48 protein-coding genes and 1 tRNA gene (2 of these 49 running past the window's edge) are annotated in these 57,454 nt (G+C 61.5%); 21 read left to right on the top strand and 28 right to left on the bottom strand.

The features are described from left to right. The 11 genes from FHT71_RS09240 to FHT71_RS09190 form a co-directional block, all read right to left on the bottom strand. Nucleotides 1-1,031, bottom strand: the 5' portion of a protein-coding gene (locus FHT71_RS09240; protein ID WP_007797725.1) for an alpha-D-glucose phosphate-specific phosphoglucomutase. It extends 601 nt beyond the left edge of the window; only the first 1,031 of its 1,632 coding nucleotides appear in the window; the start codon lies at nt 1,029-1,031; the stop codon falls past the left edge of the window. 6 nt (nt 1,032-1,037) lie between these two features. Further along, nucleotides 1,038-2,480: a glycogen synthase GlgA gene (gene glgA, locus FHT71_RS09235; protein WP_007797728.1), complete on the bottom strand. Its 1,443-nt coding sequence runs from the start codon at nt 2,478-2,480 to the stop codon at nt 1,038-1,040. Nucleotides 2,481-2,483: 3 nt separating this feature from the next. After that, nucleotides 2,484-3,746 (bottom strand): glucose-1-phosphate adenylyltransferase, encoded by a 1,263-nt coding sequence (gene glgC / locus FHT71_RS09230; protein ID WP_132589138.1) that lies wholly within the window; start codon nt 3,744-3,746, stop codon nt 2,484-2,486. A 20-nt stretch (nt 3,747-3,766) separates the two neighbouring features. Next, nucleotides 3,767-5,974 (bottom strand): 1,4-alpha-glucan branching protein GlgB, encoded by a 2,208-nt coding sequence (gene glgB, locus FHT71_RS09225; protein ID WP_132589139.1) that lies wholly within the window; start codon nt 5,972-5,974, stop codon nt 3,767-3,769. Next, the gene (locus tag FHT71_RS09220; RefSeq protein WP_132589140.1) at nt 5,971-8,433 is read right to left on the bottom strand and encodes a glycogen/starch/alpha-glucan phosphorylase; all 2,463 of its coding nucleotides are present in this window, start codon (nt 8,431-8,433) and stop codon (nt 5,971-5,973) included. Before FHT71_RS09220 ends, glgB begins: the two co-directional genes overlap by 4 nt. Nucleotides 8,434-8,703: 270 nt before the next feature. Continuing rightward, on the bottom strand, nt 8,704-9,882 hold the full coding sequence (locus FHT71_RS09215; protein WP_132589141.1) for a TadE/TadG family type IV pilus assembly protein: 1,179 nt from the start codon (nt 9,880-9,882) through the stop codon (nt 8,704-8,706). A 172-nt stretch (nt 9,883-10,054) separates the two neighbouring features. Further along, nucleotides 10,055-10,942 carry a transglutaminase family protein gene (locus tag FHT71_RS09210; RefSeq protein WP_132589142.1) on the bottom strand — a complete coding sequence of 296 codons (888 nt, stop codon included), beginning with the start codon at nt 10,940-10,942 and terminating at the stop codon, nt 10,055-10,057. Further along, complete coding sequence (locus FHT71_RS09205) at nt 10,939-13,356, bottom strand: circularly permuted type 2 ATP-grasp protein (protein WP_132589143.1); 2,418 nt, start codon at nt 13,354-13,356, stop codon at nt 10,939-10,941. Before FHT71_RS09205 ends, FHT71_RS09210 begins: the two co-directional genes overlap by 4 nt. A gap of 13 nt (nt 13,357-13,369) precedes the next feature. Continuing rightward, the gene (locus FHT71_RS09200) at nt 13,370-16,690 is read right to left on the bottom strand and encodes a transglutaminase family protein (protein ID WP_132589144.1); all 3,321 of its coding nucleotides are present in this window, start codon (nt 16,688-16,690) and stop codon (nt 13,370-13,372) included. 110 nt (nt 16,691-16,800) lie between these two features. After that, entirely contained in the window at nt 16,801-18,183 is a 1,383-nt protein-coding gene (locus FHT71_RS09195) for a sensor histidine kinase (protein WP_183719515.1), read from the bottom strand. Beyond that, on the bottom strand, nt 18,180-18,857 hold the full coding sequence (locus tag FHT71_RS09190; RefSeq protein WP_007797751.1) for a response regulator transcription factor: 678 nt from the start codon (nt 18,855-18,857) through the stop codon (nt 18,180-18,182). The genes FHT71_RS09195 and FHT71_RS09190 overlap by 4 nt, the downstream gene beginning before the upstream one ends. Nucleotides 18,858-18,994: 137 nt before the next feature. Between FHT71_RS09190 and FHT71_RS09185 the strand changes: the two genes are divergently transcribed. Further along, nucleotides 18,995-20,059: an ABC transporter substrate-binding protein gene (locus tag FHT71_RS09185; protein WP_132589146.1), complete on the top strand. Its 1,065-nt coding sequence runs from the start codon at nt 18,995-18,997 to the stop codon at nt 20,057-20,059. Nucleotides 20,060-20,079: 20 nt separating this feature from the next. Here FHT71_RS09185 and FHT71_RS09180 read toward each other — a convergent pair whose 3' ends face one another. Continuing rightward, the gene (locus FHT71_RS09180) at nt 20,080-20,268 is read right to left on the bottom strand and encodes a hypothetical protein (RefSeq protein ID WP_007797757.1); all 189 of its coding nucleotides are present in this window, start codon (nt 20,266-20,268) and stop codon (nt 20,080-20,082) included. Between the two features lie 316 nt (nt 20,269-20,584). Here FHT71_RS09180 and FHT71_RS09175 point away from each other — a divergent pair, with 316 nt between their 5' ends. The 4 genes from FHT71_RS09175 (at nt 20,585) to FHT71_RS09160 (ending at nt 23,952) form a co-directional block, all read left to right on the top strand. Beyond that, the gene (locus FHT71_RS09175; protein WP_007797763.1) at nt 20,585-21,529 is read left to right on the top strand and encodes a tripartite tricarboxylate transporter substrate binding protein; all 945 of its coding nucleotides are present in this window, start codon (nt 20,585-20,587) and stop codon (nt 21,527-21,529) included. Then, complete coding sequence (locus tag FHT71_RS09170) at nt 21,526-22,017, top strand: tripartite tricarboxylate transporter TctB family protein (protein WP_007797765.1); 492 nt, start codon at nt 21,526-21,528, stop codon at nt 22,015-22,017. The genes FHT71_RS09175 and FHT71_RS09170 overlap by 4 nt, the downstream gene beginning before the upstream one ends. Nucleotides 22,018-22,028: 11 nt before the next feature. Beyond that, the gene (locus FHT71_RS09165) at nt 22,029-23,546 is read left to right on the top strand and encodes a tripartite tricarboxylate transporter permease (RefSeq protein WP_132589148.1); all 1,518 of its coding nucleotides are present in this window, start codon (nt 22,029-22,031) and stop codon (nt 23,544-23,546) included. Nucleotides 23,547-23,784: 238 nt separating this feature from the next. Continuing rightward, the gene (locus FHT71_RS09160) at nt 23,785-23,952 is read left to right on the top strand and encodes a hypothetical protein (RefSeq protein WP_007797771.1); all 168 of its coding nucleotides are present in this window, start codon (nt 23,785-23,787) and stop codon (nt 23,950-23,952) included. A 128-nt stretch (nt 23,953-24,080) separates the two neighbouring features. Here FHT71_RS09160 and FHT71_RS09155 read toward each other — a convergent pair whose 3' ends face one another. Continuing rightward, nucleotides 24,081-25,172, bottom strand: a complete 1,092-nt coding sequence (locus FHT71_RS09155; protein WP_007797775.1) for a DUF475 domain-containing protein — start codon at nt 25,170-25,172, stop codon at nt 24,081-24,083. A gap of 362 nt (nt 25,173-25,534) precedes the next feature. Here FHT71_RS09155 and FHT71_RS09150 point away from each other — a divergent pair, with 362 nt between their 5' ends. Both FHT71_RS09150 and FHT71_RS09145 read left to right on the top strand, forming a co-directional pair. After that, nucleotides 25,535-25,777, top strand: coding sequence for a hypothetical protein (locus FHT71_RS09150; RefSeq protein ID WP_007797778.1), 243 nt, complete (start codon nt 25,535-25,537; stop codon nt 25,775-25,777). 563 nt (nt 25,778-26,340) lie between these two features. Further along, nucleotides 26,341-27,039 (top strand): hypothetical protein, encoded by a 699-nt coding sequence (locus FHT71_RS09145; protein ID WP_183719513.1) that lies wholly within the window; start codon nt 26,341-26,343, stop codon nt 27,037-27,039. Nucleotides 27,040-27,066: 27 nt separating this feature from the next. Here the strand turns inward: FHT71_RS09145 and FHT71_RS09140 are convergent, their stop codons facing one another. Beyond that, on the bottom strand, nt 27,067-27,546 hold the full coding sequence (locus FHT71_RS09140) for a hypothetical protein (protein WP_007797784.1): 480 nt from the start codon (nt 27,544-27,546) through the stop codon (nt 27,067-27,069). A gap of 339 nt (nt 27,547-27,885) precedes the next feature. Between FHT71_RS09140 and FHT71_RS09135 the strand changes: the two genes are divergently transcribed. Next, complete coding sequence (locus FHT71_RS09135; RefSeq protein WP_132589151.1) at nt 27,886-28,206, top strand: hypothetical protein; 321 nt, start codon at nt 27,886-27,888, stop codon at nt 28,204-28,206. Nucleotides 28,207-28,344: 138 nt separating this feature from the next. Here FHT71_RS09135 and FHT71_RS09130 read toward each other — a convergent pair. Continuing rightward, nucleotides 28,345-28,419, bottom strand: a tRNA-Val gene (locus tag FHT71_RS09130). A gap of 83 nt (nt 28,420-28,502) precedes the next feature. After that, nucleotides 28,503-28,865, bottom strand: a complete 363-nt coding sequence (gene cpdR1 / locus FHT71_RS09125) for a response regulator CpdR1 (protein WP_007527565.1) — start codon at nt 28,863-28,865, stop codon at nt 28,503-28,505. 186 nt (nt 28,866-29,051) lie between these two features. Between cpdR1 and FHT71_RS09120 the strand changes: the two genes are divergently transcribed. Both FHT71_RS09120 and hisN read left to right on the top strand, forming a co-directional pair. After that, nucleotides 29,052-29,933, top strand: coding sequence for an N-formylglutamate amidohydrolase (locus FHT71_RS09120; protein ID WP_132589228.1), 882 nt, complete (start codon nt 29,052-29,054; stop codon nt 29,931-29,933). Nucleotides 29,934-30,177: 244 nt separating this feature from the next. Then, nucleotides 30,178-30,951, top strand: coding sequence for a histidinol-phosphatase (gene hisN, locus FHT71_RS09115; RefSeq protein ID WP_037083526.1), 774 nt, complete (start codon nt 30,178-30,180; stop codon nt 30,949-30,951). A 42-nt stretch (nt 30,952-30,993) separates the two neighbouring features. Here the strand turns inward: hisN and FHT71_RS09110 are convergent, their stop codons facing one another. After that, nucleotides 30,994-31,968 (bottom strand): alpha/beta hydrolase, encoded by a 975-nt coding sequence (locus FHT71_RS09110; RefSeq protein ID WP_132589152.1) that lies wholly within the window; start codon nt 31,966-31,968, stop codon nt 30,994-30,996. Between the two features lie 260 nt (nt 31,969-32,228). Here FHT71_RS09110 and FHT71_RS09105 point away from each other — a divergent pair, with 260 nt between their 5' ends. Both FHT71_RS09105 and FHT71_RS09100 read left to right on the top strand, forming a co-directional pair. Further along, nucleotides 32,229-33,107 (top strand): Hint domain-containing protein, encoded by an 879-nt coding sequence (locus tag FHT71_RS09105; RefSeq protein ID WP_132589153.1) that lies wholly within the window; start codon nt 32,229-32,231, stop codon nt 33,105-33,107. A gap of 358 nt (nt 33,108-33,465) precedes the next feature. Continuing rightward, nucleotides 33,466-33,933 (top strand): Hsp20 family protein, encoded by a 468-nt coding sequence (locus tag FHT71_RS09100; protein WP_007797803.1) that lies wholly within the window; start codon nt 33,466-33,468, stop codon nt 33,931-33,933. 65 nt (nt 33,934-33,998) lie between these two features. Here the strand turns inward: FHT71_RS09100 and FHT71_RS09095 are convergent, their stop codons facing one another. Next, nucleotides 33,999-35,003 carry a bile acid:sodium symporter family protein gene (locus FHT71_RS09095; protein WP_183719511.1) on the bottom strand — a complete coding sequence of 335 codons (1,005 nt, stop codon included), beginning with the start codon at nt 35,001-35,003 and terminating at the stop codon, nt 33,999-34,001. A 93-nt stretch (nt 35,004-35,096) separates the two neighbouring features. On the opposite strand from FHT71_RS09095, the gene FHT71_RS09090 reads away from it, so the two are divergent. Continuing rightward, nucleotides 35,097-35,954, top strand: a complete 858-nt coding sequence (locus FHT71_RS09090; RefSeq protein ID WP_132589155.1) for a LysR substrate-binding domain-containing protein — start codon at nt 35,097-35,099, stop codon at nt 35,952-35,954. Nucleotides 35,955-36,047: 93 nt separating this feature from the next. Here the strand turns inward: FHT71_RS09090 and FHT71_RS09085 are convergent, their stop codons facing one another. Then, nucleotides 36,048-36,545, bottom strand: a complete 498-nt coding sequence (locus tag FHT71_RS09085) for an N-acetyltransferase (RefSeq protein ID WP_132589156.1) — start codon at nt 36,543-36,545, stop codon at nt 36,048-36,050. 269 nt (nt 36,546-36,814) lie between these two features. On the opposite strand from FHT71_RS09085, the gene FHT71_RS32140 reads away from it, so the two are divergent. Then, nucleotides 36,815-36,943, top strand: a complete 129-nt coding sequence (locus FHT71_RS32140) for a hypothetical protein (RefSeq protein WP_259128832.1) — start codon at nt 36,815-36,817, stop codon at nt 36,941-36,943. A gap of 10 nt (nt 36,944-36,953) precedes the next feature. Here the strand turns inward: FHT71_RS32140 and FHT71_RS09080 are convergent, their stop codons facing one another. Next, nucleotides 36,954-38,003 carry a low specificity L-threonine aldolase gene (locus FHT71_RS09080; protein WP_183719509.1) on the bottom strand — a complete coding sequence of 350 codons (1,050 nt, stop codon included), beginning with the start codon at nt 38,001-38,003 and terminating at the stop codon, nt 36,954-36,956. Nucleotides 38,004-38,542: 539 nt separating this feature from the next. Here FHT71_RS09080 and gltB point away from each other — a divergent pair. Further along, a complete protein-coding gene (gltB, locus tag FHT71_RS09075; RefSeq protein WP_132589158.1) occupies nt 38,543-43,264 on the top strand; it encodes a glutamate synthase large subunit in 4,722 nt (1,573 codons plus the stop codon). A 256-nt stretch (nt 43,265-43,520) separates the two neighbouring features. Continuing rightward, nucleotides 43,521-44,975 carry a glutamate synthase subunit beta gene (locus FHT71_RS09070; protein ID WP_132589159.1) on the top strand — a complete coding sequence of 485 codons (1,455 nt, stop codon included), beginning with the start codon at nt 43,521-43,523 and terminating at the stop codon, nt 44,973-44,975. Nucleotides 44,976-45,023: 48 nt separating this feature from the next. On the opposite strand, the gene FHT71_RS09065 is transcribed toward FHT71_RS09070, so the two are convergent. From FHT71_RS09065 to FHT71_RS09055, 3 genes are all read right to left on the bottom strand, one after another. Next, nucleotides 45,024-45,668, bottom strand: a complete 645-nt coding sequence (locus FHT71_RS09065; RefSeq protein WP_183719507.1) for an amino acid transporter — start codon at nt 45,666-45,668, stop codon at nt 45,024-45,026. 121 nt (nt 45,669-45,789) lie between these two features. Further along, the gene (locus tag FHT71_RS09060) at nt 45,790-47,019 is read right to left on the bottom strand and encodes a DUF459 domain-containing protein (RefSeq protein WP_132589161.1); all 1,230 of its coding nucleotides are present in this window, start codon (nt 47,017-47,019) and stop codon (nt 45,790-45,792) included. A gap of 60 nt (nt 47,020-47,079) precedes the next feature. Then, nucleotides 47,080-48,303 carry a lytic murein transglycosylase gene (locus FHT71_RS09055; RefSeq protein WP_132589162.1) on the bottom strand — a complete coding sequence of 408 codons (1,224 nt, stop codon included), beginning with the start codon at nt 48,301-48,303 and terminating at the stop codon, nt 47,080-47,082. 201 nt (nt 48,304-48,504) lie between these two features. Here FHT71_RS09055 and galU point away from each other — a divergent pair, with 201 nt between their 5' ends. Beyond that, nucleotides 48,505-49,392 carry a UTP--glucose-1-phosphate uridylyltransferase GalU gene (gene galU / locus FHT71_RS09050; protein ID WP_007797839.1) on the top strand — a complete coding sequence of 296 codons (888 nt, stop codon included), beginning with the start codon at nt 48,505-48,507 and terminating at the stop codon, nt 49,390-49,392. Nucleotides 49,393-49,461: 69 nt separating this feature from the next. Here galU and FHT71_RS09045 read toward each other — a convergent pair whose 3' ends face one another. Beyond that, the gene (locus FHT71_RS09045; RefSeq protein WP_132589163.1) at nt 49,462-50,985 is read right to left on the bottom strand and encodes an outer membrane beta-barrel protein; all 1,524 of its coding nucleotides are present in this window, start codon (nt 50,983-50,985) and stop codon (nt 49,462-49,464) included. A 125-nt stretch (nt 50,986-51,110) separates the two neighbouring features. Here FHT71_RS09045 and FHT71_RS09040 point away from each other — a divergent pair, with 125 nt between their 5' ends. Next, nucleotides 51,111-52,106, top strand: a complete 996-nt coding sequence (locus FHT71_RS09040) for a KpsF/GutQ family sugar-phosphate isomerase (protein WP_132589164.1) — start codon at nt 51,111-51,113, stop codon at nt 52,104-52,106. On the opposite strand, the gene FHT71_RS09035 is transcribed toward FHT71_RS09040, so the two are convergent. Together FHT71_RS09035 and FHT71_RS09030 are read right to left on the bottom strand one after the other, a co-directional pair. Further along, nucleotides 52,107-52,562, bottom strand: a complete 456-nt coding sequence (locus FHT71_RS09035; RefSeq protein WP_007797846.1) for an NfeD family protein — start codon at nt 52,560-52,562, stop codon at nt 52,107-52,109. It abuts the gene before it with no gap. A 3-nt stretch (nt 52,563-52,565) separates the two neighbouring features. Beyond that, nucleotides 52,566-53,570 (bottom strand): SPFH domain-containing protein, encoded by a 1,005-nt coding sequence (locus tag FHT71_RS09030; protein WP_007797849.1) that lies wholly within the window; start codon nt 53,568-53,570, stop codon nt 52,566-52,568. A gap of 203 nt (nt 53,571-53,773) precedes the next feature. Here FHT71_RS09030 and queC point away from each other — a divergent pair, with 203 nt between their 5' ends. From queC to queE, 3 genes are read left to right on the top strand one after another with little or no spacing between them, the layout of a single operon-like run. Beyond that, nucleotides 53,774-54,484, top strand: a complete 711-nt coding sequence (gene queC, locus FHT71_RS09025) for a 7-cyano-7-deazaguanine synthase QueC (RefSeq protein ID WP_132589165.1) — start codon at nt 53,774-53,776, stop codon at nt 54,482-54,484. Continuing rightward, nucleotides 54,484-54,840: a 6-carboxytetrahydropterin synthase QueD gene (queD, locus tag FHT71_RS09020; protein WP_007797855.1), complete on the top strand. Its 357-nt coding sequence runs from the start codon at nt 54,484-54,486 to the stop codon at nt 54,838-54,840. Before queC ends, queD begins: the two co-directional genes overlap by 1 nt. Then, a complete protein-coding gene (gene queE, locus FHT71_RS09015; protein WP_007797858.1) occupies nt 54,837-55,574 on the top strand; it encodes a 7-carboxy-7-deazaguanine synthase QueE in 738 nt (245 codons plus the stop codon). The genes queD and queE overlap by 4 nt, the downstream gene beginning before the upstream one ends. Here queE and hemH read toward each other — a convergent pair whose 3' ends face one another. Then, on the bottom strand, nt 55,575-56,612 hold the full coding sequence (hemH, locus tag FHT71_RS09010) for a ferrochelatase (protein ID WP_132589166.1): 1,038 nt from the start codon (nt 56,610-56,612) through the stop codon (nt 55,575-55,577). It abuts the gene before it with no gap. A 122-nt stretch (nt 56,613-56,734) separates the two neighbouring features. Next, a protein-coding gene (locus tag FHT71_RS09005; protein WP_132589167.1) for a 5'-nucleotidase C-terminal domain-containing protein crosses the window boundary here: on the bottom strand, nt 56,735-57,454 show its end. 1,176 nt of this gene lie beyond the right edge of the window; the window shows 720 of its 1,896 coding nt (coding positions 1,177-1,896); the start codon falls outside the window, past its right edge; its stop codon occupies nt 56,735-56,737.

The raw sequence follows: 57,454 nt of genomic DNA, 5'->3' as shown, positions 1-57,454 counted from the left end.
GTCGGCGTTTCGTACATGCCGATGCCACGGCGCTCGGCGACGCGATCAGCAGCACCAGACGTCGGCATGGAGCGGGCGATGCCGGCGAGACCGCCGGAATAGCCGGGCGCCAGATTGGCGTTGGCCGCGAGGATCGCAAGGCTGTCGGACGGCGTCACGAAGATGCCGCGGCCGATGATGAGGTTGCGGTCGCCGTCGCCATCGGATGCTGCGCCGAAATCGGGCGCATCGTCGCCCATCATCTCGTCGTAGAGTTCCTTGCAGTGAACCGGGTTCGGGTCGGGATGGTGGCCACCGAAATCGGGCAGCGGCATGAAATTGCGAACCGAGCCGGACGGGGCGCCGAGGCGGTTTTCGAAGATTTCCTTCGCATAGGGGCCGGTGACGGCGCTCATCGCATCGAAAGCGATGCGGAAGCCAAGGCTGATGAGGTTGCGGATCGCGTGGAAGTCAAACAGCTCTTCCATGAGCGCCGTATAGTCTTCGACCGAATCGAGCACCGAGAGAATCATGCCACCGGGCAGCTCGTCCTTGCCGATGCGATCGAGGTTCACATCCGCGAAGTCGGCGATCTTGTAGGTGTCGATCACCTTGGTGCGCGCATAGATCGCGTCGGTGATCTTCTCCGGCGCCGGACCGCCGTTGCTGATATTGTACTTGATGCCGAAGTCTTCGGTGGGGCCGCCCGGGTTATGGCTGGCCGACAGAATGATGCCGCCGAAGGCCTTGTACTTGCGGATGATGTGCGAGGCTGCCGGGGTCGACAGGATGCCGCCCTTGCCGACGATCACCTTGCCGAAGCCATTGGCGGCGGCCATCTTGATCGCCTTCTGGATGACTTCCCGGTTGTAGTAGCGTCCGTCGCCGCCGATGACAAGGCACTTGCCCTGGAACCCTTCCAGCGAATCGAAGATCGACTGGATGAAATTCTCGGCATAGTTCGGCTGCTGGAATACCGGGACTTTCTTTCGTAGGCCCGACGTGCCCGGCTTCTGATCCTGGTAGGGCTTGGTGGATACGGATTTTATCATTTTCTCTCACTTGCCTTTGGGGGCGAGGCTTGAATAGAGGGCAGCGTAGCGCTCGGCGCTCTTTTCCCACGAGACATCCGATTTCATGCCCTGCTTTTGCAATTGGGTCCAGACTTTTTGATCGGCGTAGAGATGTAGCGCGCGGCGGATGGCCTGCAACAGGCCCGATGCCGTCACAGGCGAGAATTGTATCCCGGTTGCCACTTTCGCCGCAAGAGCGGCATGGTTGGCATCGATGACGGTATCGTTCAACCCGCCGGTGCGGGCGACGATCGGCACGCAGCCATAGCGCAGGCCGTAAAGCTGCGTCAGGCCGCAGGGCTCGAAGCGCGAAGGAATAATAATGGCGTCGCAGCCAGCCTGCATGAGATGCGACATCGGCTCGTTGTAGCCGATGGAAACGCCGATCCGTCCGGGGTGGCGGGCTGCGGCGGCGAGCAGCGAACCTTCCAGCGCCGCGTCTCCAGAACCCAGAATGGCGAGCTTTCCACCCATGTCGACGATCTGATCGGCTGTGGCGGCGATGACGTCCATGCCCTTTTGCCAGGTGAGGCGGCTGATAATGCAGAAGATCGGTGCATTGTCGTTGTGCAGTCCGAAGAACTCCGCGACCGAGGTGCGGTTTTCGACGCGGCTTTTCAGTGTGGTGCCGTTGTAATGCGTGTGGACAACAGGATCGGTCGACGGATTCCAGACGTCGGTATCGATGCCATTGACGATGCCGTGGAGCGAATCGATTCGGTTTGCGATGACACCCTGGAGGCCCATGCCGAACTCGGGGGTCAGGATCTCGCCTGCATAAGAAGGGCTGACGGTGGTGATGGCGTGGGCCGTCTGCAGGCCACCCTTTAGGAATCCGATATTGCCGTAGTATTCGATGCTTTCCGTTGCGAAGGCATGCGGCGGCAGGCGGAGGCCGGGGAAGACATCGGCACCGAACTGACCCTGGAAGGCGATGTTGTGGATTGTCAACACGCTCGGCAATTCCGGCGTCGGGTTGTAGCGCATGTAGACTGAGGTCATCGCCGACTGCCAATCATGCGTATGCACGAGGTCGGGTCGCCAGCCCGGCATCAATCCCGCAGCAATCTCGGCGCCGGCAAGCGAAAGCGCTGCGAAGCGGCGCCAGTTGTCGGAGTAGTCCCTGCCCGTCGCATCGAGATAGGGACCGCCGGCGCGGTCGTAATAGGCGGGCGCATCGAGCACGAGGATATCGATCCCCTCGTGCTCCACTTCCAGGACCGTCGCGGGCTCGCCGAGCAGATCATCGAACTGAAGCCGGGCGACGGGATTGCGGATCGCCTTCATGACGGCAGGATAGCCGGGCATGAGGGTCTTGGTTTCGACGCCGAAACGCTTGAGGGCGATCGGCAGGGCGCCCGCCACGTCGGCGAGGCCCCCTGTCTTGATAAGTGGGAAGACTTCGGACGAAACCGAAAGAACTTTCATTGGTCACATACCCAGCTTGTCGATCATTGGCTGGGTGATCAGGCAAATTCCGCTTTCGGTTCGCCGGAAGCGCTTGGCATCGAGGTCCGGATCCTCGCCGACGATGAGGCCCTCCGGAATGACGACGCCGTGGTCGATCACGACATTCCGGAGCTGGGCGTGCCGGCCGATCTTGACGCTCGGGAGAACCACCGCACCTTCGAGCTTGGAATAGGAGTTGGCGCGCACGCCGGTGAAGAGGAGGCTCTTGTTCAGCGTTGCGCCCGAGATGATGCAGTCGCCGGCCACGACGGACGAGGTCGCCGAGCCACGGCGGTCCTCGTCGTCATGGACGAATTTTGCCGGCGGCGAGATTTCTGCGTAGGTCCAGATCGGCCAGGACTTGTCGTAGATATCCAGTTCCGGAACGATCGCGGTGAGGTCAATGTTGGCCTGCCAATAGGCATCGATCGTCCCAACGTCGCGCCAATAGGGCTCATGCTCGAAATCGGAGCGGACGCAGGATTGCGCGAAGCGATGGGCCACGGCCTTACCGTTCTTGACGATGTATGGGATGATGTCCTTGCCGAAATCCTTGCTGGAGTTCGGGTCGGCCGCGTCGCGGCGCAGCGCATCGATCAGGAACTTCGTGTGGAACACGTAGATGCCCATCGAGGCCAGCGCGAATTCCGGTTTGTCGGGAATACCCGGCGGGTCGGCAGGCTTTTCGATGAAGTCGATAATCCTATCGTTCTGGTCAACATGCATAACGCCGAAGCCGACGGCTTCCATGCGCGGCACTTCCAGGCAGCCGATGGTGACATCGGCGCCGGAATCGACGTGCTGCTGTAGCATCCACTCGTAGTCCATCTTGTAGACGTGGTCGCCAGCGAGGATGACCATGTATTCCGGGCCGTAGGGCTCGATGATATCGATGTTCTGGTAGACCGCGTCGGCCGTGCCTTCATACCATTGCGTCTCGGAGACGCGTTGGGAGGCCGGCAGGATGTCGAAGCTTTCGTTTCGCTCGGGGCGGAAGAAGTTCCAGCCGCGCTGCATATGGCGGATCAGCGAGTGCGCCTTGTACTGGGTGGCGACGCCGATGCGGCGGATGCCCGAGTTCAGGGCGTTCGACAAGGCGAAATCGATAATGCGCGTCTTGCCGCCGAAATAGACTGCCGGCTTGGCGCGACGATCGGTGAGTTCCTTCAGGCGGCTTCCCCGACCGCCGGCAAGAACATAGGCCATTGCGTCGCGGGCAAGTGGCTGAACACGTTTTTCTACCATTTTTATCCTCCCACCAGTCTTCAGTTCTCAGGTTCAAGCATGATTGTCGCCAGAGGCGGCAAGGTGATCGACGCGGCGATGTTGCCGCCGGCGTTGACGGCCTGAACGCGGCCGCCATTGCCCTTGCCGCTGCCGCCGTAGATGTCGGCATCGGTATTCAATATCTCGCGCCACCGTCCCTCGAACGGGAGGCGGACTGTATAGTTCTCGCGGTAAACCGGCGTCAGGTTGCAGATGACGGCGACCGGCTTTTCGCCCGGTGCCTTGCGGATCCAGGCGAAGACGGAGTTCTCGTGGTCGTCGGCGATCAGCCACTCGAAGCCATCGCCCTCGCAATCGCGGGCATGCAGCGCCGGCTTGCTGCGATAGGTAAGGTTGAGGTCGCGCACTAGCCGGCGCATGCCCTCGTGCATGCGGTACTGCAGCAGGTTCCAGTCGAGCGACTTCGCCTCGCTCCACTCGGCCCATTGCGCGAATTCCTGGCCCATGAAGAGCAGCTTCTTGCCTGGATAGCCCCACATGAAGGCGTAGTAGGCCCGCAGATTGGCGAACTTCTGCCAGTCGTCGCCCGGCATCTTGGCGATCAGCGAGCCCTTTCCGTGTACCACCTCGTCATGGGAGAGCGGCAGCACGAAGTTTTCCGAATAGGCGTAGAGCAGGCCGAAGGTCAGTTCGTTGTGATGGTGCTTGCGGTGGATCGGCTCGCGGCTCATGTAGGAGAGCGTGTCGTGCATGAAGCCCATGTTCCACTTGAAGCCGAAGCCGAGGCCGCCTTCGTGCACCGGCTGCGACACTTTCGGCCAGGACGTCGACTCCTCGGCGATGGTCATAACGCCGGGATGCTCGGCGTAGATGCGGGTGTTCATGTTCTGCAGGAAGCGGACGGCCTCCAGATTCTCGTTGCCGCCGTACTCATTCGGGATCCATTCGCCGTGCTTGCGGGAATAGTCGAGGTAGAGCATCGAGGCGACGGCATCGACGCGCAGGCCGTCGAGATGGAACTTCTCGGCCCAGTAGAGTGCATTGTTGACGAGGTAGGAGATGACTTCGGTGCGGCCGAAATTGTAGATCGCGGTGTTCCAATCGGGATGGAAGCCCTTGCGCGGGTCTTCGTGCTCGTAGAGCGCCGTGCCGTCGAACCAGCCGAGGCCGTGTTCGTCGGTCGGGAAATGGGCTGGCACCCAATCGAGGATGACGCCAATGCCGACCTTGTGGCAGCCGTTGACGAAGCGCGCGAAACCCTCAGGCTCGCCGAAGCGGGCGGTCGGGGCATAGAGCCCGGTCGTCTGGTATCCCCAGGACGGATCATAGGGGTGCTCGGTGATCGGCAGGAACTCGATGTGAGTGAAGCCCATGTCGACGCAGTAGGGGATCAGCCGGGATGCCAACTCGTCCCAGGAGAGAAACGTGCCGTCATCACGCCGCTGCCAGGAGCCGGCATGAACCTCGTAGATTGAAATCGGCTGACGACGCTTGTCGGTCTCGCTCCAGTGCTTCAGATGCGCTTCGTCGTCCCATTCCTGCAGCAGTTCGGACGCCGCGACCGAGGCCGTCTTCGGGCGCAACTCGCTGCGACGGGCAAACGGATCGGCCTTCAGCGGCAGAAGAACGCCGTCGTGGCCGCGGATCTCGAATTTGTAGGCGACGTCCGTCGGAACATCAGGGGCGAAGATCTCCCAGATACCGGCGCCGGAGCGGAAACGCATAACATGGCGGCGGCCGTCCCAGCCGTTGAAATCACCGACGACGGAGACACGCTGGGCGTTCGGCGCCCAGACCGCGAAATGGATGCCCTGTGCGCCCTCGTGCTTGATCCAGTGCGCGCCCATCTTGTCGAAGAGGCGTAGGTGGGAGCCCTCCCGCACGTAATAATCATCCATCGGTCCAAGGACTGGTCCGAAGCTGTAGGGGTCGGTCACAGCCCACTCGGCGTCCCCGCGCCGCGCGCGGTAACGCACCGGCTGCAGCTTCGTCACCGAAACCTGTCCGGCGAAAAAGCCGTCCGGATGCTGCCGACTCAGTTCCCCGATGGCGCTGCCATCGAGCGCCATCGCCGTCACCTCTTCGGCACCCGGAATGAAGCAGCGGGCGACATAGGCATCGCCCGATTTGTGAACGCCGAGAACGGCGAACGGGTTGGAATGCGACCCTGCGAGGATTGCCGCTATCTCGTCTGCCGAAATCTCCCAGGGAAGTCTGACTTCAAGGGTGGCTTTCGGCGTTTTCATCCGGCTCTCCAGATTTCCTTGGCATATTGGCGTATCGTTCGGTCGGACGAGAACCAGCCCATCCGCGCCGTGTTGCAGATTGCCTTCGAACTCCATGCCGATGGATCGGTCCAGAGTTGGTCGACGTCGCGCTGGGCCTGGGCATAGGCATCGAAATCGGCAGCAACCATGAACCAGTCATGCGCATAAATGCCCTCGATCAGCGCCGCGTATCGGTTTCGGTCGTCATGCGAGAAGACGCCCGAACTGATCGCCGACAATGCCTGAGACAGCTCACGCGACGCCTCGATGATGGCGCGGGGATTGTGGCCATCGGCACGGGCGGCGGCGACTTCGTCGGCACGCAGACCGAAGATGATGATGTTGTCCTCGCCGACGTGATCGCGCATCTCGACATTGGCGCCGTCGAGCGTTCCGATGGTCAGCGCGCCGTTGAGGGCGAACTTCATGTTGCCGGTGCCGGATGCTTCCATGCCGGCCGTCGAGATCTGCTCGGACAGGTCGGCGGCGGGCACCATGACCTCGGCCAGAGAGACGTTGTAGTTCGGTACGAACACGACCTTCAGCAAGCCGCGGACGGCCGGGTCGTTGTTGATCGTGCGGGCGACGTCGTTGATCAGTTTGATGATCAGCTTGGCGTTATGATAGCTCGGTGCCGCCTTGCCGGCGAAGAGTTTGACGCGCGGGACCCAGTCCAGCTCGGGGTGCGAGCGAATCTGATCGTAGAGCGCGACGGCCTCGATGATGTTGAGCAGCTGGCGCTTGTATTCGTGGATGCGCTTGATCTGAATATCGAACATCGCCGACGGATCGAGCTTGATGCCCATGCGGCTGGCGACAAGATTGGACAAGGCGACTTTGTTGGCACGCTTAACCGCCGCAAACTTTTGCTGGAAGCTTGCATCGTTCGCGAACTTGTCGAGGGGCTTCAGCTTTTCGGCATCATCAAGGAAGTCGTCACCGATCGCCTCCCGGATCAGCGAGGTCAGGCCGGGGTTGCACTGCTGCAACCAGCGGCGCGGCGTAATGCCGTTCGTCTTGTTGTTGATGCGGTCGGGATAGAGCTTGTGCAGGTCGGCAAAGACCGTAACCTTCATCAGGTCGGTGTGCAGCGCCGAAACGCCGTTGATCGAATGGGCGCCGACGAAGGCGAGATTGCCCATCCGCACGCGGCGCTCGCCGCTTTCCTCGATCAGGGAAATCGATCGGATCTCCGTCTCGGAGAAAGTCTTGGTCTTGCGCGCCTCGACCAGCACCTTGGCGTTGATCGCGTAGATGATCTGCATGTGGCGCGGCAGCAGGCGCTCGAAGAGCGGAATCGGCCAGCTTTCCAGCGCTTCGGGAAGAAGCGTGTGGTTGGTGTAGCCGATCGTGCCGCGGGTGATGTCCCAGGCCTGGTCGAAGTCGAGGCCGTGAACATCGCACAGCAGGCGCATCAGTTCGGCGACGGAAACGGCCGGATGTGTATCGTTGAGCTGGATCGCCACCTTGTCGGGCAGCGACGTGAAGTCGTCATACTGCTGCAGGTGACGGCGCAAAATGTCCTGCAGCGATGCGGAGGAGAAGAAGAACTCCTGGCGCAGGCGCAGCTCCTGACCGGCCGGCGTCGCATCGGCCGGATAAAGAACGCGAGTCAGGCTTTCCGCCTTGTTGCTTTCGCGCAGCGCGCCGATGTGATCCCCGGCGTTGAAGGCATCGAGCAGGATCGGGTCGATCGGCTGGGCAGACCAGAGGCGCAGCGTGTTGACGCGCTTGCCGCGCCAGCCAACGACAGGCGTGTCGAAGGCCGCGGCAATGACGCGCTCGGCCGGTTTCCACACATAGCGCGGCTCGCCCTCGGGGTTGCCGACGACATCCACCGTGCCGCCGAAGCCGATTTCGTAAGCGCTTTCGCGACGCTCGAACTCCCAGGGATTGCCGTGCGCCAGCCAGCTCTCCGGCAGTTCCACCTGCCAGCCGTCGGCAAGCTGCTGGCGGAAGAGGCCGTGTACGTAGCGGATGCCGTAGCCATAGGCAGGCACCTCGACGGTCGCCATGCTTTCCATGAAACAGGCGGCCAGACGGCCGAGGCCACCGTTACCGAGGGCTGCATCTGGCTCGAGGCCCGCAATGACGGAAACATCGACGCCGAGCGAGGCGAGCGCGTCGCGAACCTGTTCCATGAGGCCGAGGTTCGAGATCGCATCGCGCATCAGGCGGCCGATGAGGAATTCGAGCGAGAGGTAGTAAACGCGCTTGTCGCCGGTCGCATAGACCTTGCGGGTCGATTCCATCCACTTGTCGATGATGCGGTCACGCACGACGAGGATGGTGGCAGTCAGCCAGTCATGAGGCTTGGCGACCTTCGCATCCTTGCCGATGCGGTAGGTCAGGCGCTCGATGATTTCCTCGGCGAGAATTTCAGGCTTGGAACTGCGGGGGGCGGGGGAAGGGATGGTCGGCTTCGAAACGGTGTTCATCGTCAGTCCTCGCCAATTCTGTTTGGTTTCAGTGCGTTATGTCAATTTCAATCGGTTTACCACGCACTAAAGACGCAGTTTATGCATCGTTACAACGCACTTGCAACAAGGGAATTACCCAAACGATAAAATTGACGAGGCTCGACGCTCCTTTGCGGAAAGAGCTTGATTTCAATCGGTTTTCCGATTTTGATACGCGCGTTTCGAAACGAAAAGCCGCTCCGGTTGGTTCCGGAGCGGCTTATTTGTTGGGAAAACTGCGCGAAGAGATCAGTTGATCAAGCGTGTTGTCTGATTGGAGGTCTTTGCGCCGATCTCCTTGAAGGCGGAGAGAAGATCGGACATGCTTTCTGCCTTGAAGTAGTGATTGTCGTCTGTCGCGCAATACTTCAGCAGCGCCTGGCCATTCTCAGGCGCCATGAAGGCGACCGTGTAGATTTCGATATCCTTGCTCTTGGCGGTATTGCACGTGTCCTTGGTCAGGGTGTCATACGAACGACCACCCGATGGATCGTTGTTGTTGTCACCGTCCGTCATGAAGACGATATATTTCTTGGGCGTCTGCTGAGTCTTGGCCTGGTGCAGCGCGGTTTCGTTGTCATTTCCGGCGTTGTTCAGGGCGGTCAAAGACGTGTAGGCCTTGTTCATAGCCCCGCTGGAATTCGTGCCGTTGGCTGCGACCAATGCGTTGACGTAGGTGGTTACACCACTGGTTCCCCAGGCGAGCGCGGTTTCCGCATAGGTTTTGATGTCATAGGCGACGGCACCCGTGCGGGAGTAGATGTGGGTCGGGTCCGCCTTGTCCAGTTCTGCCGTCAGATTGCCGACCGCAAGCTTCAATGCTTCAATTTTAGTGTAATAGCCTGTGCAGGTCTTATTGTTGTTCCTGCCGCAGGTATAGCTGTAGGTGGTCGTCGTCGGCTCGCCCATCGACCCCGATTTATCGAGTGCGAGAAAGATCGAGACGGAACCCTGCTTTTCGGAGTAACCGCTCGCCGTTTCGCTTGCCGCGCCGATATTGGTGGTCTTGAAGCCGATGACGTGTGCCAGGCCGCTCAGATCCATGCTGTAGGAAGATGAGACGCTCACGCTGTAGCTTGCGCCGCCGCTGGAGGTCGTCTTGGTCGCCGTGGCAGTGGTGGCATTCCTCAGTGCGGTCGTGTCGCCAATGAAGTTTGCCATCTGGCCGGCAAGGAAATCCTTCGCGAAGGCCGAGGCGGTCGTTGTGTCGATCTTTCCGTCAGCAAGGGCGGAGGCGGTGGCAAGCGCCGCAGCATCGGAGGCTTCCTGCAGCTGATGCTTCGCCATTGCAGCGTTGGTGATGTCAACGGCGAGCGCGCCCGCTCCTATTGTGACCGGCAGCAGAACTGCGCTTATGATCCCGAAATTGCCATACCGGTCGTTCCGCAGCCGAGACAGGCTCGACTTCAGCGCTTGAAAGGTGCTCATCATGTTCACCTGAGTTAGTGCCCCAATATGCTTAACTCATGCGCCTCAATTCTTGAGTTCACCTTTATCAGGTCGTTAAGATTCTAACGGAATGTCACTTTCTTGTGCGCAGCCTCGGTGAAAACGCCTTGCCTGAGGGATGCGCAGCGCCAATACAGCTATCGGATGTCAATCAACTGAGCGGGATCACATCCACTGCCTGGACGGCGCGTTGGCCGCCGTAGCTCTTCAGGACGCCGATGACAGGCGCGACGTCGGCGTAGTCGCGGCCATAGGCGACGACGATGTGGTCGGTGCCGGCTGGGATGTTGTTCGTCGGGTCGAGCTCGATCCAACCGATCGTTTCGCCGCACCAGACCCTGACCCAGGCGTGCATGGCGTCGGCGCCCTCCAGCCGCTCCTTGCCGGGCGGCGGAATGGTGCGTAGGAAGCCCGAGACATAGCCAGCCGGGATGCCGAGGCTGCGGAGCGCAAGGATCATCACATGGACGAAGTCCTGGCAGACGCCGCTCTTCAACTGGAAGGCCTCGAGCGGGGTCGTATCGACGGTCGTGGCTTCGGCGTCGTAGGTGAAATCCCGATGAATTTTGGCGCAAAGTGCCGTGGCGATCTGCAGCACCGTCAGTGACGGTTCGGCGCAGGCCTTCGCATATTCCGAGATCGCGCGCGTTTCCGGCAGGCGGGGGCTGTTGCCGAGAAAGTGGTGCGGGGAATCGGGCTTCAGCGACCAGACGCCCGCGACTTCATCCGGCAGCTTCGCAAGCACCGGCGAAAAATCTACCGAGATCGAATGGCTCTCCACCTGGACGCGGGCCTGCATCCGAATGTCCAGCTTCTCGTGCGGCGCGCGCAGCATGAAGGAGGTTGCCGGGTGCTCGAAGAAATCGACGAAGTGCGCCTGCTCGTCCGGCGTTGGCGAGACCTTGATCGAGCCGGCAATCAGCCGCTGACGGTTTGGCAGCGACAACGGCATCAGCCGCATGATGTGGCGCGCGCCGGAAGCCGGCGTGTCGTAGATGTAGCCCATGTGCAGGGAGAGGTCGTAGAGCACGCGCGTCACCCGAGATATGTGCGGGCGAGAAGGTCGGACAGCAGTTCCAGCTCGCGTTCGAGGCGACGATAGACATCGACACTCATCGTCTCGGGCGTCATGACGGCAAGGCCGGAGTGCAGACGCATCGCTTCGCGGTAGAACGGCGACATCTGGCCGTTGACCAGTGCGTTCGGCAGTTGTTCGACCTCGCGGTGGATCTCATTCATCTGGAAGAGGATCGAACGCGGGTTGAGCGGATCGAGCGCGAGCAGATCGGTCACAGTCAGGCGGGCGGTGTTGACGTTATAGCGACGGCGATGGGTCATGACGCTGTCGCCGATCTCGAGCAGCATGTCGAGCGCGCCGTCCGGGGCGTCCGGCCCCGACATGTGGCCGAGCAGGCGCGTCATGTGCAGGCCGCGCTCGATATGGCGGCCGAGCGAGAGGAAGCGCCAGCCGGTGAAGCGATACATGTTCTCGTGCACGAGACCTGCGAAGCCGGCGAGCTTGCGCAGCAGGATCGTCATCGCATGGCTGGCGTCGTCGCCGGGCGAGATCGTCTCGTGGAACCGTCGCGCGGTCTTGGCGAGATCGGTGAGCGCCAGCCAGCCGTCCGGCGAGAAGCGGTCGCGGATATTGCTGGCGGAATAGACGGCGCTGTCGATGTTGCGCAGCAGTGTGTTTGGCACCGCGTCTTCGGTGTCGATGTCGACGGCCGCCAGATAGGCAGTCACGTCGGCCAGCAGCGGCTGGCTCGGATCGGCGGCTTCCGCAAAGCGGGCGTGCCAGGCGCGCAGGATGCGCAGCGCGCCTTCCGCGCGTTCGATGTAGCGGCCGAGCCAGAACAGGTTGTCGGCGGCGCGGCTCGGCAAACTGCCCGGCATGTTGCGGGTGAAGCTGCCTTCCGCCGGCAGCAGCGTATGGCGTTCAACCGGCTTGTCGCTAACGATCCACACGTCAGCGGCCGCACCGCCCGATTGCATGGCGATGGCTGAAACGTCGTCGCTGCCGCCGATGCGGGCAAAACCGCCCGGCATGATCTGCCAGCCATTGGCCGTGCGGGCGGCAAAGACGCGCAAGGACATCGGCCGCGGCGTCAGCTTGCCGCCGATCCAGGCCGGTGTCGTCGACAGCGTCACGACTTCCTGCCCGACGAGTCTTGCGCCGTCGGAATTCAACCAATCGCCGATCGAGTCCTTGGCGGTAGCGCGCAAGCTCGAGCCGAGCACGGATTCGCCGCTGTCGTCGAAGAAGGGTGCGCGCGAATAGGCGGGGCCGATCACCATTTTCTCGATGTTCTCGGCCACATGCTCGCGCTCATCTTTCTGACCGCACCACCAGGTCGCAATCGAGGGGAGTTTCAGTTCTTCGCCAAACAGCCGGCGACAGATCATCGGCATGAAGGCCAGCAGCGCGCGTGTTTCGATGATGCCGCTGCCGAGCGCATTGACGATTGTCACGCTTTCGGCGCGCAGCGCCTCGACGAGGCCGGGCGTACCGATATGCGAATTCTGGTTCAGTTCGAGCGGGTCGGCATAGGCTGAATCAAGGCGGCGCCATAGCACAGTGATCGGCTTGAGCCCCGAAACGGTGCGGACCATGACCTTGCCGTTGACGACGGTCAGGTCTTCGCCTTCGAGCAGCATGAAGCCGAGATAGCGGGCGATATAGGCGTGCTCGTAGTAGGTTTCGTTGGCGGGGCCGGGCGTCAGGACGGCGATACGGTCGTCGCCGCTGTGCTTCATGCCCTGCAACGAATCGCGGAACGCGCCGAAGAAGGAGGCCAGCCGGTGGACGGGCGTTTCCGCGTAGATGTCGGAGAAGGCGCGGGTCGTCGCGACGCGGTTTTCCAGCGCAAAGCCGGCGCCTGAGGGAGCCTGGGTGCGGTCGGCCAGCACCCACCAGTTGCCGTCAGGGCCGCGGCCGATCTCGAAGGCGCAGAAATGCAGATAATGGCCGCCAGCTGGAGTGACGCCAACGAGCGGACGCTGGTACTCCGGATTGGCGGCGATGAGTGCTGGCGGCAGGACGCCGTCCTCGACGAGCCGATTCTGGCCGTAGATGTCGGCAACGATCGCCTCAAGCAGGTCGGCGCGCTGAACGAGGCCGGCGGATACTGCCTCCCATTCGCGCGCATCGATCAGGACAGGCACATGCGAGAGGGGCCAGGAGCGCTCGGCGCTGCCGGTGCTGCCATAGGCGCGGTAAAAGACACCGGCATCCCGCAGGTAACGGTCGGCCCGGGTGAAGCGCTCGGTCAGATCCTTTTCGGGCATGCCGCTCAGATGCGCGAAGAAACGTTGCCAGACGGGCCGGATGGCGCCGTTTGTGTCGACCATTTCGTCGGCGACGCCAGGCAGAGGGGCATAACCGAGTACCGCATCGTTTCCGGTGCGGCTGCGTGGCTCTTCCCTCAGTTCGGCCGTCGGTTTTTTGCCCATTTTGTCCTAACGTCTAGATTCCCACCGGTCGCCGAAGATCCAGCGTCAGCGGGAATTCCGGTGAAGCTGTCTCGGCATGCGGAATGAATGCACCTGCCGTATGCCCCCACGGCTCGAATCGCGCCAGACGCCTTGCTTCCGCTTCGTTACCATTGACCGGGAAGGTGTCATAGTTACGCCCGCCCGGATGGGCAACATGATAGATGCAGCCGCCGATCGAACGCTTCGACCATGTATCATAAATGTCGAAGGTCAGCGGTGTGTTGACCGGCAAAAGCGGATGCAATCCCGACGCTGGCTGCCAGGCCTTGAAGCGGACGCCGGCGACCGAGACACCCGCGCTGCCGGTCGGCGTCAGCGGCACGGTCCGGCCGTTGCAGGTAACGGTGTAGCGGGAGGCATTGCTGGTCTCGAGGCGCACTTGAAGCCGCTCGACGGAGCTGTCGACATAGCGCACGGTGCCGCCGATTGCGCCTTCCTCGCCCATCACATTCCACGGTTCCAGCGCCTGGCGCAGCTCCAGTTTCGAGCCCTCGTATTCGACCTCGCCGCAGAAGGGGAAGCGGAATTCGAGCTGCGCCTTGAACCATTCCGGGCTGACGTCGAAGCCGTTCTGCTTGAGATCGCCGAGCACGTCGAGGAAATCGGCCCAGACGAAGTGCGGCAGCATGAAGCGGTCGTGCAGCGTCGTGCCCCAGCGGACGAAGCGGCCGTCGGCGGGGTTTTGCCAGAAGCGGGCGATGAGCGCGCGCACCAGCAATTGCTGGGCAAGCGACATGCGGGCATTCGGCGGCATTTCGAAGCCGCGGAACTCGACGAGGCCGAGGCGGCCGGTTGGGCCATCGGGGGAAAACAGCTTGTCGATGCAGATTTCGGCGCGGTGGGTGTTGCCGGTGACGTCGATCAGCGTGTTGCGGAACAGCCGGTCGGTGATCCACGGCAGCGGCGTCGGGCCGCGCCCGGGCGCGGGGATCTGGGCAAGCGCCGTTTCCAGCTCGTAGAGGCTGTCGTGGCGGGCTTCGTCGATGCGCGGCGCCTGGCTGGTCGGGCCGATGAACATGCCAGAGAACATGTAGGAGAGCGAGGGGTGGCGCTGCCAGTGCAGCACCAGGCTCTTCAGAAGATCGGGGCGGCGCAGGAACGGGCTGTCGCCGGGATTGGCGCCGCCGACGACCACGTGGTTGCCGCCGCCGGTGCCGGTGTGGCGGCCGTCGATCATGAACTTGTCGGCGCCGAGGCGGCTTTGCCGGGCTTCCTCGTAGATCGCCGTGGTGATGTCGACGCAATCCTGCCAGTTCGAGGCGGGATGGATGTTGACCTCGATGACACCGGGATCGGGGGCGACGCGGATGACATTGATGCGCTCGTCCTGCGGTGGCGAATAGCCTTCGATGTGGACGGGCAGGCCGAGTTCGGCCGCTGCGTTTTCGGCGGCGGCAATCAGCTCGAGGTAGTCCTCGATGCGCTCGACCGGCGGCATGAACACGCAGAGCCTGCCGTCGCGCGGTTCCACCGAGATCGCGGTGCGCACGGCGCCGCCGATTTCGCCGATCGTCTGCTCGACGCGGTTCTGGCTGCTGTCATCGGTCTGACGGGACGCTTCCGGCATGGCGCGGCCGCTGGGCACGAAGACTTCGGGCAGCGGCTGGCGCGGGATAGAGGGATCGGCGGGATGGATATAGGGAAAGCGGGCCGGTGGCACATAGGGCAGGGTGCCGAGCGGCAGGCGGTAGCCGACGGGGCTGTCGCCGGGCACGAGGAAGATCTTGCCGCGGCGGGTCTTCCATTTCTCGCTGACCCAGCGCCTGCCCGAAGCCCTGGCGTTCCATGCCTGGACGGGCAAGATATAGCCGGTCGGCGTCGTCAGGCCGCGCTCGAAGACGCGGGCGATGCGGCTGCGCTCTTCCGGGTCCTTCAGCTTGGAATTGGACGGATCGACGTTTTCGGGCAGGCTGCCTTCCTTGATGATCCATTCGGCCGGATCCTCGTAGGCGGGCAGCACCATATCGGTCTCGATCGCCAGTTCCCTGGCGATGGCGTTGAGCAGGTTCGAGGCGTCCTCGGCCTTGGCGCCGGTCTCCTTGCCTTCGCCGGCGATCAGATCCGGGTTCTGCCAGATCGGCCTGGCGTCCTTGCGCCAGTAGAGCGAGAAGGTCCAGCGCGGCAGGCTTTCGCCGGGGTACCACTTGCCCTGGCCGTAATGCAGGAAGCCGCCGGGGGCGAAGCGCTCGCGCAGCTTGCGGATCAGCATGTCGGCCTTGTCGCGCTTGGTCGGGCCGACGGCGGCGGTGTTCCATTCCTCGGATTCGAAGTCGTCGATGGAGACGAAGGTTGGCTCACCGCCCATCGTCAGCCGTACGTCCTCGGCTTCGAGGATGCGGTCGACCTTGGCGCCAAGTTCGTTAAGCTCGTGCCAGCTGTCGTCGGAAAAGGGCTTGGTGATACGCGGATGCTCGGCAACGCGCGCGACCTTCATGTCGAAGGCGAACTCGGTGTTGGCCTCGCCGTAGAGCGCGCCGGAGATCGGCGCGGCGTTGCGGTAGTGCGGGGTGGCGGCCAGCGGAATGTGGCTTTCGCCGGTCAGAAGACCCGAAGTCGGGTCGAGGCCAACCCACCCGGCGCCGGGGAGATAGACCTCGCACCAGGCATGCAGGTCGGTGAAGTCGACTTCGGTGCCCGAAGGGCCATCGAGCGCCTTCAGGTCGGGCGTCAGCTGGATGAGATAACCCGAGACGAAGCGGGCGGCGAGGCCGAGATTGCGCAGGATTTCGACCAGCAGCCAGCTGGAATCGCGGCAGGAGCCGAGCGCCAGCTTCAGCGTTTCCTCCGGGGTCTGGACACCCGGTTCCATGCGGATGACGTATTCGATGTCGTTCTTAAGCCGCGCATTGAGGCCGACGATGAAATCCGTGGTGCGAACCGGTGTGCGGTCGATGCCGGCGAGATAGGCGGCCAGCGCCGGCTCCACCGGCTGCGGCTGCATGTAGATCTTCAGGTCGTCCCTGATGTCTTCGGGATAGGAGAAGGGCCACATCTCGGCGCTCTCCTCGATGAAGAAATCGAAGGGATTGTAGACCGTCATGTCGGCGACGAGATCGACCTCGATCTTGAACTCAGTGACCGGGTCGGGGAAGACGTAGCGGGCGAGATAGTTGCCGTAGGGATCCTGCTGCAGGTTGACGAAATGATTGGACGGCGAGACCTTCAGCGCATGGCTGATGACCCGCGTTTTCGAATGCGAGGCGGGCTTGAGGCGGATGATCTGAGGCCCGAGGCGGACCGGCTTGTCGTATTTGTAATGCGTCAGATGATAGATGCTGGCTTTGATCGACATGTATTGCCTTGTCCGCTGCCGTATCGTTGACGGCATTTGCTATTCCCTGATGGCAGTGTGTGCAATGCAGCGAAAGAATGCAAGTCGGTAAGGCAAAGCCGGCTAACCCTTTAGGCAGCCTTCGCAAAAGTCACTGAGGCTTTGAGGCCCTTTCCGTTCGCGCCGGGCTCCAGCGTCAGCGCCGCATTGAAGAGGCCCGCGATCTCCTCGACGATCGGCAGTCCGAGCCCGGCGCCCGGCGCGCCGGAATCGCTGCCACGCGAAAAACGCTGCCGGACGGCGGCAAGCTTATCGGACGGAATGCCGGGGCCATTGTCCTCGACGTCGAGGCAGACGGTGTCATCCGTCTCGGATATCCGGACGGTCACCTCTGCGCCCTTGCCTGCATAGGCGATGGCGTTTCCAGCAAGGTTGCGTAGCAGTTCGCCGATCAGCAAAGGCTCGGCACGGACGAGCGCAGGGCGGTCACCTTCGAAGCCGAGGTCGATGCCGGCCTCGGCGGCGGCCGGGATGAGCTCCCCGGTGATTTCCTGCGCGATGGCCGTCAGGTCGATCGAGGACGCCGTCAGCGCCTCCTTGGCCGTTGCGGCATCGATCTTCGCCATCAGCAGCAATTGCGCGAGGATTCGTTCGGCATGAGCAACGGCCTGATCGCCCTTCAAGGCCGATCCTTGTGCTTCGACCAATGTGCCGGCACGGGCCGATAACGCGAGCTGCATGCGGATGATCGCAAGCGGGGTACGCAACTGGTGGCTGGCGTTGCCGGTGAAGTTGCGAAGCGCATCGAGCGCCGATTCCAGGCGCACCATGAAGCCGTTGACCGTATCGACCAGCGGCTGCACCTCGCTTGGAACCGATTGTTCGATCGGATGGAGATCGTCGGGGCTGCGCTCGCCAATCGCGTCGCGCAGCTTGTAAAGCGGACGCAGCGCGACGGTGACCGAGATCCAGACGATGACGGCAGCCCCTGCGATCATCAAGGAGAGGCGGAGCGCCGAGCGGAAGAGGATGGCGCGGGCAAGCTGACGGCGGGCAATCGTGGTTTCGGCGACGGTAACGGCGAAGGGCACGGAGCGGATACCTGTCGAGGCCGAGCGCTTGAGCGTTGCGACACGGATCGGCTCGCCACGGAACGTATCATCAGCAAAGGCGGCGGTGTCACCCACGGTTTCGGCAAGGACCGGAAGCGCCTGGTAGCCGGTGATGAATTTTCCGGGCGGCCCGTCGACGCGGTAGAAGACGCGGTCCTGTGCTGCCGAGGTCAGCATCTCCAGCGCGACATAGGGGATATCGACCTCGAGCGTGCCATCTTCCGCGACGACCACGCGTTCGGCGATGGCGAGTGCCGAGCCGGCTAGCACCCGGTCCGATACGATGTTGGAGGTCTGCACGGCCTCGCGGTAGGTGTCCGCAAGCGCGACCATGCCGATGATGGCGGTCGAGATCAGCAGCCAGAACAAGAGCCTTCGTCTGAGCGAATAAGCTGTTGTCATGGGGCCTCGGGCAGCTTGTCGAGATAGTAGCCGATACCGCGTGCCGTCTTCACGGTGAGGCCATAGGGCGACAGCCGCTTCCTCAAACGGCTGACATATTGCTCGATCGCATTGGCCGAAATGTCGTCGTCGAAGGCGGTCAGCGACTGGATGATCGCTTCCTTGGCAACGACCTTTCCCGCGCGCATGAAGAGGATTTCAAGAAGGCCAAGCTCGCGGGCGGGAATGTCCAGCGGTGTCGAGCCGGCGGAGAAGGCGCGCGAATTGAGATCGAGCGAGAGGCCGCCGAAGCTGACGGTCGCCGAATGCAGACCGGCCTGGCGGCGCAGCAGAACGCGAACGCGGGCTTCGAATTCCGAGATGTCGAAGGGCTTGATGAGGTAATCGTCGGCCCCGAGATCAAGGCCCTTGACCCGTTCTTCCGGTGCGCCCCGCGCCGTCAGGATGAGAACGGCCGACCGGTTCTGCCGGGCGCGCATGGCGCGCAGCACCTCCAGGCCGTCCATCTCGGGCAGGTTCAGGTCGAGCACGACGAGATCGAAATTCTCGGCCGCCGTGACAGCGTTAGCAGAGGCACCGTCATGCACGACGTCGACGGCATGGCCGGTGCCGCGCAGGATGGCCGAAAGCCCGTCGGCCAGCGCGATATTGTCCTCCACCAGTAGAATGCGCACGGATGTTCCCTTGATTTTTGAAAAGGATACAGGGTGGGTGCGAAGATGTCATAGCGATTTTTCGGTTTTGGTGGGGGCGCCAAATGGGGCTGACGCGCTGGCTTGCTGGATCGTGGCCGCTCGTGCATTGTCGTGCAATGAGGAGCGTTCTTTTCCTGTTGCTGTGTCTCTGTCCCGGCTTTGCGGCTGCGGACGAGGTGTTCTATCCCGCGCGCTCCGGCAATGCGGAGGCTCCGACGCTTGTCGTTTATTCATCGCTCGACGAGCCTCTGGCGCAGCCGATGATCCATGGGTTCCAGGAGGCGAACCCTGATGTGGCGGTCAGGTACGAAGACATGCTAACGGGGGAAATCTACGACCGCATCGTGCGCGAGACGGATTCCGGCAAGCGTACGGCGGATTTCGCCTTCTCGTCGGCAATGGACCTGCAGGTGAAGCTCTCCAACGACGGCTATGCGCAGGTGAGCAACCTGCCGATGAGCGCGCGCTGGCCGAAATGGGCCAATTGGCGCAATACCGCATACGCGCTGACCTTCGAGCCGGCGGTGTTCGTCTATCACAAGCCGAGCTTCGCCAGTGAGTCGCCGCCGAGTTCGCGCGCCGAATTCGTCGATTACCTCAAGCGCAAGGGCGATGCGGTGCACGGCCGGATCGGCACTTATGACATCGAGCGCTCCGGCGTCGGTTTCCTGTTCATGGCGCGCGACCAGGAGCAGTTCGGGGATATCTGGTCGGTGATCGGTGCCATGGGCGCGGCCGGCGTCAAGCTTTATTCAACGAGCTCGGCCATTCTTGAGCGCGTCTCAGACGGTCGTTTCGTCCTAGGTTACAACATTCTCGGCTCCTACGCCGCTGATTGGGCGAAGCGTCACCCTAATGTCGGGATCGTTTTGCCAAAGGACTATACCGTCGTGATGTCGCGTATCGGCCTTGTCCCGCAGGCGGCTGGTGAGCCCGAGCTGGGACGTCGCTACCTATCCTTCTTCATGTCGAAGGAGGGGCAGACGATCATGGCGCGGGAATTGCAGATCCCGGCCGTCAGTCCTGAGGTCGCGGGGGAAAATACCGCCAATACGATGCAGGAACTCTTGGGCGCACAATTACGGCCCGTTCCCGTCAGCCCCGGATTGATGGTCTATCTGGATCAGGTGAAGCGCGCGCGACTGATCGCGCACTGGAACGAAGTGCTGCGCACGCAATAGGGAGTTCCTCGCGGAATGGGCTACCGGAACAGGCAGGGCCGCTGGGCGTTGGCCAGCAATTCCTGCTTGGTCGCGAAGGATCCGAAAAGCGCGAGGAGACGCTTCTCCTCTTCCTTGTCCAACCGATGACGGCGCGCGAAATCGCGCACGCTCCACACCTGTCGTAAGCCCTCATTTTCGATTTGCTTGGTATCGATGTGAGAACTCATGGCCCAATCCTCCTAGGCCTGCTTAACGCCTGGGCCGCGGACAAGTTCCATCGCGGCCGAATTCTGCGATGTCGCCCGGCCAGGACCAATTGCGGCAAAAAAGTGTCGCTATGGGGTGGATACTTGGCCGGTGTCAGCTAAATGACAGCTTGTTGTGGTCCGCTTTGCAGAACTTCAGCTCCGTGGAGGCGGAGAGGTGAAGTTTCGGGAGGAGCTTGCCGGCCATATCGGACCTTGAAGTCCGTCTGCGGTGTCTTTCCCGATTCCATCGAGAACAACGCGCGGTTCCTCAGCCGCGCCCACGGAGGACATACTCGTGAAGCATACTTTCCTTGCAACCATTTTTGCAGCTGCGATCGCGTTGCCGGCCCATGCGGCCGACTACACCATCATCGCCCCGGCCGCCCCCGGCGGCGGTTGGGATCAGACCGCCCGTTCGCTCCAGACCGTCATGCAGAAGGAAGGCATCTCAGGCAACGTTCAGGTTCAGAACGTTCCTGGCGCCGGCGGCACCATCGGTCTCGCCCAGTTCACCGGCCAGAACAACGGCAACCCGAACGCACTGATCGTTGGCGGCTACGTCATGGTCGGCGCGATACTGACCAACAAGTCGCCAGTCACCCTCAAGGACGTCACGCCGATTGCCCGCCTCACCGGTGAATACGAGGCGATCGTCGTCCCGGCTGCGTCCGACATCAAAACGATGGCCGATCTCGTTGCCAAGCTGAAGCAGGATCCGGGCTCGGTTTCCTGGGGCGGCGGTTCGGCAGGCGGCACCGACCATATCGCAGTCGGTCTGATCGCCAAGGCTGCCGGCGTCGACCCGACGAAGATCAACTATGTCGCCTTCTCCGGTGGTGGTGAAGCTCTGGCTGCTATTCTCGGAGGGCAGGTTACCGCGGGCATTTCCGGCTACGGAGAATTCGAATCGCAGGTGAAGGCCGGGCAGCTCCGGCTTCTGGCTGTTTCCAGCGACAAGCGCATCGAGGGCGTCGACGCGCCGACGCTGAAGGAGTCGGGCCTTGACGTCGCTGTCCAGAACTGGCGCATGGTTGCTGCAGCACCTGGTCTTTCGGCCGAGCAGACGGCTGCGATCACCGCCGATTTCGACAAGCTTTCGAAGTCCGCCGGTTGGCAGGAAATCCTGAAGACCAAGGGCTGGGCTGATACCTACCTCGCCGGCGATGCTTTCAAGGCACAGCTCGACAAGGACGTTTCGGCAACCGAAACCATCCTCAAAGAGATCGGACTTGTTCAATGAGCAGGGGTAACGAACCCTTGGCAACGAAGCGCCGCCCCGACTGGGCGGCGCTGGTCATCGCCATCTGTCTTTTCGTCGTCGCCGCCGTCATGCTTTGGGATGCCTCGCACATGCGCGCCATCGCCCAGTATGACCGTATCGGTCCGGCAACCGCACCCAAGGTCGTGGCCTTCGGGCTGATCGGTCTCGGCATCTGGACCGTTTTCGAAGCCTGGCGCAACGAGTTTCCGGAGCGGGAGCATCAGGAAGTCGCTCCTGTCATCTGGATTGTCGCCGGCCTTGCCGCGCAGATGCTGCTTCTCAAGACAGCAGGCTTTTCGATCGCAACCGGCATTCTCTTTGCGTTCACGGCGGCCGGCTTCGGACGTCGCAAACTTTGGATCTCGATCCCTGCGGGCATCGCCTTCAGCTTCGTCGTCTGGGTGATCTTCGCGAAGCTTTTGCAGCTGACCCTGCCTGCCGGGCCGTTCGAACGAATCTTTTTCTAGGATTGGATGCGATGAGCACCTTCGAATTCCTCTTCCAGGGCATCCTGGTCGCCATGCAGCCGATGAACCTGCTCTATGCGCTCGTCGGCGTTACGCTCGGCACTGCGGTTGGCGTGCTGCCGGGCATCGGCCCGGCGCTGACCGTCGCGCTTCTTCTTCCTGTCACCTACAAGCTCGATCCGGCCGGTTCGCTGATCATGTTCGCCGGCATCTACTACGGCGGCATGTATGGTGGGTCGACGACGTCCATCCTTCTCAATACACCTGGAGAAAGCGCCTCGATCGTCACCGCGCTCGAGGGCAACAAGATGGCGCGGGCGGGACGCGGTGGGCCGGCGCTCGCGACAGCCGCGATCGGCTCGTTCGTCGCGGGACTGATCGCAACGCTCGGCCTTGCTTTCATCGCTCCCTACATCGTCAAGCTTGCGCTGATTTTCGGACCGCGCGAGTATTTCGCCCTCATGGTTCTCGCCTTCGTGACCGTCTCCTCGGCTTTCGGGGATTCGGCTCTGCGGGGCCTGACGTCGCTCTTCATCGGCTTTGCGCTTGCCATGGTCGGCATTGACCAACAGACAGGACAGGCGCGTCTTACGTTTGGCGTTCCCGATCTGCTCGACGGCGTCGAGGTGACGACGCTTGCGGTCGCGATGTTTGCGATCGGCGAGACGCTTTATATCGCTGCCCAGGGCAATCGTGGTGAGGAGAAGGTCGAGGCTGTCAGGGGCTCGCTGTGGATGACGGGGCAGGATTGGGGACGCTCGTGGAAGGCTTGGCTACGCGGCACGTTGATCGGCTTCCCGATCGGCGCGATGCCGGCCGGCGGTGCCGAGATCGGTACGTTCCTCTCCTATGCTACGGAAAAGCGCCTCGCGAAGAACCCGGAAGAGTTCGGCAAGGGAGCCATCGAAGGCGTTGCCGGTCCCGAGGCTGCGAACAATGCGTCGGCGGCCGGAACGCTGGTGCCGCTGCTGACGCTCGGCCTGCCGACCACGGCGACGGCGGCGATCATGCTCGCCGGCTTCCAGCAATACGGTTTGCAGCCGGGTCCGCTGCTGTTTGCGAACAACCCGCAAATCGTCTGGGGTCTGATTGCCAGCCTTCTGATCGCCAATGCGATGCTGCTGGTGCTCAATCTGCCGCTGATCGGTCTCTGGGTTCGCCTGCTGACGATCCCGAAGCCATGGCTCTATGCCGGCATCCTGCTGTTTGCGACGCTCGGCACGATCGGCGCCAACCCATCGGTGTTCGAGCTCGGCATGCTGCTCGCCTTTGGCGTCCTCGGCTACATCATGCGGCTCTTCGGCTATCCGATTGCGCCTGCTGTCGTCGGCCTGATCCTTGGCCCGCTGGCCGAGCAGCAGCTGCGCCGCGCGCTCGCCATCAGCCAGGGCGATGTGACGACGTTGGTGATGTCGCCGATTGCCGCCGGATTGCTGATCGTTGCCGCGGCAGCCTTCATCATCCCGCTGATCCTGCGGTTGCGCGGACGCGGCGAAGTTCTGTCCCAGCTTGCGGCAAACGAGGACTAAAAGAAAAAGACTGCCCGAACCCCTCAATTGCGGCCGGCGATGGAAACATCGCCGGCCTTTTCGTCTGGTGACAAGGGGACAGGTCCTGCCTGGTTTGAGGAGCAGCTCTTTCTTCGAGCCAGCGAAGCCCGCTGATCGCGTGTTCTTGCATGGCAGGGCTGAATTTTCCGTCGCTTGTGGGGCGGCCTGCGCCTCGCCATATCTGAGCTGTCAATCATAAAGCGAAGCGAGAAAGAAAATGTCCTTCCGTAAGTCCGTTCGCGATGGTTTCCTTGGCCGCGCCTTTGCGGTGATCGGTGCCGCAAATGCCGTGAGCGCCAGCATCGAAGCTGGCCGTCGTCCGAAGGCCCGCGACCTGCGCGAGCTCGGCATCGACCCGAGCATGTTCGGCAGAATCAACCACTAAACTTATCTGCGCGTCGGCGTGGTTCTGGCGGTCCGCGATCGCCAGATACAAACAGCCCGCAACCGGATGGTCGCGGGCTTTATTTTTTGTCCAGATGAAGCCGCACCATCGGGTGCGGCCTAGCGGATTCAGGCGTGCAGTTCCTTGTGCGCCTGCGCGCGCTCCTCTGCCTGCTCCTTTCTGTTGTAGCGGATGGAGGACCACAGCGAGATGCCGATCAGGGCCGCGCCGCCAAGGCCGGTGATGACCTCGGGAATATGGAACATCGTCTGGATGTACATGATCACAGAGAGGATCAGGATCGCGTAGAAGGCACCATGCTCGAGGTAGCGGTATTCGGCAAGTGTTCCCTTTTCGACGAGCATGATCGTCATCGAGCGCACGTACATGGCGCCGATGCCGAGGCCGATGGCGATGACGAAGAGGTTCTGCGTCAGCGCGAAGGCGCCGATAACGCCGTCGAAGGAGAAGCTGGCATCCAGCACTTCGAGATAGATGAAGGCACCGAGACCACCCTTGGCGGCGGCGCTCATCGTCTGCTGCGAGGCATCGAGCAGACCGCCGATCACCTCGACCGCCAGGAAGGTCAGAAGGCCATAGATGGCGCAATGCACGAAGGTCGTGGCTTCTTCTTCGCCGAGGAACGACGAGAACACGAGAACCAGCGCCAGAACGAAGGCGATCTCGATACCCTTGATCGTCGCCGAGCGGGCCATGAGCTTTTCAAGCCCGGCGATCCAGTGGACGTCCTTCTCATGGTTGAAGAAGTAGTTGAGGCCGACCATCATCAGGAAGGTGCCACCGAAGGCGGCGATCGGCAGGTGCGCGTCGTTCATGATGCGGGCGTATTCCGCAGGCTCCCGCGCGGCGAGCACCAGGGCTTCCCATGGACCGATCTTGGCGGCGATCGCGACGATTGCCAGCGGAAAGATAATACGCATGCCGAAGACGGCGATGACGATGCCCCAGGTGAGGAAGCGATGCTGCCAGACCGGCGTCATTTCCTTCAGCTTGTTGGCGTTGACAATGGCATTGTCGAAGGAGAGCGAAATCTCCAGCACGGCGAGCACCGTGCAGATGAAGAAGACGGTCGCCATGCCGCCGATGGTGCCGGTCGCTTGCCAGCCAAGGGCTGCCCCCAGGATCAGGCCGAGGCCGGTGAAAATGAAGGCCCAGGTGAAATAGCTGAGCGCTGACTTTTGCGGGGAACTGTTGTTCATGGCCGCACCTCGCAGCCGCGACTGATGTCGAACAGAAAATATGTGCTTGAAAAACGCGACATACCACAAAAGGCATGCGCGTGAGGCATGGTGAGCTGTTTCATCGATGAAAAATCCGCCGGCTAAAGCTGCAGGCGGTACCGACATCACGAGAGCGCCGTAAAAACTCTCGCCAGAGGGGCCCGGCACCAGGTTGACCCATCGGCCGATGTCCGAGGCCGTGGGATAAGGCGAAGGTAGTGAACTTCTCGCGCCAGTCAAGATCGGCGCGATGCGCTTTGTTTTTCTTTGGAACCATCCGGCATCGCGGTCGTTAGTCCCTAGTTCACCAGTGTTATGCGCAATGAAAAAGGAGGCCGACGATGCACCCCTCGACCCACACTCCCGACAAACGTACGGAGAAATCCGACCGAATGAAGCGGGCGCGCCCCAACCGAATGCAGAAGGCGCAAGTGCTGCCTCCACATCAGGTCGACCTGACGCTGCCACACGGCGTTTTCGATGACGTCCACGTTCCCGCACACGTAACCGGCGGCGATCTTTCGAAGGGTGGGCCGAAGCCGGCTGTGGAGGACGATTCCACGGTTGCAAAGCCGACCCGCTGACGTAATTGGTAATTGCAACCCTGACATTTTTACTCGCGACAACCAGTGAGAAAAGATGAAAACAACTTCGGTGCCGCACGACATTTACATGAAGCACGAGATCGAATGGTAAGCGCTTCGGCCGCTGATATTCAGATCGATCTGGAAAGAATCGAGATCATGAATTCGCTGGGCTCTCGTTGGGATCCGCCGACGCGCTTGAGGCCGGACACGGCGTCCCCGGCGGTGTAGCTCTAATGCCTTTTGCCCGCGGTTTTCGTCGGGCGCTCCGAACCATCCTGGATCGTCACTCTGATGATCGGGATCGCTCGAACCGCGGTTCCACTTCCTGCAAGATGAACGGCCCGTAAGTCGCAGCAACGGTGGCTAGGACCGCCACCGGCCAATAGCGGAGTGCAAGCTTGCGCCGGAAAGCCACATGCTGGCCCGGATGGGCGCAGCTGCGACTGAGGGAAATGTCAGCACATCCGCTGCCCCTCGTCTTCCATACGAAAATGAAGAACTGCCAACCTTTCGGAAAGGATTGCCCGGCGATAATCCGTGCGTTCACGGGAATCGGATAGATGGCAAAGACTGCGACCCGCCGCCGCAAATCATCGGCACGATCGAAGGGAAGGGGAGGCGGAAGCACTCTTCCCTGGACAATCATCGGCGTCATCGCCGTTGGTGGCATTGCGACCTACGACAACTGGAAGAGCGTGAAGCCGATGCTCGCCACACATGCGCCGGCCTCCCTCGTCTCCCGGCCGGCCTTGGTCGCGCGGAGCGAACCTGCACGCGATTCCAGCCCAAGGCAGACCGCCTCGATCACCGCGGCGGCACGCATCATGCCGCCTGCCGCTGTGCCTATTCCGGCCAAGGCACCTGCCGTGCCGGAAAAAGCGATCCCGGCCTCCATCTCGCCCGCGCAGGCGCAGACCGGCAAGGCCGCGTTCGGTTATTGCGGGCAGGGAGAGCACATCAACTGCGTCGCTGATGGAGGCACGTTCTGGTACAAGGGCGAGAAGATCGCCATTGCCGACGTGGTGAGCCCTGGCATTGAGACGGCCCGTTGTGACAACGAGAAGCGCCTGGGCTTCTCTGCCAAGCTGCGGCTCCTGAACATCCTGAACTCCGGATCCTTCTCGATGAACCCGGCCGGGCAGCCGGGCAAGGCCGGCGCGCCGCATGTCGTGTCACGCGACGGCCGGTCGATCGGCGTGCAGATGATCAACGAGGGCTTGGCCCGCAAACCCGGCGCGAATAGCGCCTGGTGCGCCTGAGCCTGGCCCGTAGCCGCAAACGGTGGCCTACTTCTGCTTCGGCGCCTTGCCATTGGTGCGGAAGCTGCCCGCAAAGGCCGTGTCCTTGCTTTCGGCCGTGCATTCGATGGCAACCGGCTTGCCGCCGTAGGGGTTGCCCATCGTGCAGGTGCCGGCAACTTTCACCTGACCCGTCATCTTCTGGCCGACGCCCGTCACCACAAGATTGAGTGGCATGCGGGCGTTGCCGTTGGAGGCGGGCTTGATGGCCGTGCCATCGCCTTGAAAGCCCAGCATCTTGCCGCCCGAGGTGAAGATGAAGGTGACTTGGCCATTCACAAGCGTCACGCTCGCAAGTTCGGCTTCGCAACCCTTCGTCGCGTCGACCTTGCCGACGACGAGCTTGGCGCACTTGCCGGCGAGCGTCAGGGCACCGGGCGCGCCGGGGAAATTCTGCGATGCCGCGTCCGCTGTCGTGGTCAGTGTCGCGGCGATGAGCGAAGCGGCGGCCAAAGTTGCCAGTCTCATGTCTTTACCTCGTAGTTCTTGTCTCAGCAGTGCTGTTTGTCGGCAGCGACTTGCCATTGTTCTGTGTTCGAAATTGGTCGATAGGCCCGACTTTCAATTCTGGCAATCGGCAAAGAAAACCCGAACGAGAACGCCGGATGATCTCCCGGTGTACTTCGCGCTCTATACGGACGTCCTCTGCATGCGGATGGCGCTTGGGCAAAGCGATCGCGAGCGATAGCTGCACACTCGTCTGCCAGCGAGACTGCCAGTCTAGCTAAGATTGAGGGGCTGCCGATTTGTCGGCTCGCGGAAAGCGAGTATAGTCTTTTTTCCGCCATGCACATTCGGGGGAGCGAAATGGGCGCTGCTTCTCGCATTGCCGCCAATACTGCGATCTTAGCTGCTACGCTGGTACTGCCATCGGCCGCGTTCTGCGCAGCGGCACTGAACGTCGATGCGCGCTCTTCAACCTGTAGCCAGATCTCGCAGATCATCCGCCAGAACAAGAAGGTGTTCGTCCGCTCCGGATTCGGCGGCAGCAGCTTTCGCTATCCGCCTGCCAAATGCGGCTTGGGCTATGCGCGCACCACGGCTAGTTTCCGGGATGCGGCGGGCAAACAATGCGTCCTTGACTACGCCTGCGCTTACGACAGCGGATCGTTTTACAATAACCCGTAGCGTGGCGGGAGGCCGGCGCAACGGTTGAGACGTCCATCCGTTTCTTTCCGCTCGTGGGCGCTGCACGCAGTCAATGCTTCGAGCTGCACCGGAACGAAAAAGGGCTTAGCGGTTTCCCGCTAAGCCCTTGAATTCGAATGGTGGGCGTGACAAGGATCGAACTTGTGACCCCTACGATGTCAACGTAGTGCTCTCCCGCTGAGCTACACGCCCATCCGATGGCGGCGCATAGACCACAAACCCTTTTTGCCGTCAATAGGCTTTTTTCGGTTTTGTGACATACGCTGCCGGAAGCCTTACGCGGCAAGCATTTTGTTCACTTCCTCGACGAGGTCGCGCAGGTGGAAAGGCTTGGAAAGAACCTTTGCGTCCTTCGGTGCCTTCGAATCAGGGTTCAGTGCGACAGCCGCGAATCCGGTGATGAACATCACCTTCAGGTCCGGATCGAGCTCGGTCGCGCGGCGCGCCAGTTCGATTCCGTCCATCTCGGGCATGACGATATCGGTCAGGAGCAGCGAGAAGGGTTCTTCGCGAAGCCTGTCATAGGCGCTGGCGCCGTTGTCGTAGGAGAGGACCTTGTAGCCTGCCTTTTCAAGCGCCTTCACAAGGAAGCGGCGCATGTCGTTGTCGTCTTCTGCAAGAAGTATCTTCTGAGTCATTATCCAGACCGCTTATCAGTAATTTATGCGTGGGCTCCAGCCATTTACACTAGAGTTCGGCCAGTAAACAACCAATGAAGAGGTCATCCAAGGCGTCATCCCCATGAGATAGTATGGACTTGCCGTGCGGCAACTGGCAACATGGGCGAAGCAGTGGCCTCCTGGCAGGGTAAAGAGGGAAAAAGGGTGCAGGAAATCCCCGAATACGCACTTTTCGAGGTCCGGGAGCCTTTGTCGCACACCATTCCATTCGTTTACAACTCGCCGCATAGCGGGCGCATCTATCCTCCTGAATTCATCGCTCAGTCCCGGCTCGAGGGCGTTTCGATACGTCGTTCCGAGGACCACTACGTCGATGAACTGTTCGGCGATGCGAGCGCGCTCGGCGCGCCGTTCCTGCTTGCCAACTTTCCGCGCGCCTATCTGGATGTGAACCGCGAGCCCTACGAGCTCGATCCGCGTATGTTCGACGGTCTGCTGCCGCCTTACGCGAACATCAATTCGCTGCGTGTCGCAGGCGGGCTCGGCACCATTCCGCGCATCGTTGCCGAGAACATGGAAATCTATGCGCGTCGGCTGTCGGTGCAGGAAGGGCTCGATCGCATCGAGGCCGTCTATAAGCCGTATCATGCGGCGCTGCGGCGGTTGATCGCCCGCACGCATGTCCAGTTCGGCTTTGGTGTGCTGATCGATTGCCACTCCATGCCGGGCAATGTCCGTGTCGCCGGTACAAATTCGCGGCCGGATTTCATCATCGGCGATCGCTATGGCACCAGCGCTTCGGCGGAACTGTCGCGCGCGGCCGTCGCCATCTTCGAAGAAATGGGCTTCACGGCGATCCGCAACAAGCCCTATGCCGGCGGCTTCATCACCGAGCATTACGGCCGCCCGTCACGCGGGCTGCATGCTCTGCAGATCGAAGTGAACCGGTCGATCTATGTCGACGAAATTACGCTGGAAAAGCGGGCCGACTTCGCTTCGGTTGCCGGAGCGATCACCGCCTTCATGCGCCAGTTGGCGGTCTATGTGGCGCAGTTCGCGACAGACTCTGCCCTGGCTGCCGAGTAAGCCTTCAAGATTGTCAAAAAAAGACCGCCTTACGGCGGTCCAAGTCTAGGGAGGAAACACCCAAGGAGGGTATTTACAGTCAGAAGACTGTGAGCAAACGCTACTATTGCGGTGCACAATTGTCAATCAGAATTTTGCGGTGCAAAAAATTTGTGCAGCCGGCTAAATGCTGCCGCTCTCGTTTGCAACCGGCCGCAATTCCGCTATGAAAAGCGCCACTCGCGCGCCACCGATGGATTTCACCATGCTTCCTGATCGCTCGTTCTTCAACCGCCTTGCGGAGGCCGCCAAGGCCGAGACGCTGCCGCGTTTCCGTTCCGGGCTTGACGTGACCAACAAGCTGTCGAGCGGCTTTGACCCGGTCACCGAGGGCGACAGGGCTGCGGAAGTCGCCATTCGCTCGCTGATCGAGAAACACTTTCCAGATCATGGCATTCTTGGTGAAGAGCACGGCAATGTCGGCCTCGACCGCGAATATGTGTGGGTTATCGACCCGATCGATGGTACGCGCGCCTTTATTTCGGGCGTGCCTGTCTGGGGAACGCTGATCGGTCTGCAGCGCGACGGTCGGGCCATTATGGGGATGATCGAGCAGCCCTTTACCGGCGAACGCTACTTCGCGGATGCGAATGGTTCCATCTACAGCGGTCCGGAGGGAGAGCGCCGGCTGCAGGTTCGCGATTGCGGCGCCCTGACGAACGCCATCCTTTTCACCACCTCGCCGCATCTCTTTGTAGGCGTCGAAATGGAGAAATATCGGGAAATCGAAAGCCAGGTGCGGCTGTTCCGCTACGGAACGGATTGCTACGCCTACGCGCTGCTTGCCGCCGGCCACGTTGACCTGGTGATCGAAAACAGCCTGAAGCCCTACGATGTCGGCGGCATCATTCCCGTCATCGAGAATGCCGGCGGGATCATCACGACCTGGGATGGCGGGCGTCCGGAAAACGGCGGTTCGATCATTGCCGCAGGCAGCCGCGCCGTCTACGAACAGGCAATGGCTGTCCTCAATCGATAACAGCAATCGGCACTTCCAGAGGTCACTCGGATAGCGATCGGGCTACGTGCCAAACCCTTCGACTTCCTCGACCGCCTCGGCATCGCTGCCGGGAATGAAGGCGTGAAATGCCGCAAGTGCTGCCTTGCGGTAGACATCGCGCTCCTGCAGCACCTCATGCCGCCCACCATTGATCGGTACGAACTGAGCGGCGCGGAAATAGCGTGAGATTCGCTCCTGCGCGATATAGGGCACGATGGCGTCGCGCGTCGGCGCGATCACGACCGTTGGTATGGTGATCGAAAACAGATGGCTCGGAGAGGTCACGCGGTCGATCGCCCGGAAGGAGTCGTGCAGCCAGCGCGCGGTCGGCGGGCCAAGCGTCAGTTCCGGATGGGCCGCGGCAATGGCGAGGTTGCGCTCGAACCGCGTCTCGTCCGATGTTAGGGGGTTATCGCGGAACGGCTGCTCCTTGAGTTTGCGCGTTAGTGGAAAGGAGCCGAGACCGAGCGAACAGGCGACCCCGGCGAGGGCGCGGATGGTGCCTTCCGAGGCCGCCTGACCTGAGAGGCCGATAAAGGGTGCCGTCAGCACCATCCGCTCGATGCGTGTCGAAAGGTACGGGGCGGCGGACATCGCGATCAGCGCTCCGGTCGAATGCGCGAGAATGAAGAAGGGCAGGCGGGTATCCGGCAGCACGATCTTCTCGAGGAACGTGTCGAGGTCATGCTCGTAATCGATGAAGCGCCGGACATGGCCGTAGGGGCCCTTCTTCAGAAGCCGGTCGGAGCCGCCCTGGCCGCGCAGATCGAAGGTCGCGACCCAGAGCCCCTTGGCCGTCAGGTCGCGGATCGTCTCGAAATACTTCTCGATAAATTCGTTTCGGCCCTGGAGGAGGACGACGGTGCCCTTCGCTACCGGCGCATCAGAGCGGAAGACGGCATAGCGCAGCCGATGGCCATCGTGCGTCTCCAAGTAGCCTTCGGTGCGGTTTTCGGGTGCCGGATTGTCGGGGGTCGAAAAAAGGACCTGTTCCATGGTCGATCGATCGTGTCCTTCGCGGATTCGCCTCTAGAGTAAAGCGGATAGGCGGTCGCGCTGTCAAATCAAAGAAAAAAGCTTCGGTAACGGGCGATGGATGGGACGTTGAATTTGGTCGTTGCCTTGCAAATCCTTGACCCGAACGACCGGCCTTGCCTACTCCCTTTTGGGTAGGTGTTAGCGCTATTCTCCGAAGTTCAATGCAATACAACTTATTATAACATGGGCTGGCGTTACTCTTATCAAAGGAAGCCAGCATGTCATCCACGGAAGATCCGAAGCTGCCACGCAATACCGCACGAAGGCATTTTCTAGGTGTGGCCGCCGCTGCCGGTGCTCGGCTCGCCAGCGTCGCGGCCGCAGCAACGGCAGTTTCCACGTCTCCCGCGAGCGCGATGGGCCGGCGTTGGGGGAGGGGCAACTCCGGTAGAGGCGGGAACGGCTCTGGCGGAGGCGGACACGGCAGTTCCGGCGGCGGTGGTGGCGGTGGCGCGCAGTGCTTCCTGCGTGGGACGGCGATCCTCACGGATTGCGGTGAAAAGCCTGTCGAGGATCTTCGCATCGGCGATCGCGTTTCGCTTCCGGATGGGGATGCCCGCCCGATCAAGTGGGTCGGCCGCCAAGTCTTCAAGAAAAGTGGTGCACGCTGGCATGAAGGCGTGGTGCCGATCCGCGTCTCGCGCCACGCGCTGGATAGCCGAACACCACATTCCGATCTCTACCTATCGCCCGGCCATGCGCTGTTCCTGAATGGCGTTCTGATCCGTGTGAAGGATCTGGTGAACGGCACCACAATCGCACCGGTCGTTCCTGCGGCCGATAAGTCGATCGAGTACTATGCCGTCCTGCTCAATACGCATGAGGTCATCCTTGCCGAGGGCGCTGCAGCCGAAACTTTCCATCCCTCGGACAGCAACCACGAAAACTTCTCTAATTTTGCGGAGTACGAACGTCTTTATGCCGGCGAGGCGCGCACTTCGATGACATCCTATGCGACGGTCCTCGGCGAGGAAGGCGGCTGGAAGCATTTGAAAGCGCTTCTTCTGCTTGGCGCTTCGCATTTGTTGCCGATGCGCGATCCATTCCAGGATGCCTGCAAGAAGATTAACGCGCGCGCCAAAGAGCTATCGGCCTGATTTCCTCGTCTTCGAGCTCGAATCAAAAAAAGACCGGCATGCGGAACTTGAGGGGTTTCGCGATGCCGGCCGGAGATCGGGCTGAAGACGAAGGGACGATACACTCCAGCCATCGGGCCAGTGTCACCCGATGGCACGATTCCTAATCTCCCACTCATGAACGGCTTCCGAACCGGCTATTCATATGCGGTTCACGCAACGTGAGTTCGCTCCTGTGCCAGGGTCTTGAACTGCGCAAAAGCCATCCCCATCTCATTCCTGCAGGCGCCAAACGGGCCTGCAAAACCGTCCCAAAGCTGCCGAATAAGGGGTTTTAGGGGCACCTATCGCAACACGTCGCTTCCTTAAGGAGGACATCATGCGTCACGTAGACTTCTCTCCCCTTTATCGTTCCACCGTCGGTTTCGACCGTCTTTTCACCATGCTCGACAGTCTCGGTCAGCCTGACCAGGGCCAGACCTATCCGCCCTACAATATCGAGCGCACCGGTGAAAACACCTACCGCATTACTATGGCCGTTGCCGGTTTCGATGAGACCGAAATCTCCATCGAGGCACAGGCCCACGCTCTGACCGTCAAGGGTGAAAAGAGCGAAGACAATGCGGAAGGCAGTGAGTTCCTCTATCGCGGCATCGCCAAGCGCGCCTTCGAGCGCCGCTTCCAGCTTGCCGACCATGTGGAGGTTACTGCCGCTTCGCTGAAGAACGGTCTGCTCCACATCGACCTGCTTCGCAGCATTCCGGAAGCCATGAAGCCGCGCAAGATCGCGATTGCGGCTGAGCCGGTCAGCGCGCCGAAGGCCATCGAGGCGCAGGTCGCCAACTAATCGGTCCTCCCAGGCCAATGATGCCGGCGGCGCTCGTTCGAGCGCCGCCTTTTTTGTTATCGAGGTCAGGCTGGGCTTGCCGCCTCCTCAACTTCCTCTTCGGTGATGCGGTGCGCGGCCTTCGCCGCATATTTCTGCGCGATCACGGCGCAGACCATCAACTGGATCTGATGGAATAGCATCAGTGGCAGCACGATCGCGCCGACCGATTGCCCGGCAAAGATGACGCTGGCCATCGGCGCGCCGCTGGCGAGGCTCTTCTTCGATCCGCAGAAGGTGATAGTGATCTCGTCGGCCTTGCTAAAGCCGAGGAGGCGGCTGCCAAACATGGTGAAGCACAAGACGAGAGCAAGCAGACTCATGTCGGCGATAATGACCGCTGCAATGTCGGCGATCGAGAACGTGTGCCATAGCCCCTCGACGACCGCCTTGCTGAAGGCAAGATAGACGACCATCAGGATCGAGCCGCGGTCAACCGGCATCAGCAGGGTCTTTTTCGCGCGGATCCAGTTGCCGATCCAGGGCTGGAGCGCCTGGCCGACGACGAAGGGCAGCAGCAGCTGCAGGAGGATCTGTCCGAGGACGTCCCATGAGAAACTGCCATGGCCGCCGACCGAGAAGAGCAGTCCGACGAGCAGCGGCGTCAGGAACATGCCGAAGATGTTCGAGGCCGATGCCGAGCATATGGCAGCCGGCACGTTGCCGCCTGCCATGGACGTGAAGGCGATCGAGGATTGCACCGTCGAAGGCAGGACGCAGAGATAAAGGATGCCGAGATAGAGGGGCTTCGGCAGGATCCATTCCGGCACGAAGCCGAGACCCAGGCCGAGGATGGGAAACAGGCCGAACGTCGTCAATAGGATCGCAAGATGCAGCCGCCAATGCAGCAGGCCGGCGATCACGACGTCACGTGACAGGCGGGCGCCGTGCAGGAAGAAGAGGAGGGCCACCGCCAGGTTTGTCGCGATCCCGAAATAGCCAACAAAGGCGCCTTTGGCGGGCAGCAGCGAGGCGAGGATGACGGTGCAGACCAACAGCATCGTAAAGTTATCGGGTAAAAAACGGCGCATGACGGATACTCATCGAGATCGGTAGATCATTTGTCTTTCTTCCATTATGATACAGGATGCAAGGAATAACAGTTATCGTATTTCTGGATTGCCATGCTTGATCTTACGCAGCTGCGCAGTTTTGTTGCCGTCGAACAGATGGGAAGCTTCACACTGGCAGCCGAAAGGCTCGGCCTCGGCCAATCGACCGTCAGCCAGCACATCCAGCGGCTTGAAAGCGCGGTCGGACGGCGGTTGCTGGCGCGCGACACCCACAAGGTGCAACTGACGACCGACGGCGAGGCGCTGCTTAGCCATGCGCGGGCGATGCTGGCGATCGAGGCACAGGTTCAGTCGCAATTCAGGGGGCAGAGGCTGCGGGGCAATCTCCGGCTCGGCGTGTCGGAAGACTTCGTGACCAGCCAGCTACCGGCAGTGCTCGAGGATTTCGTTCGCTCGCACCCATCGGTCGATTTGGAGCTGACGGTGGCGCTCTCCGGCACGCTCTACGAGATGCAGGATAATGGCGAGATCGACCTCGTGCTGGCGAAGCGCCGGCTCGGCGATGCACGCGGGCGGTTGGTCTATCGCGAGCCACTGGTCTGGCTAGCACGCGATCCCGAGCACGTCTTGAGCGGTGGGCCCCTGCCATTGATCGCCTTCCCGCCGCCGAGCGTGACGCGCAGCATTGCACTCGAAGCGTTGGGGCGCAGCCAGGTCGCGTGGCGGATCGTCTGTACCTGCGGCAGCCTCAGCGGACTGACGGCGGCAGCGCGGGCGGGGATGGGCGTACTGGTGCAGCCACGCAGCATGGCGCCATCGGGGTTGAAGGAGATCGGCAAAGGCAGGCTGCCGGTGCTTGAGGACGTCGAGTTTGTGCTGGTGCCGCGCAAGGGGGCGGACCAGGCACTGGTTTCAGCCCTATCGGACGACATCCTTGGGAAGGTGCGCAGCCTTCGCGCCAACGCATGACGTTGGCTTTCAGCCGCCGGACGAACCGCGAGCCAGTTTCCTAACCTCAGTTATCGAGAAGGCAGCCTTGTCTTTAAGACTTCAGCTTCGCTATCAAGTGGCGTTGAAGCCAGCGTGATAGCTGACTTTGCCCGCAGGCGTGTCGCCGTCGAACGCCAAGCACATGAAATATTCCGCAGGCGCAGCCTCAAAGATCAGATTGACGTCATTCTGGAAGCCGAAGCGCGTATAGTAGCCGGGATCGCCGAGAACGACGCAGCCTTTGGCTCCGATATCGGCGAGTCGCGATAGGCCGTCGCGAATGAGTTTTCCGCCAACCCCCCCTTTTTGACGGTCCGGCCTGACCGAGACCGGTCCGAGTCCATACCAGCCCTTGTCTTCGCCATCGATCGTAACGGGCGAAAACGCGACATGCCCTACAACGGCACCATCCTCGACGGCGACGAGCGAGACGATCAGGGCGTCCGCATTACGCAGAGCGTCGACGATCTCTGCTTCTGTTTGGCTGCTATAGTCCATCGGTGCGAAGGCCGCCTTTGTTATCTGACGGATCGCCGCGATGTCGCTTAGCTGTTCAGGACGGATTTCCATTCGGGTCTCTTTCGCCATTTTCCGATTTCAGACCGGTGGCCCGTGACAGCGCGGCTGCGGCAGGGCGGTCAGGGATAGGTAATCAACCACGCCGATCCTGCAACAAAGCTTCATGCCGGCGCAATTCTGGTTCGCCTCTTGCCTCAAATGTTAATGGACTACTTACCATCTTAAGGCGCTTTCAACCCTATGGGTTAGGCATCTGGTTAGGTTCGGGGTCTAGGCTCCCCTGCTGGATGGTCGATCTTCGGGGCAAGGAGAACGGACCGATGACGTATGGGGTACTCTTCGTATCCGGGCTGGTTGCCTGTGTGATGCTGATTGTCGTGGCCGGACACGACGCGAAAACGACGGATAGCGGCAAGCCGCAATCCGCCGTGACGGGGCATCAGAATTGAGCCCTGCGACTCAGCCTGCAAGGCAGCCCAGGAAGCCATCGACGTCTGCCTCATCTGTCGCAAAGCTGGTGACGAGGCGGACCAGCGTCTCACCCGAGCCGACGAGTTCGGGCGTTGCCGGCGACACCGGCCATTCATAGAACTTCGCGCCCTTCTCCTCGGCGGTTTTGGCCGCGCTCTTCGCGATGACGGCAAAGACTTCGTTGGCCGAGGTCGGCCATGCGAGGCGGGCCAGGTTGCTCGCGGTGATGCCGGCGCGCAGACGATCGGACATGCCGTTCGCATGGCGAGCGAGATCGAGCCAGAGATCGTTCTCGAAATAGGCATCGAACTGGGCCGCGATGAAGCGGGACTTCGAGAACAGCTGGGCGGCGCGCTTGCGGATGAACGGCATCTCTTTCGCCTGCTCCGCATTGAAGAAGACGATCGCTTCCGCGCACCAGCAGCCGTTCTTCGTGCCACCGAAGGACAGCATGTCGATGCCGCGCTTCCAGGTCATCTCGGCCGGACTGACATCGAGGGAGACGAGGGCATTGGCAAAGCGTGCTCCGTCCATGTGGAGGGGTAGCTTGTCCCTTTGGGCGATCGCGGCGATTTCGTCGATTTCCGACAGGCTGTAGACCGTACCGGCTTCCGTCGCCTGAGTGATCGTTACAGCCGTTGCGCGTCCGTGTTGCACGGCCGTTTGCGGGTAAGCTGCGACCTTCTCCTTCAGTTTAGTCGGATCGATCTTTCCTTCCGCGCCGGGGACGCCGAGCAGGCGGGCCCCGCTGAAGAAGTCGGGCGCGCCGCATTCGTCCGCAATCACGTGCGCTTCGGAATGGCAGAAGGTGATGCCGCCCGGCCGTTGGACGCTGGCGAGCGACAAGGAGTTCGCTGCCGTCCCGGTGCCGACGAAGAGGACGGCGACCTCGCGCTCGAAGACTTCGGCAAAGCGCCGCTCGACGCGCCGGTCGAGATCGCTCGCGCCATAAGCTGCGGCAAAGCCGTCGGATTCCCGGAGCAGACGTTCGGCTATGGATCGATGGGCGCCGGCCCAGTTGTCGGATGCGAAATACATGGAAGGAAACCGCTTGGGATGGATGAGGATCGGGTTCGGGGCGGGACATTACGCGATCATTCCGGCTGGTCAAAGAGGCGGCGTGGAATCCATCACAAAAATTGACTTCGGCAATCAATAAACAAAATAGTGCGGAAAGGCGTAATTTTATGTCGCATATATGCGTTGTTTCGGCAATATTAGGTCGCAAACTGCCGATTTTTTGAATCTGCACTCTTGCGTAGACAATATGTTTCTGGCATAGATCAGGTGAATTAGGACAGTGTTGCTGTCCTATTTTGGCCGCGATGGCCGAAGAGGCGCCAAAAAACCTTACACTTGTGGGGTTTCACGCTATAGTTCTTCAAAAGCGGGCAAAAGCCCGCGTGCGGAGGCGGATGGCAGGCGCGGGAGCGCACGGTTGCTTTCCCTGGAAAGCCTGCCGCCGGCGACCGGATCTTCGATAATGCAACAGCGCTGTCACGCGCCGAACCTAGGATCAGGGACGGCGCGCGACAAGAAGCCGCCCGCAGCCCCGCGGGCTCTGACAGGAGGGAAAGATGACGAAGACGCCATCCACGGGTTTTGACCAGTTCGCAGCAGCAACGATGCGCGCGACGGCCAATACGCGTAAATTCGCCTCCGGTCTGCCGCGAAAACAGGGGCTTTACGACCCGCGCAACGAGCACGATGCCTGCGGCGTCGGCTTCGTCGCTCATATGAAGGGTCAAAAGTCGCACCAGATCGTCAAGGACGGTCTCTTCATTCTCGAGAACCTGACGCATCGCGGTGCCGTCGGCGCCGATCCGCTGATGGGCGATGGCGCCGGTATTCTCGTGCAGATTCCGGACCGCTTCTTCCGCGAGGAAATGGCCAAGCAGGGTATCACCCTGCCGAAGGTCGGCGAGTACGGCATGGGCCACATTTTCATGCCGCGCGACGAAAAGCAGATCGCGCATTTCAAGAAGGTGATCCAGGACGTCATCACCGAAGAAGGCCAGGTCTTCCTCGGCTTCCGTGACGTGCCGGTCGATAACTCCTCGCTGTCGAAGGCGCCCGATATTGCCGCCACCGAGCCGCACCACGTGCAGGTCTTCATCGGTGCCGGCAAGGACGCTGCGACGAACGACGAGTTCGAGCGTCGCCTGTTCACGCTGCGCAAGGTGATCTCCAACCGCATTTACGACGAGTTCGACGGCGAGGAGAGCAACTTCTATCCGGTCTCGCTGTCGTCGGCGACGGTTGTCTACAAGGGCATGTTCCTGGCCTACCAGGTCGGTGCCTACTACAAGGACCTGTCGGACCCGCGTTTCGAAACCGCGGTCGCCCTCGTCCATCAGCGCTTCTCCACCAACACCTTCCCGTCGTGGAAGCTGGCGCACCCCTATCGCATGGTCGCCCACAACGGCGAGATCAACACGCTGCGCTCCAACGTCAACTGGATGGCGGCGCGTCAGGCCTCTGTTTCCTCGCCGCTCTTCGGTGACGACATCTCCAAGCTCTGGCCGATCTCCTATGAAGGCCAGTCGGACACGGCCTGTTTTGACAACGCGCTCGAGTTCCTCGTGCGCGGCGGCTACTCCATGGCGCACGCCGTGATGATGCTGATCCCGGAAGCCTGGGCCGGCAACCAGTCGATGGCGGCCGAGCGCAAGGCATTCTACGAATATCATGCCGCGCTGATGGAGCCGTGGGACGGACCGGCGGCTGTCGCCTTCACCGACGGCAAGCAGATCGGCGCGACGCTCGACCGCAACGGTCTGCGTCCTGCACGTTATCTCGTCACCAGCGACGACCGCGTCATCCTCGCTTCGGAAGCCGGCACGCTGCCGGTGGCTGAAGAGGATATCGTGCAGAAGTGGCGCCTGCAGCCAGGCAAGATGCTGCTGATCGACATGGAAAGAGGCCGGATCGTTTCCGACGAGGAAGTGAAGTCCGAGCTTGCGACCAAGCATCCCTACCGCAACTGGCTGGATCGCACGCAGCTCATCCTCGAAGACCTGAAGCCGGTCGAGCCGCGCGCGCTGCGCCGCGACGTGTCGCTGCTCAACCGCCAGCAGGCCTTCGGCTACACGACCGAAGACACCAAGATCCTGATGTCGCCGATGGCGACGACGGGGCAGGAAGCCGTCGGCTCGATGGGCACGGATACGCCGATCTCGGCGATGTCGGAGAAGTCGAAGCTGCTCTACACCTACTTCAAGCAGAACTTCGCGCAGGTTACCAACCCGCCGATCGACCCGATCCGCGAAGAGCTCGTCATGAGCCTCGTCTCGTTCATCGGGCCGCGTCCGAACATTCTCGACCATACTGGCATGGCGAACGCCAAGCGCCTGGAAGTGCGCCAGCCGATCCTGACCAATGGCGATCTCGAAAAGATCCGCTCGATCGGTCACACCGAGGACCGCTTCGACACCAAGACGCTCGACTTCACCTATGACGTCGAGCGTGGCGCCGAAGGCATGCCCGAGATGCTCGACCGCCTCTGTGAGCGCGCGGAAGCGGCGGTGAAGGGCGGCTACAACATCATCGTGCTTTCCGACCGCCAGATCGGACCGGACCGAATCGCGATCCCGGCGCTGCTGGCGACCGCTGCTGTCCACCATCACCTTATCCGCAAGGGTCTTCGCACCTCGGTCGGCCTCGTTGTCGAGACCGGCGAGCCGCGCGAAGTGCATCATTTCTGCCTGCTCGCAGGCTATGGCGCCGAAGCGATCAACCCTTATCTTGCCTTCGACACGCTGCTCGACATGCATGCCAAGGGCGAATTCCCGAAGGAAGTGGACGCTAGCGAAGTCGTCTACCGCTACATCAAGGCGGTCGGCAAAGGCATCCTCAAGGTCATGTCGAAGATGGGCATCTCGACCTATCAGTCCTATTGCGGCGGTCAAATCTTCGATGCGATCGGCCTGCAGCAGGAGCTGGTCGACAAGTACTTCTTCGGTACTGCAACGATGATCGAAGGCGTCGATCTCACGGCGATCGCCGAAGAGACCGTTGCTCGTCACACCTCCGCTTTCGGCAAGGATCCGCTGCTGGCGACCACGCTGGATATCGGCGGCGAGTATGCCTTCCGCATGCGCGGCGAAAGCCACGCCTGGACGCCGGATGCGGTCGCGACACTGCAGCATGCCGTTCGCGGCAATGCCGAAGACCGCTATCGCGAGTTTGCCGAGATGGTGAACACCTCGGCGCTGCGCATGAACACGATCCGCGGCCTCTTCAACATCAAGAGCGCCGAACAGCTCGGCCGCGTGCCCGTCTCGGTCGACGAGGTCGAGCCGGCGATCGATATCGTCAAGCGCTTCTCGACCGGTGCCATGTCCTTCGGCTCGATCTCCAGAGAGGCGCATACGACGCTGGCGATCGCCATGAATAGGATCGGCGGCAAGTCCAACACCGGCGAGGGGGGCGAAGAGAGTGATCGCTACATGCCGCTGCCGGACGGTTCGTCGAACCCGGAACGCTCGGCGATCAAGCAGATCGCATCGGGACGCTTCGGTGTGACGACCGAATATCTAGTCAATGCCGACATGCTGCAGATCAAGGTCGCGCAGGGGGCAAAGCCCGGCGAAGGCGGCCAGCTGCCCGGCCACAAGGTCGATGCGACAGTTGCCAAGACCCGTCACTCGACGCCGGGCGTCGGCCTGATTTCGCCGCCACCGCACCACGACATCTACTCGATCGAAGATCTGGCGCAGCTGATCTACGACCTGAAGAACGTCAACCCGACGTCCGATGTCTCGGTAAAGCTCGTCTCGGAAGTCGGCGTCGGCACGGTTGCCGCCGGCGTTGCCAAGGCGCGCGCCGACCACATCACCGTCTCCGGCTTCGACGGCGGCACCGGCGCATCGCCGCTGACCTCGCTGAAGCATGCGGGCAGCCCGTGGGAAATCGGCCTTGCCGAAACCCAGCAGACGCTGGTGCTGAACGGCCTGCGTTCGCGCATAGCCCTGCAGGTCGATGGTGGTCTGAAGACCGGCCGCGACGTCATCATCGGTGCGCTTCTCGGCGCCGACGAGTTCGGCTTCGCGACCGCGCCGCTGATCGCCGCCGGCTGCATCATGATGCGCAAGTGTCACCTGAACACCTGTCCTGTCGGCGTTGCCACGCAGGATCCGGTTCTGCGCAAGCGCTTCAAGGGCACGCCCGAGCACGTCGTCAACTACTTCTTCTTCGTCGCCAACGAAGTGCGCGAAATCCTGGCGTCTCTCGGCTTCACCAAGCTCGATGACATCATCGGCGCTTCGGAGTTGCTCGAGAAGGACGAGATGCTGGCGCACTGGAAGTCCAAGGGTCTCGACTTCAGCCGCATCTTCCACAAGGTCGAGGCGCCGAAGGATGCGACCTACTGGACAACCCGCCAGAAGCACCCGATCGACGACATTCTCGATCGCAAGCTGATCGCGGAGGCCGAGTCGGCATTGTCTTCGAAGACGCCGGTTGCTTTCGAAGTCGATATCAAGAACGTCGACCGTTCGGCGGGCGCGATGTTGTCCGGCGAAGTCGCCAAGCGCTACAACCATCGCGGCCTCAAGGACGACACGATCAACGTGACGCTCAAGGGCACGGCAGGTCAGTCGTTTGGCGCCTTCCTGGCGCGCGGCATCACCTTCAACCTGATCGGTGACGGCAACGACTATGTCGGCAAGGGCCTTTCGGGCGGCAAGATCATCGTCCGGCCGCCGGAGAACTCGAAGATTGTCGCGGAAGAGTCGATCATCGTCGGCAACACCGTGCTCTACGGTGCGACCGAAGGCGAGTGCTACTTCCGCGGCGTCGCGGGCGAGCGCTTTGCGGTCCGTAACTCGGGTGCGATCGCCATCGTCGAAGGCGTGGGTGACCACGGCTGCGAATACATGACGGGCGGTGTCGTTGTCGTGCTCGGCTCGACGGGTCGTAACTTCGCGGCCGGCATGTCCGGCGGCGTCGCCTATGTGCTCGACGAAACGGGCGATTTCGCCAAGCGCTGCAACATGGCAATGGTCGAGCTCGAGCCGGTTCCGGAAGAGGACGACATGCTGGAGAAGCTGCATCATCACGGCGGCGACCTCATGCACAAGGGGCGCGTCGACGTCTCCGGTGACATGACGCGCCACGACGAGGAACGCCTCTACCAGTTGATTTCCAACCATCTGCACTACACGGGTTCTACCCGCGCCAAGCTGATCCTGGACAACTGGGCCGACTACCGTCCGAAGTTCCGCAAGGTCATGCCGGTCGAGTACCGCCGTGCCCTTGAAGAAATGGAACGCGCCCGCATGGGAATTGCGGCGGAGTAATGCTCTTGAATCGCTAGGTCTATAACTGCTCTGACGAGGGGCACGGAGATACCGGAAAGGACGCTGATGAGAAATCGATGGTCGCTGTTCCACCTCTTCACATCCCTGTGCCTCGCCGTCGCAGTTTGCGCCGGGACCTCATATCTCGGCGATGACCTGAGAACGGAATTTGTAGCCCTGGGTGCGGTCATGGGACACGCCTACTGGTACTGGGGACCTCTGGGTCTTGGGCTTTGAGATGATGAGGGACGAAAATATGGGTAAGGTCACAGGGTTTCTGGAAATCGACCGGCAGGTGGCGAAGTATCAGCCTGCCTCGGATCGCATCCGGCATTTCCGCGAATTCACGATCCCGATGTCGGACCAGGAGGTGCAGAAACAGGCAGCCCGCTGCATGGACTGTGGCATTCCCTATTGCCATGGGCCGACTGGTTGTCCTGTCCATAACCAGATTCCGGACTGGAACGACCTCGTCTACAACAACAACTGGGAAGCGGCGATCCAGAACCTGCATTCGACCAACAACTTCCCTGAGTTCACTGGCCGTGTCTGCCCGGCGCCCTGCGAGGAAGCCTGCACGCTGAACCTCGAAGACACGCCGGTTGCGATCAAGACCGTCGAACAGGCGATTGCCGACAAGGCCTACGAGCTCGGCTTCATCCGCCCGCAGCCGGCGACGGTCCATACCGGCAAGAAGGTCGCCATCATCGGCTCCGGCCCGGCCGGCATGGCGGCTGCGCAGCAGCTCGGCCGCGCTGGCCATGAGGTTCACCTCTATGAGCGCGAGTCGAAGCCCGGCGGGCTGCTGCGTTACGGCATCCCTGACTTCAAAATGGAGAAGAACTTCATCGATCGCCGCGTCGAGCAGATGAAGGGCGAGGGCGTCACCTTCCACTGTGGCGTCAATGTCGGGGTCGACGTGAAGGTCGAGCAGCTGCTCGCCGATTACGATGCGGTGCTCTATTGCGGCGGTTCGGAAACGCCCCGCGAAGCGGGTATCCCGGGCATCGAGCTTTCCGGCGTTCATGATGCAATGCCGTACCTCGTGCAGCAGAACAAGCGCGTCGGTCGCGAAAACATCGACAGCGTTGGCTGGGCCTCTGACCCGATCCTCGCCGGCGCCAAGCACGTGGTCGTCGTCGGCGGTGGCGATACTGCGTCTGACTGTGTCGGCACGGCGTTCCGTCAGGGTGCAGTGAAAGTGACCCAGCTCGACATTCGCCCGCAGCCGCCGGAGAAGGAAGACAAGCTCGCCGTCTGGCCGTTCTGGGCGACGAAGATGCGCACCTCGTCCTCGCAGGCGGAAGGCGCGATCCGCGAGTTCCAGGTTGCAACGCTCGAATTCGTCGGCGAAGACGGCGTGCTCACCGGCGTGAAGTGCTGCGAGGTGGACGAGCGCCGCAAGCCGATCGCCGGCACGGAGTTCATCATCAAAGCCGACCTCGCCTTCATCGCGATCGGTTTCAGCGGTCCGTTCAAGGACAGCGTGCTGAAGGAGCTCGACGGCAAGCTGACGCTCAATACCGACCGTCGCGGCTCGACCAACGTTGTTGCCAACGACCGCGACTACAAGACGTCGGTCGACAAGTTCTGGACGGCAGGCGACGTGCGCCGCGGCCAGTCGCTAGTCGTCTGGGCGATCCGCGAGGGCCGCCAGGCCGCCCGCGCCATCGATGAGGCCCTGATGGGCTCGACGGTTCTGCCGCGGTAAGCAAAGCCGTTTGATGAATGGAGTTTGGGCCGCTTCGAGCGGCCCTTTTCATTCCATAGGCTCCAGATCGAGCGTCATCGGCGGCTCTTGCAGGCTTTTCAACCATTCATGGTCGGGGTGGCATGCCGCAAGGCAGGTTTTCAGCCACAGACGTTGCGAAGCGGGCAGTTTCGGCAAGGCTTGCTCGAAGTCGATTTCATCCTTCGCGCGTCTGTATTTCGCCTTGAACAGCAGGACCGCAGCCGGCTTCAAATAGGGAATACCCTCAGCCGTCGTGCCAACCATCTCTGCACGCGGCCGGGAGATGGTCGGATCCCGTTTGTAGACCCAGGTCTCGAACGTTCCCGGCTCGATCATCATGTTGACGCGCCAGCGTCGCTCCGCCATGTCCAAACACCATATCTGCGAGATTGCTGCCGGTGGCGCCTCGTCTGCTGGCAGGTACTCAACAACGCCATCTCCCGCCGTATGGAATTCCATGCCCTTCAGGGCGTCGCGAAAGATGCCGAGATCTTCGCGTAGAACCGTCAATTCCAGGTCCTCGTGCTCACGAGTCTGACAGCCATGCCAAAGGTCGAGCGCCCATCCGCCGACAATACACCAGGGCCTTGAAATGCCACTCAACCGGCCTGCCAGTTCCGCTGGGCTCCAAGCGGACCATGCGCCGTGATCAGTCGGCATTTCTAATTGCATGACGTTTGTCTGCGTCTGCAGTGTCGAGCGGCGGTTGGGGTGAAGGTCTCCGCGCAACGGCAGAGGCAGTGCCTGAGACTGGCGACGGGTTGTCGCTGTAATTGGCCCTGCGAGGAAGCTGCTATTTGATGGAAACCTGTGCCGTGGGCTTCATCGGCGTCATGCGGTAGTCATCGACGCGGCCGGGTGGGGGAGGCGCCATCTCGCCGTCCTGAACCAGCATGTCGCGCGGTGACTTGGTTACGCTGACTGGCAGAGCTCTGCCGCCGAGAAGCTCCGCGCCGCCATCGAGGTTCGGGTCGGAGAGGCTGATCGGTTCCGTGCGGCCGGGCATTGCAACCGCGTCGATCGCCGGCGCATTGCCCGTATCGAGGCGAACGAGGTCGGGGCTTGTTTGAATGCCGAGGATGCGTCGCACGGGCTTTTCGACATAAAAGGCGAGCTTGCGCCGGCCGGCCTCGGTGAGATTGATGCCGTCGGACGTGCGCAGGCGCACCTGCTGGCCGTTGATATCAGAGCCGGTGACGATGAAGTCACCACCTTCGCTGACGAAGCCGTCCCAGATATCGACGAACTCGCCGCCGCCGCTCTCCATCTGCTTGCGGAACAGCTGGTTGAGCTGCACGGCATCGGCGGTCATCGCGGGCGAATCGAAGGCCGGCAGGCCGACCCAGAGCAGTGGGATCTTGCGGCTGGTGACCTGCTTGCCGAAGGCCACGACGCGGCGCTGATATTCTGCATACCAACCGTCGGTCCTGAATTTCTCCTTGCCTACATCCGTTACCATCTGCTGGCGATCATTCGCGCCGAGCATGACGATGACCATGGCGGGCTTTGCCTCGTCCATGAATTTCGTCAACTGTTGCGGCCAGTCATAGTAGTCGTCTCGCACCAGACCGGAGGCGACGTTGCTATGTGTTTCGACGACAATGCCGGGAGAATCCTTGAATGCGGCATCCATGCCGACGCCAAGACCGCCGGCGAGAAAGTCGCCGACGACAAGGATCTTCTGAGCGTTGGCAAGTTTTTCGACCACCTTCTCTTCAACGACCACGGGAGCGGCTGGGCGTGGCGCTGCAGCCGCCTTCGGCGCCGCCTTCCTCTTCGGCGCAGGCTGTCGTTGCGGCGCGTTCTGAGACGGTGCTTGTGGCGGATATTCCTGGATGTAACGACGACCAAGGAAGAAGTCGAGAATGGAGCGGCGATAGTAATAGCGCTCCTGCGCATCGGCCACGTGCACCGGCAGCGCGCTGAAGACAAGCACCAACGTCGCAGTGCCGATCGCACCCCAGCGGAGCGTTGCCCGGTTTACTCGTTTACGCATAGTCAGCAGCCTCGCATCAGCCGGCATTCTCGCATGGAGCGGGAAGGTGCGTCCACACCCCAAAATGCATGTCGCCGATTATTCCGTCTACTTGCGAAGCGCGTTCAAGAGCGGCAGCGATGGCTCGCCGTCCTGCTGCATTCCCATGCGTGCCTGGACCGCCGCAATGGCTGCCTTCGATCCGCTACCGAAGTTGCCGTCGACCTCGCCGTCATAATAGCCGAGCGTCTTCAGGCGGGTCTGCAGTTCGAACTTCTCTTTCATGTCGAGTGTGCCGTCTGGTCGGGGCCAGCGTTGTTTCATGCCGCCGTAGCCGGCGAGCTCGTCCGCGAGCAGCCCGACGCCGATCGCATAGCTGTCCGAGGCGTTGTATCTCTTGATCGTGAAGAAGTTGCTGGTCATCAGGAAGCCGGGGCCGTTGGGACCGGCCGGCATCTTGAGGACGGCGTTGCCGCCGCCGTCGCGGAAACCCTTGCCGTTGGGCCGTGTCAGGCCGAGGGAGGCCCACTGCGCCAGTGTGTGGGTCTTGCCGACCTGCTTGCGTGCGCTCGCCGGCACGACGACCTCATATCCCCAGGTCTTGCCCCTGTCCCAGCCGTTCTTCATCAGCAGGTTCGCGGATGTTGCCAAGGCATCGGGCACGGAGTTCCAGATGTCGCGATGGCCATTGCCGTCCGCGTCGATGGCGTAGAGAAGATAGCTTGTCGGAATGAACTGGGTGTGGCCCATGGCGCCCGCCCAGGAGCCGGTCATGCCGTTCGGGGAAATGTCGCCATTCTGAAGGATTTTCAAAGCCGCGATGAGCTGCTTCTTGGCGAACTTCGCGCGGCGTTCATCGGCATAGGCGAGTGTCGCCAGCGCCCGCGGCACGTAATGCAGGCGGTCGTCCTTGTCGAGAACTGCGCCATAATTGGATTCCATCGACCAGATCGCGAGGAGAATCGATTTGTCGACGCCGAAGCGGCGTTCGATCGCATTCAGCGTCGCGCCATGCTTGGCGGCCATCTGACGGCCGATCTGGACCGTATAGGGATTTACACGGGAATCCACATAGTCCCAAATTTTTGTCGTGAATTCAGGCTGATAGGCAGCCTTCTCGAGCACGGTCGGGTCCGGATCGCTGACGCCTGCGAAGGCTTTGCGATAGGTTGCCTTGCTGATGCCATTTTGAGCGGCAGTTTGATAGAAGTCCGCGATCCACTTCTGGAACTGCTGATCTGCTTTCGCATTGATGGGAGCCAGGCCGGCGGACGCGGTCACGACGAATGCAATAGCAAGACCACGAAGGGAATTTCTGTGATTTTGAGTCATCGGCGGTCATCCGTCCTTTTCGTTTCAGGCACAGCAGAGCGCGAAGTTCCGCTCAGGCCCGAGACTACCCGAACGGAGTCAACAAATTCTTTACCATGACGCAGGAACGCAGTCACCATTTGCAAAACGGTAGCAAATCTCATCTAGTCCAATCAGAAATGCCTTTTATTTCAAGCGGTGTAATCATCGCAGGAGGATTGTGTGGCAGAGCATAAAAAAGTTCGCAAAGCTGTATTTCCGGTTGCAGGTCTCGGGACTCGCTTTCTCCCGGCCACCAAAGCCGTGCCGAAGGAAATGCTGACTGTCGTCGACAAACCCATCATTCAGTATGTCGTCGACGAAGCCCTGGAAGCTGGCATCGAGCATTTCGTTTTCGTCACAGGTCGCAACAAGCACATCATCGAAGACTACTTCGATATTCACTTCGAACTCGAGCAGACGCTGCGCGAGCGCAGCAAGCAGGCGGAAATGACGTTGCTTGCCGGCCAGCTTCCCAAGGCTGGTACGGTCAGCTTCACCCGTCAGCAGGAGCCGCTCGGCCTCGGCCACGCCGTCTGGTGCGCCCGCGAGATCGTCGGCAACGAGCCATTCGCGCTACTGTTGCCCGACATGATCATGAAGAGCGAAGGCAAGGGTTGCATGAAGGGCATGATCGATCTCTATGCCCAGAGCGGCGGCAACATCATCGCCGTCGAGGAGTGCGCCCCCGATCAGGCCCATAAATACGGCATCGTCGGCGTCGGCGAAGCGATCGGTGATGGCTTCCGCATCACCGGCATGGTCGAGAAGCCGGCCAAGGGCACAGCGCCGTCGAACTACTTCATCAATGGCCGCTACATCCTGCAACCTGAGGTCTTCAAGATCCTGGAAACCCAGGAACGCGGCGCCGGCAACGAAATCCAGTTGACCGACGGCATGCTGAAGCTGCTCAAGGATCAGACCTTCGCGGGCTATCATTTCCGCGGCACGACCTACGACTGCGGCGCCAAGGATGGCTTCATCCTCGCCAACGTGGCATTCGCACTGGAACGTGCGGATATCCGCCCGACGGTCGAGGAAGGCTTCAAGGCGCTGCTAAAGGGCCTCTGAGGCAAGTCTAGATAATTCTTGAATAGATTGATCCGCCTTCAAGTCTCCCACATGGAGGCGGATTTCGTTTCAGCGCTTCAGTTTAAGGCCGACACCGGCCCGCCACTGTTCGGAGTCAGTGCTCGTCTTGCGAGACGTCAGTTCGTAGCCGATCGTGCTGGTCAGATCGAGGTAGCGGTTGATGTTCCAGGTCAGGCCGGCGCTCGTAGTGTAGACCGTCTCGTCGCTGGTCGGGCTATCGGAGGGGTAGTCGCGGTAGGTGATGCCGCCGAGGACGGTGCCTGTCAGATTGTCACGCAGCTGATGCGTGACGCCCGTCGTCAAGGCATGGGAAACATAGCCGGATTCACCGGCAGCCGTCGACGGGTTGATGCTTGTCAGCAGGCCGATATTGACGTCGGTGCCTCTGAGCGGCGACCAAAGGAGTTGAGCGTCTACCACGGCCGTGTCGATATCCGAAAGGCGCGGATCGTCGAAGGTGGCCGTCTCGTAGCCAACCCCAACCTCCCCGCGAAGCTTTTCGCCCATATCAAGCTCGACGCCGACTTTGGCGCCATAGCTATCCCCCGACCGGCGGAAGCCGGCCGAATCAACTCTCTCGTCATAGACCGTCTTGCCGACATTGGCCTCGATGAAGGGAATGAGTGCGGGAGACAGCTCGTAGCCGATGCGACCGCGGATCGTGCCGCTCGTCTGGTTGCGGTCGCCCAGCGAAACAGTCGTGCCATCAGACAACGTGGCGTCGGAATAGATCGCGCGGTTGAGATCGATGCCGGTACTGCCGCGCAGGATGCCGAAATCGCGTTCAATCGAGGCGCCGGCGCTGAATTCCTGGACATCCGATTGCTGGTCCGCGTTCTGCACGGCATTCGGATCATCAGTGTCTTCGCGGTAGAAATGATAGCCGCCGGTAATGTGCGCCGTCGTATCCTCTGGAAGATCAAGGCGCAGATCGCCGATAATCCTGAAATCCGGCTGTTCTTCACCTTCGCCGCTGACGTTTTTCTGCCAGGCACCGTCGGTCGTCACCAAGAGCTGGTGCAAAGCCCAGTCGGACGTCAGCGTCGTGTGCATGTCCGTTTCGAGAAACGCGCGTGTCTGCTTGACGCCGCCATCCTCCTGCGTCTCGGTGTTGATGCTCTGGGTGATGGTGGGGCGCAGTACGAAGGTGCCGATGTGGATGCCCGGCGTTTCCTCGGTAGCCGGATTCGGCTCCGGCTTGCGGGGCGGCAGCCGCTCGTCGAGCGGCGCCTCGCGCGTGTTGAGGCGCATCATGTCCTCATCAAGGATCGCCCCGGTGGTTTCATCGCTCGGCTTCTGATCGGGCGCTGCGATGGTGGCGGTCGTGGCTCCTTGTGCGGCATTATCGGTCGCTGACGTGGTCCTATTCGGCGTTTCGGGGATATCGCTTTCATCCTCCGGCGCCGCGAAAGCCGGCGCGTTGGATGAGCGTATCGAGGTGTTGGAGACCGGCGTCGACTGCGCAAGTGCGGCTTGGGGAACAAGGAAAGCGCCTACGGTGAGAGCCATGGACACGGCAAAGCCCACCGCGCGGAGCGGCGTGAGACTGCTCGTGTCCTTCCAATGACTCATGTCGATCCTGGCATGCTTCGAAGCGTTACCCGAACGTAAAGGCTTGTGGTTAACCATTCGTTTCCCGGGCATGCCTTGAGGATCAGCCGATGGACTCGGCCGGTGAAAACCGCTAACCCAGTGCCATGATCAAAAGAGCGGTAAATGTCATCGAAGACGGTGTCCTGGAGTCTGCGAAGCGGACGATCGGCACCGAGAGGCGGGCGCTTGAGGCCTTGGAACGTGCTTTTGGCCACGGCCTTGCTGCACCCTTCATGCGGGCGGTCGAGACGATTACCGGGATCACCGGTCGCGTCATCGTTACCGGTGTCGGCAAGAGCGGCCATATCGGGGTGAAGATCGCCGCCACATTGGCTTCGACAGGCACGCCGGCCTTCTTCGTCCACGCTGCCGAGGCGAACCACGGCGATCTCGGGATGATTGGCACGACCGATGTGGTTCTTGCCCTTTCCAAGGGCGGGGAAAGTGCTGAGCTTCGCAGCATCGTTGCCTATACGCGCCGTTTCTCGATCCCACTGATTGCCGTCACTTGTTCCGAGAAATCGTCACTCGCCACTGCCTCCGACATCATCTTGCTGATGCCAAACGAAGAGGAGGCCTGCCCGCATGGGCTTGCGCCGACGACGTCGACGTTGATGCAGCTTGCCATGGGCGATGCGCTGGCAATCGCCCTTTTGGACGCGCGCGGCTTCTCTGCCCGCGATTTTCATGTCTTCCACCCGGGTGGCAAGCTCGGTGCAAGTCTCAGCCACGTCGCCGACATCATGCATACAGGTGATCGCGTGCCATTGGTAGCGAGGGGGACGTCGGTGCCGGAAGCCATCTCGACACTCTCGCGCAAGCATTTCGGCTGCGTCGGGATCGTGGGGGAGGACGGCCGTCTCTGCGGTATCGTCACCGAAGGCGACGTGGCGCGCAACCTGGCGCGCAACCTCTCCGAACTGCTGGTTGACGATATCATGACCCGGACACCGAAGACGGTGAAGCCGACAGTGCTGGCAACGGCCGCGCTGGCGATGCTCAACCAACACAGTATCGGGGCGTTGATCGTGATCGACGATGACAACCGCCCGATCGGGCTCGTGCACTTCCACGATCTGCTGCGGATCGGCGTCGCCTGATCAGGCCGCTTCCACGGTGAGATCGCGGCCGCTGCTTGCCACTACCTTTACCTTGGTGCCGACCGGCAGATCGGGGCCGCTGACGCGCCAGACCGTATCGTCGAGGCGAATACGGCCGCGCCCTTCGCGAATGGGCTCCGCAAGGGTTGCGGTACGCCCCACGAGGCTTTCGGCCCGCTGATTGAGGAAAGGCTGATCGGTTTCGCCGTGCCGCACGGTCAGTTTGCGGCCGATGAAGGTTGCCACGACGGCAAGCAGCGCAAACAGGATGGCTTGAACTTGCCAGAACCAGAAGCTGCTATCCCAGAACAGAAGCGACAGCATGCCGACGATCAAGGCAGCAAGGCCGATCCAGATGAGGAAGAAGCCCGGGGCGATCAATTCTGCCGCCAACAGTATCAGGCCGGCAATCCACCAGCTCCAGGGCCCGAGTTCCGCGACAAGGCTGGCAATCATGGCTCAGCGCTCCGTTGGCGGGTTGAAGGGGTTGACGGCCGGAGTGGTGCGCGGTGTTGGCTGCGGACGCGGCGCCGGCGGCGTCGGATTGTCGCCAAAGACCTCCTTGGCGATCGCGCCGATACCGCCGAGCGATCCGATGAGGGAGGAAGCCTCGACCGGCATCAGCACGACCTTCGAATTGCCGGCGGTGCCGATCGCGGTCAGTGCCTCGGTATATTTCTGGGCCACGAAATAGTTGATGGCCTGGACGTTGCCTGAGGCAATCGCCTCCGACACCATTTTTGTCGCCTTGGCTTCGGCTTCCGCGAGCCGCTCGCGGGCTTCCGCATTCCGGAATGCCGCCTCGCGCTGGCCCTCGGCCTGAAGGATTGCGGACTGTTTGGCGCCCTCGGCCCGGAGGATCTGCGCATTACGGGAGCCTTCGGCTTCGAGCACCTGCGCGCGCTTCTCGCGTTCTGCCTTCATCTGCCGTGCCATAGCGTCGACCAGGTCGCGCGGCGGCTGGATGTCCTTGATCTCGACGCGCGTCACCTTGATCCCCCACGGCTGCACCGCGTCGTCGACGACGCGCAGCAAGCGGTCGTTGATCGCGTCACGGTTCGAGAGCAGCTCGTCGAGGTCCATCGAACCCATGACCGAACGGATGTTGGTCATCGTCAGGTTGAGGATGGCGTTTTCGAGGTTTGATACCTGATAGGCGGCCTCGGCGGCGTTGAGAATCTGGTAGAAGGAGACCGCATCGGCAGAGACGGAGGCGTTGTCCTTGGTGATGACCTCCTGTGTCGGCACGTTGAGCACCTGTTCCATGACGTTCATGCGGGCGCCGACGCGCTCGATGAATGGTGTAATCAGGTTGAGGCCGGGCTCGAGGGTGCGGGTGTAGCGGCCGAAACGCTCGATCGTGTAGCGGTAGCCCTGCGGCACCGTCTTGATCCCGGCAAACAGCACCAGGATGACGAAGACGACCAGAGCAATAACGACGATATCAAAGCCGCCCAGAACCATAAAACTCCCCCGCGATAGAATCGACCGTCACAACCTTAAACGAGCCGACCCCAAACGCCAGTAGCTTCGGCCGGCGACGCCGTTCGATCATGGATTCGATATGGGATGTCCGGAGGCTATTCACAACGGGGTCGCTTTGGCATAGAAGTCCCGACAGAAAATACCGGTCGCAGCCCACCCGGTCAAAACAAGGGATCCTCATTATGAAGACTATCGTCATCTGCTCCGGCGGATTGGACTCCATTTCGCTCGCCCATCGCGTGGCGGCGGAGCATCAACTTATCGGCCTGCTTTCCTTCGATTACGGACAGCGCCACCGCAAGGAACTGGACTTTGCCACCGCCTGCGCCAAGCGACTCGGCGTGCCGCACCAGATCATCGATATCCGCACCATCGGCCGGCACCTGACAGGATCGGCGTTGACCGACGATGTCGACGTGCCTGACGGCCACTATGCCGAGGAGACAATGAAGGCGACCGTGGTGCCGAACCGCAATGCTATCATGCTGGCAATCGCCTTCGGCCTCGCCGCGGCCCAGAAGGCGGATGCGGTGGCCGTTGCCGTGCATGGCGGCGACCACTTCATCTATCCCGATTGCCGCCCGGGCTTCATCGATGCCTTCCAGGAAATGCAGAACCAGGCGCTCGACGGCTATGCCAGCGTTTCGCTGCTGGCACCCTACGTCAACATCTCGAAGGCCGACATCGTCACGGATGGCACGAAATACGCGACGCCCTTTGCCGAGACGTGGTCCTGTTACAAGGGCGGCACACGCCACTGCGGGCGGTGCGGCACCTGTGTTGAGCGGCGTGAGGCTTTTCATCTGGCCGGCGTCGCCGATCCGACGGAATACGAGGATCCGGATTTCTGGGTGGCCGCAACGTCAGGCTATTGGGCCAGGGAGGTGAAGTGATGTTTCGCATCACCAAGGAGTTCCACTTCTCTGCATCCCATCAGCTGACGCACCTGCCCGCCGATCATCAATGCGCGCGACTGCACGGGCACAACTATATCGTCGTGGTGGAGTTAGCTGCCGCCGAGCTCGATGAGAACGGCTTTGTGCGCGACTATCACGAGCTTTCGCCGCTGAAGCGCTACATCGACGAGCGCTTCGACCATCGGCATCTGAACGAAGTGTTCGGCCATGATCGCGTGACGTCGGAATATCTCGCCAAGCACTTCTACCACTGGTGCAAGGAGCGACTGCCGGAGACATCGGCGGTGCGCGTCAGCGAGACGCCGAAGACCTGGGCGGAATACCGGCCATGAGCGCGGCTCGCGAGACGCAGATCCGCGTCAGCGAGATCTTCGGGCCGACGATCCAGGGGGAAGGCATACTGATCGGCCTGCCGACCGTCTTCGTCCGCACCGGCGGTTGCGATTATCGCTGTTCGTGGTGCGACAGCCTGCATGCTGTTGATAGCGAGTATCGCGATCAATGGCTGCCCATGACGGTCGATGGCATATGGGCAGAGGTGACGCGGCTCTCCGGCGGCAAGCCGCTCATGGTGTCGCTTTCGGGCGGCAACCCGGCGATCCAGCCGCTTGGCGGTCTCATCGCGCACGGGCATGAGCAGGGCTACAAGTTCGCGCTGGAGACGCAGGGCAGCGTCGCCAAGGAATGGTTTGCCGATCTCGATGTGCTCGTGTTGAGCCCCAAGCCGCCGTCGAGCGGCATGGCGACGGACTGGGATGCCTTCGAGGACTGTCTTCGCAAAGCGGGCAATGGGCCTGCCATCGCCTTGAAGATCGTCGTTTTCGACGATCTCGACTACGCCTATGCCCGGGAGGCGGCGGTGCGTTATCCACATCTGTCCGTCTACCTGCAGCCGGGAAACCACACGCCACCGCCGCCCGACGACGACGATGCGCGCGTCGATATCGACGGTATCATGGACAGGATGTTGTGGCTGGTCGACAAGGTGACCGAGGACCGGTGGTTCGAGGCACGCGTGCTGCCCCAGTTGCATGTCCTGATCTGGGGCAACAAGCGCGGCGTCTGATCAGACCCAGCCGAGCAGTTCGCGGCGAACGACCTTTTCCAGCACCCGCATGCCGTCTTCGCTGTCGTTGAGGCAGGGAATGTGGGTGAACTTCTCGCCGCCATTCTCATGGAAAGAATGGGCAGCCTGTTCGGCAATCTCTTCCAGCGTCTCCAGACAGTCGGACACGAAGCCGGGGTTCAGCACGGCGATCCTCCTGACGCCATCCTGCGCCAGCTTCTCGACCGTCTTGTCGGTGTAGGGCTGCAGCCACTCTTCCGGGCCGAAGCGAGACTGGAAGGTCACCATGAATTTCTCCTCCGGCAGTCCCAGCCGTTCGCGCAGCAGCTGACCAGTCTTCTGGCATTGCCAGTAATAGGGGTCGCCCTGCTCGGAGTAGGAGAGCGGAATGCCGTGGAAGGACGCGAGCACCATATCCGGCTGCCAGTCGAGCGTCGCCAGATGGTCGGTCACCGAATTGGCAAGCGCCGCGATATAGGTCTCGTCGTCGTGATAATCCGGGACGGTACGCAGCGCCGGCTGCCGGCGCATCTTGAGCAGTTGCTGGAAGGCCTTGTCGTTGACGGTCGCGGTCGTTGCGGCGGCATATTGCGGGTAGAGCGGGAAGAGAACGATGCGGTCGCAGCCTTCGTCCTTCAGCGTCAGGATGCGCGAGGGGATCGAGGGCGTCCCGTAGCGCATCGCCCAGTCCACCTTGACATTCGGCAAGTCCTTCAGGCGTTCGGCCATAAGGTCGGACTGGTTGCGCGTGTAGGTGCGCAGGTAGCTCTCATTCCTGTCCTTGTTCCAGATCGTCTCATACGCCTTGCCTACCTTCTGCGGACGGGTGTTGAGAACGATGCCGAACAGGATCGGATACCACTTCCAGGGCGACCACTCGATGACGCGCCTGTCGGTCAGGAATTCCCGGAGGTAACGGCGCATGGAGGCGTAGTCGGTGCCGTCGGGCGTGCCGAGATTGACAAGCAGGACGCCCACCTTGCCTGATTTCACGGGCGGATGGTCCGCCGGACGGTGCGCAGTATCAACAGTCGTCATTTAAACCCCGGTATCGTCTGGTCTGCCGGCTCATACGCAGCCGGGCTTCGATGGTTCACCCTATAGGAACAAAGCCGGTCCGGGAAACCCCGGACCGGCTTTCAGGATCGAGACAAATCGTCTTACTTCGACGGAATCTGCAGGTCCTTGCCGATCGTCAGGTGGCGTGGCGCCGGCGTGCCGTTGGCCTCGGAGATCTTCTTCCAGAGCGCGCCGTCGCCGTAGAACTGCTCGGCGAGATCCCAGAGCGTATCGCCGGCGGCGATGACGTGGTTGGTCGGCGTATTCGGGGCAAGCGCTGCGGGAGCTTCCGCGGTCGGCGCTGCCGGGACCGCCGACGTTGCCGGTGCCGTCGGGGAGGCAGGCGCAGCGGGCGCGGGTTGCGTCGTCGCCGGTGCTTCGGTTCCGGAGGCCGCGACCTCGGTCACGCGACCGTCGGTGTAGGGCTTGTAGGGCGAGTGCGCGGCAATGTACTCGGCCGTCACGTCGGCTAGGTCGGGGCCGAAGTCGTAGGCGTTCTTGCCTGCTGTCTCGAAGATCGAATAGCCATCGCCACCGGCACGCATGAAGTTGTTGGTGACGACACCATAGGTTTTCGCGTCATCGAGCGGCACGAAGGCGTCGCCCTCCTTGGCCTCGACCGATACGAGACGGTTGCCGGCGGGCTTGGTCCTGTCGAAGGTGTATTTCAGGCCCGACACCTGTGGAAAGCGGCCGGCGCCCTGTTCGATCTGGCTTAGGCCGTTTTCCAAGGCCTTGCGGATTTCGGCGCCCGTCAGCTCGAAAGTCGCCAGCGTGTTCTGGAACGGCAGAACGGTGATCACTTCGCCCTGGGTGACGTC

This window comes from Rhizobium sp. BK060 (genome assembly GCF_014193145.1).
Taxonomy (GTDB): domain Bacteria; phylum Pseudomonadota; class Alphaproteobacteria; order Rhizobiales; family Rhizobiaceae; genus Rhizobium.
Note: the sequence above shows the minus strand (reverse complement) of the source record. Positions and strands in the feature narration are given on the sequence as shown.

Bases quoted from the DNA above. Each gene is read 5' to 3' on its own strand.
- FHT71_RS32140 (WP_259128832.1), top strand. From the start codon at position 36,815: ATGACGTATGGGGTACTCTTCGTATCCGGGCTGGTTGCCTGTGTGATG.
- FHT71_RS09200 (WP_132589144.1), bottom strand. From the start codon at position 16,690: ATGTCGATCAAAGCCAGCATCTATCATCTGACGCATTACAAATACGAC.
- FHT71_RS09060 (WP_132589161.1), bottom strand. From the start codon at position 47,019: ATGCCGGCTGATGCGAGGCTGCTGACTATGCGTAAACGAGTAAACCGG.
- FHT71_RS09045 (WP_132589163.1), bottom strand. From the start codon at position 50,985: ATGAGTCATTGGAAGGACACGAGCAGTCTCACGCCGCTCCGCGCGGTG.
- FHT71_RS09145 (WP_183719513.1), top strand. From the start codon at position 26,341: ATGGCAAAGACTGCGACCCGCCGCCGCAAATCATCGGCACGATCGAAG.
- glgA (WP_007797728.1), bottom strand. From the start codon at position 2,480: ATGAAAGTTCTTTCGGTTTCGTCCGAAGTCTTCCCACTTATCAAGACA.
- FHT71_RS09140 (WP_007797784.1), bottom strand. From the start codon at position 27,546: ATGAGACTGGCAACTTTGGCCGCCGCTTCGCTCATCGCCGCGACACTG.
- FHT71_RS09205 (WP_132589143.1), bottom strand. From the start codon at position 13,356: ATGGGCAAAAAACCGACGGCCGAACTGAGGGAAGAGCCACGCAGCCGC.
- FHT71_RS09220 (WP_132589140.1), bottom strand. From the start codon at position 8,433: ATGAACACCGTTTCGAAGCCGACCATCCCTTCCCCCGCCCCCCGCAGT.
- gltB (WP_132589158.1), top strand. From the start codon at position 38,543: ATGACGAAGACGCCATCCACGGGTTTTGACCAGTTCGCAGCAGCAACG.
- queC (WP_132589165.1), top strand. From the start codon at position 53,774: ATGAAGACTATCGTCATCTGCTCCGGCGGATTGGACTCCATTTCGCTC.
- FHT71_RS09095 (WP_183719511.1), bottom strand. From the start codon at position 35,003: ATGCGCCGTTTTTTACCCGATAACTTTACGATGCTGTTGGTCTGCACC.
- FHT71_RS09040 (WP_132589164.1), top strand. From the start codon at position 51,111: ATGATCAAAAGAGCGGTAAATGTCATCGAAGACGGTGTCCTGGAGTCT.
- FHT71_RS09180 (WP_007797757.1), bottom strand. From the start codon at position 20,268: ATGAGTTCTCACATCGATACCAAGCAAATCGAAAATGAGGGCTTACGA.
- FHT71_RS09195 (WP_183719515.1), bottom strand. From the start codon at position 18,183: ATGACAACAGCTTATTCGCTCAGACGAAGGCTCTTGTTCTGGCTGCTG.
- queE (WP_007797858.1), top strand. From the start codon at position 54,837: ATGAGCGCGGCTCGCGAGACGCAGATCCGCGTCAGCGAGATCTTCGGG.
- FHT71_RS09070 (WP_132589159.1), top strand. From the start codon at position 43,521: ATGGGTAAGGTCACAGGGTTTCTGGAAATCGACCGGCAGGTGGCGAAG.
- FHT71_RS09185 (WP_132589146.1), top strand. From the start codon at position 18,995: ATGAGGAGCGTTCTTTTCCTGTTGCTGTGTCTCTGTCCCGGCTTTGCG.
- FHT71_RS09085 (WP_132589156.1), bottom strand. From the start codon at position 36,545: ATGGAAATCCGTCCTGAACAGCTAAGCGACATCGCGGCGATCCGTCAG.
- FHT71_RS09110 (WP_132589152.1), bottom strand. From the start codon at position 31,968: ATGGAACAGGTCCTTTTTTCGACCCCCGACAATCCGGCACCCGAAAAC.
- glgB (WP_132589139.1), bottom strand. From the start codon at position 5,974: ATGAAAACGCCGAAAGCCACCCTTGAAGTCAGACTTCCCTGGGAGATT.
- FHT71_RS09135 (WP_132589151.1), top strand. From the start codon at position 27,886: ATGGGCGCTGCTTCTCGCATTGCCGCCAATACTGCGATCTTAGCTGCT.
- FHT71_RS09160 (WP_007797771.1), top strand. From the start codon at position 23,785: ATGTCCTTCCGTAAGTCCGTTCGCGATGGTTTCCTTGGCCGCGCCTTT.
- glgC (WP_132589138.1), bottom strand. From the start codon at position 3,746: ATGGTAGAAAAACGTGTTCAGCCACTTGCCCGCGACGCAATGGCCTAT.
- cpdR1 (WP_007527565.1), bottom strand. From the start codon at position 28,865: ATGACTCAGAAGATACTTCTTGCAGAAGACGACAACGACATGCGCCGC.
- hisN (WP_037083526.1), top strand. From the start codon at position 30,178: ATGCTTCCTGATCGCTCGTTCTTCAACCGCCTTGCGGAGGCCGCCAAG.
- hemH (WP_132589166.1), bottom strand. From the start codon at position 56,612: ATGACGACTGTTGATACTGCGCACCGTCCGGCGGACCATCCGCCCGTG.
- FHT71_RS09030 (WP_007797849.1), bottom strand. From the start codon at position 53,570: ATGGTTCTGGGCGGCTTTGATATCGTCGTTATTGCTCTGGTCGTCTTC.
- FHT71_RS09090 (WP_132589155.1), top strand. From the start codon at position 35,097: ATGCTTGATCTTACGCAGCTGCGCAGTTTTGTTGCCGTCGAACAGATG.
- FHT71_RS09105 (WP_132589153.1), top strand. From the start codon at position 32,229: ATGTCATCCACGGAAGATCCGAAGCTGCCACGCAATACCGCACGAAGG.
- FHT71_RS09100 (WP_007797803.1), top strand. From the start codon at position 33,466: ATGCGTCACGTAGACTTCTCTCCCCTTTATCGTTCCACCGTCGGTTTC.
- FHT71_RS09065 (WP_183719507.1), bottom strand. From the start codon at position 45,668: ATGCAATTAGAAATGCCGACTGATCACGGCGCATGGTCCGCTTGGAGC.
- FHT71_RS09035 (WP_007797846.1), bottom strand. From the start codon at position 52,562: ATGATTGCCAGCCTTGTCGCGGAACTCGGGCCCTGGAGCTGGTGGATT.
- FHT71_RS09170 (WP_007797765.1), top strand. From the start codon at position 21,526: ATGAGCAGGGGTAACGAACCCTTGGCAACGAAGCGCCGCCCCGACTGG.
- FHT71_RS09150 (WP_007797778.1), top strand. From the start codon at position 25,535: ATGCACCCCTCGACCCACACTCCCGACAAACGTACGGAGAAATCCGAC.
- FHT71_RS09155 (WP_007797775.1), bottom strand. From the start codon at position 25,172: ATGAACAACAGTTCCCCGCAAAAGTCAGCGCTCAGCTATTTCACCTGG.
- FHT71_RS09165 (WP_132589148.1), top strand. From the start codon at position 22,029: ATGAGCACCTTCGAATTCCTCTTCCAGGGCATCCTGGTCGCCATGCAG.
- FHT71_RS09080 (WP_183719509.1), bottom strand. From the start codon at position 38,003: ATGTATTTCGCATCCGACAACTGGGCCGGCGCCCATCGATCCATAGCC.
- FHT71_RS09055 (WP_132589162.1), bottom strand. From the start codon at position 48,303: ATGACTCAAAATCACAGAAATTCCCTTCGTGGTCTTGCTATTGCATTC.
- queD (WP_007797855.1), top strand. From the start codon at position 54,484: ATGTTTCGCATCACCAAGGAGTTCCACTTCTCTGCATCCCATCAGCTG.
- FHT71_RS09215 (WP_132589141.1), bottom strand. From the start codon at position 9,882: ATGAGCACCTTTCAAGCGCTGAAGTCGAGCCTGTCTCGGCTGCGGAAC.